The organism is Nocardioides sp. Z21_20 (assembly GCF_059766585.1).
Map to the genome: position 1 here is coordinate 446,252 of NZ_JCBAJX010000002.1, position 54,429 is coordinate 500,680.

Genomic DNA, 54,429 nt, shown 5'->3' on the forward strand with positions numbered 1-54,429 from the left:
GAGGCCCAGCAGCAGGGCGCCGCCCACCAGCACGGGCAGCGCCACCAGCATCCAGACGATGTCCTGACTGCTGATGCCGATGACGGCGACGATCAGCGGCACCGCCATCTGGCGCAGCGTCCGCACCGGACCGATCAGCATCAGCTGGGGAGCCAGCCGCAGCCACCCGTCGTCGGGGTCGCGGCTCACGTGGCGTCGCCCTCGGTGGCGCCGGTGATCTCGGTCAGCTCGGCCACGGTCACCCGGGCGACCTCGTCGTCCAGGCCGAAGATGGTGATCGGGCCGGCGGCCGACGCGGTGGTCACTGTGATCGAGGTCAGGTGGAACAGTCGCATCAGCACGCCCTGGGTGGAGTCCACGGTCTGCACCCGCGACAGCGGTGCGATGCGCTGCTCGCGGTTGATCCAGCCGCTGCGGGTGAACACCGCGACCGGCGTGACCTCCCAGCGGTGGATCCGGAAGCGGACGGTGGGCATCACCAGCACGTAGCCGATCGTCGCGAGCACCACGGCCGCCGCCGCGGCGTACGCCCACCAGGGCCGCTCGGGCAGCAGCCAGCAGCCGACCCCCAGCGCGATCCAGAGCAGCAGGGTGTTGATCGTGGCGACCAGTCGCCAGTAGGAGACCGCGCGCGGCGAGACGCTGCGGTCGGGGTCGCGCAGGATGGGGCCCCGGTCGCGGGCATCGGGGGGAGTGGTCACCGCAGCACCCTAGGGGGTGGCTTTCTGTCTCTCGACGCCGAACCGCGCCCGGAGGGACGATGTCGACCGTGGAGGGAATCGAGCCGGTGGACGAGGGTGCTCGCGCGGCCACGCCCGACCCGGCCGAGGCCCGGTTCGGACTGGCCGACTTCTTCGGCGAGGCGATGCTGCTGCTCGGCGCCGGGTCGACGGTGATGTACCAGCTCGCCAGGAAGGGCGTGGGGCTCGGAGTCGCCGAGCACAGCACGACGTTGGCGCGGCCGGTCGACCGGCTGCGGACCACGCTCAGCTACGTCTACGTGATGACGCGGGGCACCGAGCCGGAGCGCCGGGAGATCGCCCGGTTGGTCAACCGGATGCACGCGACCGTGCGCTCGCCCGGCCGGTACCGCGCCCACGACCCCGACCTGCAGCTGTGGGTGGCCGCCACGCTGGCCCGCAACGGCGAGGTGATCTACGAGCGGGTCTTCGGGGCGATGGACGAGGCCACCCGGGAGCGGGTCTATCGGGAGGCGTGGGTGTTCGGCACCGCGCTCCAAGTGCCGGAGCGGATGTGGCCGCAGACCCGCGCGGAGTTCGAGGCCTACTGGCAGGAGTCGCTGCTCACGCTGGAGGGCGACCCGACGGTGCAGGCCTATGCCCGGCGCCTGCTCTCGACGCGCGAGTCCCCGTGGCTGCTGCGCCCGCTGATCGTGCTGCAGAGCCTGATGACCCGCGGCAACCTCGACCCGCGCACCCGCGATCTCCTCGCGCTGCCGTGGTCGAGGCGCGACCAACGGCGCTACGACAGGTTCTGGCGGCTCTTCGTGCCGGTCTACCGGCGGATCCCGCGGCCCGTGCGTCAGTTGCACGCCACCTGGCTGATGCGCGACCTGCGCCGGCGGCTGCGCCAGGGGCGGCGGGTGATCTGAGGCTTCCGCGGTTGACGGCGCAGCGTTAACAGCGCCGGGCGTAGCGCACGGACCCGTCGGGCATCCAGTGATGGTCGTAGCCGCTGTCGTGGGCGCGATGGTGATGGTGGGAGCACAGCAGCGACAGGTCGGCCCGATCGGTGGTGCCGCCGCGGGCCCAGGGGTCTCGTCGGTGATGGGCCTCGCACCAGGTGGCGGGGATGGTGCAGCCCTCGGCCTGGCAGCGGGGGTGGCGCAGGGCGTGCGCGTGGCGCTGCGCGGTGCTGAAGAAGCGGCTGCTGCGGCCGAGGTCCAGGACCTGGCCGCGCCCGCCGAGGACCGCCGGGATGATCCGGGACTGACACGCCAGGCGGCGCAGCTGGTGCAAGGACAGCGGCGCGCCGTCGCCGCCGGTGGCGTCGGTGCCCCCGGTGAGGGTGGCCGTGCCGGTGTCGCGCTGGAGCTGGTCGAGGCCGACGGTGACGATGACCGTGACCGGTGAGCGGCCGTGGCTGGGCAGCTGGTCTACGGGCAGGCGCTCGAGCAGGGCGCAGAAGGCGTGGCCGAGGAGCTGGTCGTGGGGCAGTCGCTCCCCGGTGGCCGAGTCGCGGGTCTCCACGCCGTCGCGGCGGGGAGAGGTGAGGGCGTGCAGGGCCGTGCTGAGGATCGCGGCGCTGGCGGTGGGCAGGTCGATGGTGATCCGCTTCAGCCCGGGGCCGAGGGTGCGGGTGCTCAACCGGGTCTTGGCGTAGGCCTGCTGCTCCTCGCGCTCGAGGGCCTGGCGCTCGATCTCCTCGGCGACGTCGGGGGCGACGACGTCGAGGATGCGCCGGGCCAGGCGGGTCAGGTCGTCGGGGCCGAAGTCGGCGGCGTAGCCGATGAGCGTCTTCTCGGCGCGCGACATCACCTCGGCGCCCAGGCGCGTCGTGGGCAGGGCGTCCAACGCGGTGGCGATCACCCGCGCCTGCGCGATGTTCACCTCGCCGGCGCGCAGCGCGCTCCCGGTGGCGGGGTAGGTGCGTTCCAGGGTGGTGGCGAGTCGGGCCTCCTGGGCGGCGCCGGCCCGGTGGGTGCGGGTGGTGTGCGCCAGCCAGGACGCGATGGTGCGGGCGCCGGCATCGGCGGCGACATCGTCGGCGTGGGCCAGCACGCTCAGCTTCAGGCCGACCAGACGCGCCTCGAGGCGGGCCAGGTCGACGAGGAGGCCGGACTTGACCTCGGCGGACAGGTAGAGCGGGTCGCTGGCGCTCGCGTCGTCCAAGGCCTCGGCGATGGTCTCGACGCACGCCTGCAGCGGGTGCGGGGACGGGGCCGAGGACTGCTTCATGACCCCACGCTAGGGGTCGCCACCGACAGTGCGGGTGGCTCCGATCGGGCCTGTTGACAACCACCCTCGGCATCGAGGCTGTGGACGAAAGGTGGCCCGCAGCACCCTCGCCCGGCGTACCTCCGGCCACTGATTGCGGCCAACTTCCTCGGCGCCCGTAGACTCGCGCCCCGTGGCTCTCACCATCGGTATCGTCGGACTCCCCAACGCGGGCAAGTCGACCCTCTTCAACGCCCTGACCAAGAACGACGTGCTCGCGGCGAACTACCCGTTCGCGACGATCGAGCCGAACGTCGGCGTGGTCGGTGTCCCCGACGACCGTCTCCCGCGCCTGGCGGAGATCTTCGGCAGCGCCAAGATCCTGCCCGCGACGGTCGAGTTCGTCGACATCGCCGGGATCGTGGCCGGGGCGTCGCAGGGGGAGGGGCTGGGCAACAAGTTCCTCGCCCACATCCGTGAGTCCTCCGCGATCTGCCAGGTGACCCGCGTCTTCCGCGACGAGGACGTCACCCACGTCGACGGCGAGGTCAACCCCGGCAACGACATCTCCACCATCCAGACCGAGCTGATCCTGGCCGACCTGCAGACGGTGGAGAAGGCGATCCCGCGCCTGGAGAAGGAGGCGCGCGGCAACAAGTCGCTCACCGCGAACCTCGAGGCCGCCAAGGAGGCGCTGGGCCACCTCGAGGCGGGTACGCCGATCATCGCCACCAAGGTCGACCGCGAGCTGATCCGCGAGCTGTCCCTGCTGACCGCGAAGCCCTTCATCTACGTCTTCAACTGCGACGCCGACGAGCTCGGCGACGAGGAGCTCAAGGACCGGATGCGCGCGCTGGTCGCCCCGGCCGAGGCGATCTTCCTCGACGCCAAGTTCGAGGCGGAGCTGGTCGAGCTCGGCGACGACGACGAGGCCCGCGAGATGCTCGCCGAGATGGGCGTGACCGAGCCCGGCCTCGACGTGCTGGCCCGCGTCGGGTTCGACACGCTCGGGCTGCAGACCTACCTGACCGCCGGCCCCAAGGAGACCCGCGCCTGGACGATCCCCAAGGGCGCCACGGCTCCCGAGGCGGCCGGGGTCATCCACACCGACTTCCAGCGCGGCTTCATCAAGGCAGAGATCGTCTCCTTCGACGACCTGGTGGCCGCCGGCTCCATGCAGAAGGCCAAGGAGGCCGGCAAGGTCCGCATGGAGGGCAAGGACTACGTGATGGCCGACGGCGACGTGGTGGAGTTCCGCTTCAACGTCTGAATCGGCGTAAAAGCGCAGGTCAGAGGGGGTGTGGACCCCTGCGGTCCGCACTGAGTCCGCAAAAGTTTCAGCGTGACGTGCTTGCGGGACCCGTTCTGAGGGCGCGCGTGGGCTCTTGATCTGTCGGTGGCCTGCTCTCTTCACCTCGGGCTTTGGCGGTGGTGTGACGCGCGCTTGCCCTGGCCTCAGCCTGCAGAATCGGACAAGGCTTCCCGCTCGCCCCGGTCGTCAAGAATCCACTCGGAGCCGTCGGATTCGACTTCCCCCAAACGCGTATATGGGCCGTGCGCGCCGAGGAAGTCGACCGCCACCTGGACATGGTTTGCGGTGTCCCACGAGTTTGGGGCTCGCCCATGATGCACAGCGTCGACACGAGCCTTGTTCAGAGCTCGCAACGCTGCGAATGGGACTGCGAACTCCAAGCCTGAGGCCTCCGCGATGTCGATGAACGTACCGAACATGGGCTTTCGGCTGAGGCGAGCAGCCTGGGCCTCGGGCAATTGCTTTACTCGTGAGGTCACCTCCCGAGCCAGAGCGACTTCGACCGCTGTTGCAGCATCGACGGTCGCACGACGATTGGATCCCCGGGCATGCGCGGCGCGTGCGTCGCGGCTCAATAGCTCCTCCAGAGGAGGCTCTCGACCGTCACGTACTGCCGCTAGGATCATTCGCCACTCCTCCAGCTGCACCGGCCGGATGCGCGGGGTCGTGATTGTCAGCGCAAGGCTGGCGTCGTGGGGCGGCGAGACGAACGACAACCCGGGCGCGACGTCTTCGGCATCGAAGACGCGATGCTTGGGGTCGAGGTCCTGACCGGTCAGGACCTCGACCCAACTGCGAACCTCGTCGAACCAGTTAGCAATGACCTCGACGAGGCGATCGTCGAGGCCCGCCCAGGACCTCGTTGCATGTGCTGGAGCCTGGACTTCAGTGACCGCAACGCGAACCAACGCGGTCGCAGGGCGCAAGGATTCGGGAATAAATGCGCCGAACTCCTGGGTCCAGACGGTGAGTTCGCCAGCCTCGTGTAGGTCATGGAGAGCATGAGCCCGCTCCCCGGTCTTCAACGAGCGAACGAGGCCATCGACCGGCGGCGCTGCTCCGATGAGCGGGTGATCTTCGGGCATGACGAGGTTGAATCCGACCGGGCCGTAGCCGCTGGGATAGGTGGCACCGAGGGTCGCGCAGGTGACCCAGATCGGTACTGGCAACTCGTAGATGGCAACAACGTCCATGTTCAACCTCCGGATCGTAGCCCCTGTCTATCGGCAGAGCCAGTCTCTTCGCTTTGCGGGACGGCTACGCGGACGATTCTTCCCGACACCCAGAGGGATGGTGGAGAGGGGGCGGACGACACACTGCAACGCGCGCGCGTTAACTTACTTTCGACTCGATTTGTCGGCACTTCCTGCTAATATAGGTGTGTATTCAGCATCTGCCATCGCGGTGAGGTGCGGAGGGGCTTGCATGACGCATCTCACCGGGAACCCGTCGCGGATCCGGCGGGCGGTTAACAGAGGGGCGACGAAGGTTCTTGCCTGGTCCGAGCGGAACCCGTCCGAAGCAAGAAGAGCGCTGCAGCCACTAACCGCCGAGTTCAACCCCGATCAGCACCGGGACTACGTCAACCATCTCAACGCTGCGTTGCTCGACGACTCGATTCGAAACATTGCACTGACGGGACGTTACGGCTCAGGGAAGTCGAGTGTCCTTGAAGAGTTTGCTCGGGAGAACCGAAAGCGGGTGCTGTTTTTATCTTTGTCCACGCTGGGGCCAGAGCAGGAAGAAGCCGAGACAGACGAAGACGGCTCGGACGCTCAGCATCTTTCACCAACGCATTCGGACCAGTCCAGTCCGTCGAGGGTCGACCAGATCCAGAAGGAGCTGGTCAAGCAACTGCTCCACCGCGAGCGCCCCGCGAGGTTGCCTCAGTCGCGATATCAACGCATCGACCGCCTTTCGTTTCAGCGTGCTTTCGCAGAGTCGGCTTTACTCCTGACTCTAATCGGTGTCGCGTTCTGGCTATTCGACGCGCTACCAGACGTACCCCGCTTCACGAGCGACGACTCAACCTGGCTGCGTTGGCCCGCAGCCGTTGTCGTGATATTGGCCGCCGTCTCCGTAGTTGCGTGGTTGCGACGGGCAGTTCACAACCGGTTGGATGTCTCTCAGGTCTCTGCTGCAGGTGCTTCGGTCACGCTCTCTAAGAGAACTGAGAGCTACTTCGACCGCTACCTCGACGAGATTGTCTACTTCTTTGAGTCGCGGCCATCGATTGACGTCGTGGTTTTCGAGGACCTGGACCGGTTCAATCAGGCGGGGATCTTCGAGGCGCTCCGCGAGTTGAATGCCTTGCTGAATAACAGCAGGCAGATCTCGTCCCGCCACCGTTGGCGCAGAGGACGCCGAACGATTCGATTCGTTTATGCCTTGCGCGACAGCATCTTCGAGCAACTGGGCCATGACACCAAGGAACTTGAAGACGATGCTGCTCAGGCGGAGGCTGTCCGTGCCAACCGCACCAAGTTTTTCGACCTGGTGGTGCCACTTGTTCCATTCATCACCCACCGAACTGCGCGCGAACTCCTTGCCCGTGTGCTCACGAGTAACGACTTGACGCCGGTACCGACAGTCAGCGACGAACTTGTCGACCTCGCCGCCCGCCACATCCCGGACATGCGGTTGCTTACGAACATCCGAAACGAGTTCTCCGTTTTTGCCAACCGTCTGATCACGGACGGCCACGGTATGGACACGCTCGCGCCCGATCAGTTGCTAGCGATGGTGGTCTACAAGAACCTCCACCTCGAAGACTTCGAGCTCTTGCTCCTTGGACGCAGTAACCTTGACGCGGTCTATCGCCGGAGTCGAAGGCTAGTGAACGAGAACATCGACGCGCGTCGCGCAAGGCTCCGGGAGGTCAATGACAACCTCGACGCCAAGCGGGCGGTGGCAGGCCGGGCCCGTTCTTGGGGAGCGAAGCTCGACTGGTTCGGTGCCAAGCTCTCGGAAGCGTCGGTTCACAACTCAGTCCTCCACTACTCCGTCGGCGGGACTGAGCATGATCCGTCCGAGTCCGGGAGCGTTGATTTCTGGGAAGAGGTCCTGGATGCCGACACAGGGCTGACAGTTGTTGTTTGGAACCGCCGTTTCAACGAGACCAATCAGGTGTCGCTGGAAATGGCGGAGTTGCGCGACGTGGTTGGTGGAAGTCTGCGTGCAGGGACCTGGGTGGCTGCCGCCGAAGCGGATCTGCTGCGAGAGCAAGCCTCCCTAGAAGCCGACTTGGAGGTTCTGCGGACAGCGGACTTCGCCGATCTCGCGAGGCGTAGCGACTTCACGTCCACCACAAGGGATGGTCTACGACCCTTCAGTGCGTTCGTGCGGGAGGAAGTTGATTCGGAACTCGGGCAGGCACTCATCCTCAATGGCTACATCGACCGGTACTACAACATGTACATCGCCCAGTACTACGGCGAGCGGGTGCCTGCAAACGCGATGAGCTACATCGTCCAGAACATCGACGCCAACCGCATGGATGTCAACTACGCGTTCGATAACCCCCGAGAGATAGAGGCCCTCCTTAAGGAGACAAAGCGTTCGTTCTTGACTGAGGCGAGCGGGTACAACATCGCGATCCTCGACTATCTTCTTGGCGCCCAGGACGACGGAGCAGGGCTTGTTTTGGGGACGGTCATCCGTCATATCGGTGAGGCTGAGCGCGCTTTTCTGGACGCCTACCTCGTCGCGGGTCAACATGCTCAGGAGGCGGTGGCCTACCTTGCTGCCCGTTGGCCGGCTATCTTCACCGAACTGGTGGAGTTGGCGAACCTCTCCGACAGCATCCGCGCCGAACTTGTCGACGTCGCCCTTGCCTCTTCGAGCGCGGACGTCGATTACGAACTCAATGATGCGGTATGCGCATACTTTCAATCGAACTACCGCAGATTTTCGACCATTGTCGATCCGGCTCTCCTCGAGGAGGTCGTCGAGGTTCACATCGAGGACCAGATTCCCGCGGCGGAAGACGTCCAGAACGCAGTCGCCACCCTAAGCAGGGCGGGGTTTGAGTGCGAGGACCTGGCTGTTCTTCGGGAGTCAGCTAGAGGGCTCGTCGTCGACAGTGACAGTTACCTTTTATCTCGACATAACCTCGCCACTGCGCTTGCAACCACCGATTCGCTGAGCATGGACAGCATCCGCTCCATTGACGAAGGCATATATCAGGATCTGCTCGAACGTCCAGACGAGTACTTGCGCGCTCTGGATGAGCCAAAGTCAAAAGCAGAGCTGGACGCCGACAGAGGGTCGACGGCAGCCGACACCATGACACGATGGACGGTGCGTTATCCAGAGAATTTTGCCTCGGTCCTCCTCGACGCCGCCGCACTCAGCAACGAGCAAGTCGAAGCCATCATCAGTCGCTCTCACCCTGACTGCTGCGTTGAGAATCTGAGTGACATTCCCGACAGACTCTGGGGGTGCCTCGCCGAGCACCAGCGCTTCCCGTTGAGCTTGGCAAACGCCGACGCGTACCTCACATATGTCGGCGAAGTCGATCAACATCTGGCAGGGTTTCTCATCGCGAGCCCCGCCATCATGGTCCCTGAGTTGGCACAGACAACCCAAGATTCTCAGTCTGAAGGAGAGACAGGAGCAGATGAGGCCCCCACGGAGGGGGACGAGATTGAGGCCGCCAAGGCACGGGTTGCTGAAATGGTGCTCAACGCGTCGAAGCACCTGACCGACCCTACGTTGCGGGCGGGAATCGTTGCGGATTTAGAGCTTCGACAGTGGTTCCCGGTCGCCAAGGTCCCACCGGAGAAGGGGCCTTTGCTTGGCCGTCTGCTCGCCGGACGTATATGCAAGGACTCCGCGGAGACCTTCGCGCACTTTCCTACCGAAGACTGGAAAACCCTCAGCTTCGGCATCAACAACTCGGCCAAGTTCGGCAACTTCGTCACTCCGGAGTTACTGACGCCGCCAACAACAGCAGAGTTTTTTTCGAGCTCCAACATCTCCCCGGCGCTCAAGACGAAAGTGCTGGAGCGCTTCGACGAGTTCGTCCCTACTGACAACAGTACGGTGCTATCGGCCGCAGCTCGTGCGTCGATGACGATAGGTGTGTTCCTCGGAGCAAGCCGGATCACAGCGATCGCGCACGGCACCGCAGACGGCGATCTCGTGACCCGCTTGGTTCATCGCTTCAGCGACGAGTTGACTGTTGAGGAGGCGATGGACGCCATATTGCAGGCAGGGGGGTCCTACGGCCGGCTTTCCGCAACTGGGGAAAAACTGACGTTTCCGCGAGATCCCCACCACGAAGCAGTCCTTCAGCGCTTCAAAGCCGACGGCCGCATCAGCTCTCGCGCCCATAGCAAGTCAATGCTCAAAGAGGCGCGGATCGAGGTTGAGGTCCTCTAGGTCTATCCAGCCGTGTCTGAGACCGCGTCATGCTGAGTGATGTGCAGCGCCCCCGACGCTCTCAACCCGGGCCATCGGGGGCCTCCTGAAGTCATGGGCAGATGCGCTGTTCGGATGCAGTTGCGGAACCTCGCGTTCGTTCGAAAGCGCGAACTCTCACGATGGGTGGCGGCGGGACCCGTCGTCTGCAAGCACGTCCGTTGGCTGGTGTCCGAGGGCCGTCGACATGATCGATTCCGCGGCTTTGCGAGTGCGGTCCTCCGCGGTGGGCCAGAGGTGTGCGTAGGTGTTGAGGGTCGTGGTCGCCTTCGCGTGTCCGAGCGAGCGTTGGACGGTCACCACGTCGCACCCGGCAGCGATCAGCCCGGAGGCGTAGAAGTGCCGCAGGTCGTGGAGCTTGACGCCTGACAGCCCCGCGTCTCGGAGGGTCTTGCGCCACCAGTAGCCGACGGTGTTCTGGTGCGGTGGGTCGTCGCTGTCTCCGGTGAATAGCCACCGATCCATCCCCGTGGTGCCATAGGTGGCGACGTGGTCGGCCAGCAGGTTGACGAGGCTGTCGGCGAGGTAGACGACTCGCTCGGAGCCGTACTTCGGCGCGCGTATGTCGATCGCGCCACCGTTGACGCGCTGAACCTGTCGGGAGACCTTGAGCGTCTTGCGAAGGAAGTCGATGTCGCCGAGGCGTACGCCAGCGGCCTCGCCCAGGCGGAGACCAGCGAACGCGCACAGGCCGATGAACGGCCGGAATCGTCCGTCGGCCACGGCCATGAGCTGCCCGATCTCCTCCGGGGTGGGGATCGACATCGCGGCGTCGGCGCGACGACCGCGGGGGAGGCGTACGCCGTCGGTCGGGTCCGTGCCGATCACTCGGTCCTTGACGGCTGCTCGAAACACCGATCGGACGTTGACGTATCGGGTCTTGATCGTGCCCGGGGCGAGGCCGGCAGCGTCCATGGTCTTGATCCAGGACTCGACGTCCGAGTGTCGGACCTGCTGGAGTGGCGTCCCAGCGAACGGCACCGACCTTGCAGCCAGGGACATCGCGAGCACTGTGCCGGGTGCCCAGACCTGACGAGCTGACCACTCGCCGAAGAACGCCGCGAAGGTGATCCGGCCGGCCTTGGGGTCGGCGTAGGTGCCGGCCACCACGGCTGCCGTGACTCGGTCCAGCCAGTGCTGGGCATCGACCTTGCGGTCGAAGTGGCGAGAGTGCTCGTTGCCGGTCTCGTCTCGGTAGCGTGCCCGCCACTGCCCGTTGGTTCGCTTGGCCACGTTTCCAGCCATCAGGGCTCCTCTGCTCGGTCCCCGTCTATCGAGTATCCGTCGCGCATCCGACAGAGCAGCAGTTCACATCTCGTCCTGGGGATGGCGGGACTGTTCCTCGAGCCAGAGGGCGACTTCGGTGCGCCAGTAGCGGACCGAGCGTCCGACGCGAAAGCCGCGTGGCCCCTTGCTGAGATGACGCCAGTAGCGCAGCGTCGCTTCGGGGACGCGGAGCAGAGCAGCGGCCTCCTTGATGCTCAACAACTCGTCATTGGCGTGGGGCAGGTTGGGCTCGGTAGCCCGATAGGCGTTGCTCATTGTCGTTCTCCTCGTGGCGGCGGCTGCGGTGTCTGATGCGATTCGCCTTCGTTCCCATGGGCCAGTTCGTGGCTCTGGGTGATCATCTACTTCCATCGTCCTCATGGAGCGCACCAAATTTCGCCCGTCCCGGGTGGAGCGGTCGCTCCGATTCGAGGACGGGCGGCGCCCCCGAGCGGGCTTCCCGAGGTCAGCGAGCGCCCCCGAGAGCTCAGCAAATTTTCGGTGGATGACTGGTCGAGGGTTCAGAACCCGATTTCAGGCGCTCGGCCGGTATCGGAGGTTGGCATTGGCCTCGGGACGGGCGCACTGGTCCAAACGGATTTCGAGGTAGGACGGGCGGTGCCGCTCCGAGGTCGGGTCCGCACATAGCGGCGCGGATCCATGCTGCTTGCGTGAGCTGTGGCGTAGTTGGCTGCCTCCCGGGGGGCGAGGCGGGCGGCATGAGCGGGCCCGAGGTCGGCGCGGTCCCGGCTGAACACCTCGACCCAGAGGCGGCGGGCGTCGTCAAGGTTCCCCGCGACGAGGTGGGCGCTGTTGTGCTCGCGACCACGGGTCATGCCGACGTACGCCGATGCAGCTCCGGTGTGCTCGCCGACGACCAGGCGCGCCTCGGACACGGTGTCGCCCTGGGCGCCGTAGACCGTGGTGGCGTAGGCGAGCTCGACGTGCTGCGTGGCGTAGGCGGCGTCGACCACACGTTCACCACGCCCATTGGTGAGGTGGAGGTCGCCTTCGGGTTCGGCGAAGACCACGGTCCAGCGGTCACGGTTGGCGACTCCGAGCTGGTAGTCGTTGCGTCGTGTGGCGACCTGGTCCCCGACGCCGATTCGTTCTCCAGCGTCGGTGATCACGACCTGTCGGTCCTGGACCCGGCCCGCGACGACGAGCCGGTCGCGGATCGCAGCGTTGAGGTCGGCGACCTGCTCCCGGGTATCGACTATCACCAGCGCGCCGGACTCGGCGACCTCGGCGGCGAGTGTCTGGGTGCGCTCCATTTCGTTGGCGTACAGGGTGATCTGGCCCCGCTCGACGAGCTGGTCGAACACTGCCGTGGGGTCGTCACTCGCGCGCATGGCAAGGGATAGCTCGGCGTACGCAGGATCACGGAAGCGGTGCACCCGGTCCAGGGCGACGACGGTCGTGGGGTCGGCCCATCGGGCCGCTAGGTCCAGAACGCCTCCTCGGCCGACGGCGGGCAGCTGGTGTCGGTCGCCCATGAAGGCGACGCGTGCGCCGGTCTCATCAGCGATTCCGAGGAGAGCTCGAGCGGTGTCCTGGTCGAGCATTCCGGCCTCATCGACCACCAGCAGGTCGTCGGGGCGAAGTGTCGCTCCGGGATGGGGCTCGGTGGTTTCTCTGCTCCAGTGGCCGTCCTCGTCCCATCGAAAGCCGTACTGATGGGCCAGCCAGGCCGCGGATGATGCTGCTGTTCCGGCCTCGATGGCGGCGACCTGGGCGGCTTTCAACGTTGGCGTCACGACCATCATCAGATGGCCTTGTTGCTCGATCGCCTCTCGGGTGCCTGCAAGCGTCGCTGTCTTACCGGCCCCGGCTGCGCCTTCGACAACGATGAGCCGGTGGGTGCCCGCGAGCGCGGCTACGGCATCCTGCTGGGCCTCGTCGAGGTCGCCCTCGGTGAACGGCACAGGTTGGCCCGCGTGGGCCGCGCGAGCGGCCAGGCGCCCGGTGATCTCTGCCTCGACCCGCAGCACGTCCACCGAGGTAAGGGCCCGGATGTGTTCGGGGAGCTCCTCCGGCAGCAACGGGACGCAGGCGTCGAGCACTCGGGCGGTCAGGTCCTCGGCCAGCTCGCGTCGCACCACGCCTGTGGTGACGACGTTCGACCGGGCGACCAACTGCTCGACCTCACCTCGTACGTCGGCAGCGTTCCAACCAGACCGTCTCGCACCCAACCGCGACACCATCGTGTCGACTGCCGCCGACCGATCCACCACGCCTGGCTTCACCGCACTCGACGCCGCGCGCTTTGGTGGCGTGCGATAGCCGAGCCGGTCCAGCTCGTCGACCCAGCGAAGGGTCAGCTCGCCGCCGTCGGTCGGCACAATCTTGTCGGGGCGGGCCTCGGACCACGCGCGACGGTCCCAGCCTCGTTGCAGCTCGGGACCCGGTTCCTGGCCCGGATGCTCCGCACGCCACTCCGCGTCGTAACGGTCGATGTTGCGTCCGATCTGGCGCGCTCGTGCGGAGAACGGGCCCACATAGCTCGTCAGTTCGTCGATCTCGCCCGTCTCGGAATCGAGAGTGAAGCCGTGCTCGGCAAGCGCGGAGCGGAACTCCGGGTCGGTCATGACGGCGGCGTGGCCGATGCCGTTGATGGCCTCGATGCTGTCGCGCATGCCGACCGTGTGCAGTCCTCGCCACTTGCCGCCAGCCCAGACCCGGGCATTGAGCTGCAAGTGCAGATGCCGATGCGGGTCACCTGCACGGGACGTGTAGTGCCGGACGGTGACGGCCTCGAGTCGCTCGACAGGTACCTGCACCTGGCGACCCCGAGGACCGACCCGCGTCGTGGAGTGCTCGGCCAGCCACTCCGCGATCTCCACGGCGGCTCGATCCATTGCTGCGTCGTACGCCGCGGCCACCTCAGGATGCAGCGCCGCAGCGAGCGACCAGGACTTGGGGCCGTTCACGACCACCTCGGCCAACCGGACGGCCTTGGGGTCGGTCCGCAGTCGCCCACGTGGTTCGCGGCTCAGCGGATCCAGACCCGCGACCCATGCTTCGTAGCCGTCACCGTCGAGAGCGCCGGCCCGCTCGACTCCGACGGGGGAGGCGACGAAGCGCTCGGCCAGGCCACTGCCCTCGGCGAGGTAGTAGTCGTCAACGCGTGCGTGGTCGGCCTCCACGTATGAGCGGGCGGCAGCAGCGTTCCCGCGGTAGATCTTCACGCCACCGTGCACGTCCCATCACCACCCACGATTTCCAACAGCAGGCCCAAAAATGCGTCGTGGGCCGCCCGTCCACGGGCGACCCACCTACGTCATTCGTAGCATGCGTGCCGACGACTTTGACAGTGATTCGAGAGCGATTTTCGCCGTCCTGGAGGGAGATTCTTCGTTCCGTCGACAGCCAACGTCAGCCATTCATCGGGACATCGAGGAGTTCAATGCGGGCGTCGTGGTGTCGTCATCTGCAGAGCTCGTGTTCGCGGTGGTCTCTGTCGGCCAAGGCCAGAGACGGCTCTCAGCGGGCCTTGCCGACAGTGCGCACCACCACGTCTCGTTCCTCTCGCCGCACGTTGCGAACGCATTAACGTGCCGATGAGCGGAGTTCGGGATGCGACTCGCCATTCTGTGTTGACCACGTGCCCAGGGCCCCCGCATGGACCGTTGGCCTGCGGCAAGCTCTGGCTCGCAGGACGTCTCTGATCGAGTTTGGTTAGCCGAACATGCGTGTCGGGTATGGCCATCCTTGCGGTCTGATGACATCGATCTCTACGGTCCGAGTGTCTAACCCTTGAGCTTCATACATGTCTTTCACGCCTTGAAGCTGCTCCGCGAGGCCGGACTCATCGCCAGCGACCACTTTGTACCCGGTCTCCAAACCATTGACCGTGACCATCATCCACCGGTGTTGGGGAGTGCCGCCCAGCACATTTACACCGTGGCTCAGGACGTCCGGGGTGACTCCGACTGACTCCAATGCTCTGCCCATTGGGCCGAACTGGTCAGGAGGTTCTGCAAGCGCTTCGGGGTAGTGCCGAAATGCCTCTAGCGCGACTTCGTCATCCGCGAGTCTTCCGTCAGATGCCATGCGCACCCGAAATCCTGCGCGTCTCAAAGCTGCGGACGCTGCCTCAAGGTCGATCCTTCTGACGCGATAAGAAACGGCGCGCGTCCCCGGCGGACTCCACTGACTTAGCTCATTCAGCGACATGACATCGATGCGCATGCCCCGCGCGTTCTCCAGGATGGCCGCCGCAGCAGGAGAGTGTCCTTTGGATGTCACTAGGAGACCGAAGTCTGCACGAACATCACCAACGAGACCCACAAACGATGAGGCGTGCGGGGCGTTGACTTTCTTGTCCCATCGCTTGCAGTCGACCACCAACACAGCGTTGGTCATCCCGAAGATGGTGCCTCGAACAACGACGTCCAACTGACGTTCGACTCCGCTGTCCCGTCCAGGAAGACGCACATCGCGCTCCACTTCGGCGGTACTACCCGCCAGGTACGCCAGTACATCTGCGACGCCGTTCTCGTATTCCGTGGACAGTCCATCCCGAGGCATACTTGGCCCTTCCTCCAACCGACGCCGAGAGTGCTCACGTGGACGCTGCTAAACGCGAGAATTATGCAGGCCGGCGGCGCTTAGACAATTCGGGAATCTACGAGTTCCGTCATCCGGACAAGCCGCGATCCGCGCGGGGCGATCCCGGCAGGAGGTACTCACGTCTCACTTCGCGTGATCTTTACGAAATAGGTCACGCGCTCGTTCCGGCGAACCGAGTTGAGCCGGGCCGCTTCGGCGTCAGCCGCGTCAACGTCTGCAAATGCCGTCATCAAAGCCACGCATTGCTCCGGCGCGGAGCCGTCGTAGTCCGTGTAGCGGACAACCACGGCCAGCGAATCAGCTTCGAGCATCTTGCGAGAGTAGCCAACTCTGACCTTCGCGAGCACGGATGCTCACGTCCGCATCTGCCGCGGTGAGTGCGAACCTTACCGATCAGGCGAGGTGCCCGTAGAACCCAGACAGGGACTGGCCTCAGCCGTAGAGCATGGCTGTCAGGTCAGCGCGACTGCCGATCAGGACAAGAGTGGAGTCATCGGCGTGCCCCTGGCCCGGACCTCGCATCGATACCGCAGCCATGTCCTCGCCCGCGTCCATGCGGCGGGCCACAGCGGGCGCTCGCCCCCGCTGCACGTACCCGAACGGGATGCGCGAGCCGGGCGCGCACATCGCGACGGCGTTCTTATCGTGCGGGTTCTTGGGCTCGCGCAGGAGGTCGATCCACTTGCCCTTACTCAGGTCGGCGGCTCGGTAGGCGGAGCGGTAGTGGTCCGTACCTCGTGCAGACGACGCGTACAGACCGAGGCGGCGAAGTCCTGGCCCCTTCGGGTTGATGAGTCCCCCTCCATCGACCGGGGACCAGACCGCCAGCCGATCCCCAGCGTCCGCGAGGTACAGGTTCGCCAGCCCGTCGGCCATCCGGGTCAGGTAGCGGCCCTCGTCCTCTTTCGGCGCATAATCCTCACGCCATATGCCCCGAAGAAGTGGCTCCTCCACCGGCTCCGGGTCGACCTCCTCAAGCCCGACGAAAGAAGCCTCGTCCATCACCTCCGAGTCGATTTCGCGCCGCATAAGGGCCGCCTCGGCCTCGATCTGAGGCATCATCCGGGCGGCTTCTGCCTCGACCTCGCGACGGACGCGTGCCTCTTCCACTGCGAGACTGGGGCGGGACGACGGCTGTGCCGGGCGCGGCGGTTGCGTCGGAGCTAATGGTGGTGGCTCGGCTTTCCGAGGCGAGAAGCGCACGTACACCACAATGCCGATGATGAGCACGAGAACGACGAGCCAACCCATGTTCGGGACACTAGCCACGATCAACCTCGAACGGGACCGTGTCCGGCTAACGACTCGGACCGCGATGGATGCAGACGCACTCTCATGCCGCATGGTGTGCGTTGGCTGCTAGGCGTGCAGGCGTGCAGGCGTCCGAGGGGACGACTGCCACCAGTTAACGCCGCCGGCCGGAGGCGGGGTCGGCGTACCCTCTGATCATGGTGACCCCATCACTTCAGTCCGCGATCCAGGCAATGAGCCTTGACGAGCGCTTGGAGCTGGTCGAGTACATCGAGAGCACTGTCGAGTCCGAGCCGATCGAGGTCACCGACGATCAGAAGGCGATGATCCGGTCCCGGGCAGCAGAGCTTGAAGCTGACCCCTCGGTGGGGTTGGCGTGGGACGAGCTCAAAGCTCGGCTTGCTGCGCGTAGGGCGTGAGTCGACTACCTCTGGTCTTCCACCCCGGCGTGGAAGATGACCTGACTGCGATCTATGACCACTACGAGCAGTTCGACCTAGCGCTGCCGAGTCCGTTCGAGACGCGGCTGGATGAGCAGGTCGAGCGCATCGAGATGTTCCCCGAGTCCGGGGTCATCCTGTTCGAGTCCTACCGCCGAGTGCTGCTCAAGGGGTTCCCGTACATGGCCGGGTATCTCGTTGGCGTGAGCGGCGATCCGACCTTCCGGGGTTAGCAAGCGACGCGTTGACTATCGATATAGTGGAGGATAACCTCAAGTATATGAGAACTGAGCCGCCGCTCCTCGCGCCGATCTTTCGGTCGGACGGCCAGGCGCGCCTACTCTCCACATTGTTGCTCTCCGGCGACGAGCTGAGCGTCACAGACCTGGCCGAGCGGGCTGGCCTGGCCTACCCGACCGCGCACCGCGAGGTGGCGCGCCTGGTGGACGCCGGCATTCTGAGCGCGCGGCAGGTGGGGCGCACGAGGCTGATCCGCGCCAACGACGAGAGCCCGCTGGTGTACCCCTTACGCGAGATCCTCACGGTCGCGACGGGCCCGGTGGTGGTCCTGGCCGGGGAGCTGGCCCGCATCGAGGGGATCGAGTCGGCGTTCCTCTACGGCTCCTTCGCCGCACGGATGCTCGGGGATGCCGGTCCGGCACCCCACGACATCGACGTCATGGTGCTCGGGGAGCCCGACGTGGACGCGGTCTACGAGGCGTGCACCCGAGTCGAGGCCGCCGTGCACCGTCCCGTGAACCCGACGATCCTCACCCCTGAGGAGTTTGCGGCGACCTCCGGGTTCCTGGACCACGTGCGCAACGGCCCGGCGGTCGCCGTGATCGGGGAGCTGCCGTGGCGCTGACCCCGCTCACGCGCGTCCAGCAGGCGACGGTCCTCGCGCTGGTCGAGGCGCGACGGCTCGATGTCGTGCCCGCAGACCTCGTGCGTGCGACCTCGTTCCTACGCCAGGCCGAGGAGCGCCTGGACCAACTGCAGCTGCTCACCAGCGTTGTCGTGAAGTACGGCATTGCCTACGACGCCTGCCACGACACGGGCGAGGCGCTGCTGGCGGCGTACGGCTTCCGGACGACCAACGGGCCGGGCCAGCACGAGGCGCTCGGCCGCTACCTGCGCGCGGTCTTCGACAAGCCACCAGCGGAGAGGGCGGCGCGGGAGTTCGACCGCCTGCGACGCGCTCGCAATCAGGACCGCTACGAGGCGAAGCCGGTGGGAGCCGCGGCGACCGAGAAGGCCGAGCAGGTCGCCCGAACGCTGTTCGACGCTGTCCTCGCCAGAGGGATCTCGCGGTGACCCCAGCGGTCCGCAAACAGTCCGCAAGAAGTCACGCTGAGACCGATCCCGACCATCGGCGCCCAACGGCCTCAACACCATGTTTGCGCAGGTCAGAGGCCCTTTTCAACGGAAACCGGCGAGACTCAAGAGCAGCCGAAAACCGGCGATTTCGTTCCGCTTCAACGTCTAGCCCTGCTCCAAGAAGTGCTTCCCGGATTTCGATCCGGCTAGCACTTCTTGTTTGCCTGCAGCCTTACGAAGCGTGGCTCCACAGCAGGTATGCCTGTGCCAGCTGGGCCTGCACCTTGGGCGCTGCTTCACGGATCGGGGGGATCTGCGGCCGCGTGATCGTCGCTACCGCGACGATGACCTCCAGTGCGGTGAGGTCCTGCCGTACCACCCCCTGCATCTTGAGCGCGGCCAGCACCTGATCCAGCGCCTCGACGGCAGGCCGTTGAACCTGCGCCAGAGGCGTGGCTTCCAAATCCTGGGCCCCAGCCTGCAGCGCGAGCCCGTCCGTCAGCGCACCGAGCTCCATTGCCGTCAGGCTGGACAACAGGTCCTTCCATGCCGCAGCCGGATCAGTGTTCAGCGTGCTCCGGGTCTGATCCACGGCCTGGATGATCTGTTCCACAAGGTCCTGGACCACCGCGTGCACAAGGTCCCCGCGGGAGGGGAAGTTGCGGTACAGGGTGGCGATCCCGACGCCGCTTGCGGCGGCTACAGCCTCGAGCGCAACATCGCCGCCCCGCTCGGCAAACAGGTGCCTCGCATGGGTGATGATCGCTTCTCTTCGCTGCACAGCGTCAGCTCTCATCCGCACCCCTCAAGTTGACCTTCAGTCTAGACCGGAGGAATATCCTCCGTAGAAGTGGAGGAAGTTCCTCCGAAGAAGAAGGATCATGACAACGCAGACGCCGTCATCCGGCTCTCATCGAAAGCACGCGGCCGTTTGGGCCGGTCTGACCACCGGGCTCTCCGTCATCCTGCTTGCCCTCCTGATGCTGTTCATCTCGCCGTCGCTCCTCTCCGGACCACGGGATCTGGGTTTGGGAGTGGTGGGGCCGCAGGACCGGGCAGACTCGGTCTCGAAAACCCTGGAGGCCCAGTCGCCGGGTGCTTTCGTGGTGCAGTCCTACGAGAATGCAGAGGACCTCGAGCAAGGAATCCGTGACCGGGAGATCGTTGGCGGATTCGACTTCACCGATCCGGATATGACCGTCTATGTGGCCAGCGCCGGCTCAACGGCCGTTTCCGGGACGGTCAGCAATGTCGGGGCCACCATGGCGGGCAACATGGGACAGACCGCCGAGATCGTGGACGTGGTTCCGCTTCCCTCGGGCGACCCGACCGGCGTCGGCATCGGAGGCCTGGCTTTTCCGCTGGTGTTCGGCGGCATCGTGCCGGCCGTGGCGTTCCGGTCCATGCTGTCCGGCCAGCGCTGGTGGATCTTCGCCGGCCTCACCGGATTCTCGGTGGCCGGCGGGTTCGTGGTCGCGGCCGTATTGAAGTACCTCTTTGGCAGTATCGAGGGCCCCCTGATCCCGGTTGCCGCAAGCGTTGCCCTGGGCATCGCAGCCCTGGCCCTGCCCCTGGCCGGCCTCAATGAGTGCTTCGGCACCAAGGGGTTCACCCTTGCGGCCATGTCCATGATGTTTGTGGGCAATCCCTTCGCGGGCATCGCCACCAGCGCCCAGTGGCTGCCCGCCGGGGTAGCCATGATCGGCCAGCTCCTTCCTCCCGGTGCTGCCGGAACCCTCGTCCGCACCGTGGCCTACTTCGACGGCGCCGGCGGAGGCGCAGCGGCCCTGACCCTAGGCGTCTGGGTCCTGGCGGGGATCGTGCTGTGGTTCAGCGGCCCGCGCATCGCGGCCGCCAAGGCCAGGAAAAGTTCGCTCACGGAACGGGCGGAGTTCCACTTCAACGTGTGAATCGGCGCGTTCGCGCGGCCGGATGAGGCGTGACTCGCGGGTAACTGGAGGATCCCGTGCACCTGGTGGGTGGTGATGCTGGCCCCTCGCTTCGCGGTCGCCCTTCGTCGCTGCTGGTAAAAACGGGGGCATGGCCACTGACCCCTTCGAACCCCATCCGCTGGTCCGCCTTCTCGGGAAGCCGGCCGCCGACTTCACCTGCGGCGACCTCGTTCAGGCCGCGGAGGAACTGGACCTGCGCCAGGTGAACCTGCGCTACGTCGGCGGGGACGGGCGGCTCAAGACGATCGCGTTCGCCATCAACTCCCGTGAGCACCTCGTCGAGGTCCTGACCCGGGGTGAGCGGGTGGACGGGTCCAGCGTCTTCGAAGGCACCGACACCGCGGCCAGTGATGTCTACATCGTGCCGCGTCATCGCACCGCCTTCCTGAACCCCTTCGGGGAGCGCACCTCTCTCGATGTGCTCTGCTCCTTCTACGACGAGGACGGCAAACCGCTGCCGCACGCGCACGAGCAGATCGTCCGGCGCGCTGCCGAGGTGCTCACCGAGGAGACGGGGATGATCCTCGAGGCGTTCGGCGAGCTGGAGTACTACCTCGTCGACGAGGTCGATCCGATCTTCCCGGTGGAGGAGGAGCGCGGTTATCAGGAGTCGTCGCCCTTCTCGAAGGGCGAGCGGGTGCGTGAGCAGGTCCTGGGCCACCTCTCGGCGATGGGCATCAAGCTGAAGTACGCCCATGGCGAGGTCGGGAACATCCTCGAGGACGAGCGGCAGATGGTGCAGCACGAGATCGAGTTCTGGCCCGTGCCGGTGGAGCAGGCCGCCGACGCTCTCGTCCTGGCCAAGTGGGTCGTGCGCGAGGTCGCCTATGAATATGGCCTCGAGGCGACCTTCGCCCCCTCGATCAGCAGCGACGGGGCGGGCAGCGGGCTGCACGTCCACACCAGGCTCGTGCGCGACGGCGCCAGCGCGATCGTGGATGAGGACGGCATCAACGACACCGCACGCCGGCTGATCGCCGGGTACCTGTCGGCGGCCAAGGCACTGACGGCCTTCGGCAACACCGTGCCGACGTCGTACCTGCGCTTCACCGAGGGTGACGAGTCACCGGAAGGCATCTGCTGGGGCGAGACCGACCGTTCTGGACTGGTGCGGGTGCCCCTGGCCTGGGGCGGTCACGTGCTGCCCGGCATGGTCGCCCACGCCAACCCCGGCCACACTGGGTCGATCCCCGAGCCGGCCATCCACCCCCAGACGGTGGAGTTCCGGCTCGGCGACGGCTCGGCCGACGTCCACCTGTTCCTGGCAGGCATCGCCGTCGCGGCCAGGCGAGGCCTGAGCAGCTCCGACAGTCTGAAGCTGGCCGCACGGCTGAACACCGAGGACAACGACGACTTCGAGCAGCTGCCGTCCTCGTGCGCGGAGTCGGCCGATGCGCTCGAGAGCGAGCGGGCGTCGTTCGAGGCCGACGGGGTCTTCCCCAGCGAGCTCATCGATGCCGTGCTCGAGCGGCTTCGGGAGGCCGACGATGCCGCAGAGATGAAGAAGGTGGCCAAGAACGACGATGCGCGCGTCGCGCTGGTCAACCGCTACTGGCACGTCGGCTGACGTCAGAGAGCGCGACGTCAGCGCCTGGACGCGTAGTGCGCCAGCGTCACCCCGTCCGGGAAGGTCCTCGTCCCCACCAGGCGCAGGTTCGCCCAGCTGTCCAGCGCGCTGAAGAACGGCGTGCCGCCGCCGACCAGCACCGGGTGCGTGACCACCTGGTACTCGTCGATCAGGCCGGCGCGCATCGCCGTGCCCGCGAGGGCGGCCCCGCCGATCTCCATCGGGGCGCCATCCTCGGCCTTCAGGCGGCTGATCTCGGCCACGGCGTCGCCGGTGACCAGGCGCGCGTTCCCGCTGACCTCGTCGAGGGTCGTGGAGAACACCACCTTGGGTGTCTTCTGCCAGGCACGGGCGAACTCGACCTCGATGGGCGTCGCGTCGGGCTGCTGGTCGGCGGTCGGCCAGTGCGCGCTCATCAGCTCCCACAGCTTGCGGCCGTACAGGGAGAGGCCGATCTCGCCGGCTCGGTCGTTGAACCACTGGTGCAGCTCGGCACTGGGCACGCTCCAGGCGATGTCGTCGCCGGGCGCGGCGATGTAGCCGTCCAGGGACGTGTTCATCGAGTAGATCAGCTTCCGCATGGCGTCAGCTCCTTTCAGGTGGGTCTATCTCGGGTGTACCGATCGCGTGACGTCGAGAACTCATCGGTGCAGGATCTGAGGACCTCGCCCGCCCGCTGTGCGAGGGTGTGACCTCCGATCTCGAGCGGGAGGCACGGCCAGAGTGACGAGGACTGTGGAGAACCACACCGAGGTGCCCGCTCCCGCGGCGGCGGTATGGGACCGGGTGGTCCAGCCCGAGGGCATCAATTTCGAGATGCTGCCCTGGATGACCATGAGCATGCCGCGCGGGGCGAGGGGGCTGTCCGTGGACACCGTTCCTCTGGGACAGCCCGTCGGTCGAGCTTGGCTGCGGCTGTTCGGGGTCATCCCGTTCGACTTCGACCATCTGACGGTGGCCGAGGTCGATGCCGGCACTCGCTTTCTCGAGCGTTCCACCATGGTGAGCATGCGGCGTTGGGAGCACGAGCGGCGCCTGACTCCCGTCGCCGGCGGCACCCGGGTCCATGACCGGGTCACCTTCCAACCGCGGCTGCCCGTACCCGGCCTCGCCGCACTCTTGGCGGTGGTCATCGACGCCTTCTTCAAGCATCGGCAGCGACGTCTGCGACGCTACTTCTCGCGCTGAGCGGGCCAGGTAGCCCCACGTCGAGGCGATCGCGCACCGCCGGCGTGCGCACCACCGGGCAGGCTCAGGCCGGTACGGCGAGCCCGTCCAGCCAGGCCTGCCAGGCGGGCTGCTCGCGTCGTACGTAGTCGGCCGCGTCGGCGGAGAACAGGTACGCCCGCACCCCGGCGCTCGCCTTGGCGTCGCCCTCGCCGTAGGTGAAGACGCTGAGCAGGCCCGGGACCGGAGCGGTGAGCCGCACCAGCGCCTGTCGCTCGCCGACGCGCTCGAGGGTGCCGGTGGCGCCGCGCACCTCGACCGGCGCACCCTCCTCTGGCAAGGCCAGCGCGTCGTGCATGGTGGACCAGAGCGCCACCGCGTCGCAGTGGTGGGAGGCGGTGACCTCCAAGTGCGTGGCCTCCTGGCCGGGGAAGTGCGCGAGGTAGAGGCGCAGGTTGTCGAAGAACGGCATCCAGCCGGGGCCCATGGTGTCCCAGAACTCCGGCTCCCAGGCGGCGCCGGTGCCGAAGCCGCTGCTGGTCACTCGCACCACGCAGGTGCCGCCGGACTGGGCCTCGACGATGAACTCCGAGGTCAGCGGACTGAGCGCCGACGCGTCCACGCCCATCAGGCCCGCCCAGTCCTCCTCGTAGACGAGGCGGCGCGGCGGGTCCCAGCCGGTGACCCGGCCGTCCGAGCCCATCTCGGGGCCCATGGTGAAGTGCAGGGAGCCGCCCTCGCGCTCTTCCATCTCGGTCGGCGCGAACCAGGCGCTCATGCCCTTGGCGGTGGCGATGGCCTCCCAGACCTGCTCCGGGGTGCCCGGGACCTCGACGCTGAACTCGAGGCGATAGGGGACGTTCGGTGTCGTGCTCATCTGCTCTCCTCAGGAAGTGGGTGTGCGGCGACGACGAGCCGGTGGGGCCGCCCGTCGTCGTGGTGGTAGCGGGCGGCCAGGTCGAGCACCGCGGCGGTCAGGTCGTCGGCGAACGCCGCCCGGTCGGCCGCCGAGCGGAAGCCGATCTGCGTGTCGATGGTCAGGGTCGGCAGCCGCTTGCCCGACGCTCCGGCGCGGCGCGCCAGCGTGCCGACCTCACGCACCAGCCGGCCGGCCAGTGCGACGAGGTAGCCCGCCGAGAGATGGTCGGCGTTGGAGTCGGGGTCGGCGGCGTCGGCACTGACCGCCGCCGGCGACACGACGTACGTCGCCGCCGACGCCTGCAGGACCCGCTCGGTGAGCCCGCCGTGCCGGCGCTCCTCGGCCAGCTCCACCAGCCCGTGCGCCTCGAGCGCCTTGAGGTGGTAGTTGACCTTCTGTCGCGCGATGCCGACCCGCGCCGCCAACCCGGCGGCGGAGGCCGGGACGGCCAGCTCGCCGAGCAGCCGGGCGCGGACCGGGTCCAGTGCCGCGGCGGCGGCCTCCCGGCTCTCGATGACCTCGATGTCCTGCATCACTCCACGGTGCGCCTTGACAGGAATTATTGTCAAGGGTGGTTTCCCGGCTTCTGCTCTAGCCACATCGGCGTGGGTGAACGCAGGATGTGACGCAGCGGTCTGGCGCCGCGCGAACCCTGCGGAGGTCGTGATGTCCTATCAGCAGCAGCTCCAGCGCATCGTCGAGGACGTCGTCGCGCCTGAGGCCGCCGACATCGACGCCGAGGCGAGGTTCCCCAAGCGCGCGATGGAGGAGCTGGCCGCGGCCGGCATCCTGGCCCTGACCGTTCCCCAGGAGGACGGTGGGGGCGGGGGCGGCCTGCGCGAGGCGGCCGATGTCGTGCAGACGCTGGCCGGGTCCTGTGGCTCCACCGCGATGGTGACCACCATGCACTACGCCGCGACCGGCATGCTCGCGGCGGCCGGGCGCTCCGACGTGCTCGCCGAGATCGCCGGGGGAGGGCACCTGACCACGCTCGCCTTCTCCGAGTCCGGCTCCCGAGCACACTTCTGGGCGCCCCTGGGCGCCGCCGTCCTCGACGGTGACGAGGTGGTCCTGGACGCCCGCAAGAGCTGGGTGACCGCCGCGCACGAGGCCGACAGCTATCTCTGGTCCTCGCGGCCGGTCTCCGCGCAGGGCCCGATGACCTTGTGGTGCCTCCCGGCCACGGCGCCCGGGCTGAGCGTGGTCGGCGGCTTCGACGGACTCGGCCTGCGGGGCAACGACTCCTGCCCGGTCACCGCCGAGGGCGTGCGCGTGCCCCGGGACGCTCAGCTGGGCGAGGACGGCGCCGGGCTGGATCTGGCGCTGACGTACGTGCTGCCGACGTTCCTGGTCCTCAACGCCGCGATGAGCGTCGGGCTGGTCCAGGCGGTCGCCGCCGCGACCGCCGAGCACCTGCGGAGTACCAGGTTGGAGCACTTGGGCCAGACGCTCGGCCAGCAGCCGGTCGTCCGCGCGAAGCTGGCTCAGCTGCAGATCCAGGCCGACCAGGCGAAGGCGCTGCTCGAGGCCACGCTGAGCGCCGTCGAGCAGGGCCGCCCCGACGCGCAGCTGCTGGTGCTCGAGGTCAAGGCCGCCTGCGGTGAGATCGCCGCCGCCGCGAGTGACCTCGCCATGGTCGTCTGCGGAGGCGCGGCGTTCCGCAAGGATCTCTCCATCGAGCGCCGCTTCCGCGATGCCCGCGCCGCCCGCGTGATGGCACCCACCACCGACGCACTCCACGACTTCGTCGGCCGCGCCCTGCTGGGCCAGCCTCTGTTCGACTGAGCCGGACGGGCCGTGGGCGCGTCCCCCTGGAAGGAGCCGGAGAGATGACTCTGCTGCTGGGCGCTGTCGCCTACGACCCGAAGGTGGTCACCATCTGGAGCGGGTTCCGTGCCTGGCTGCGCGAGCGCGACATCGATCTGGACTTCATCCTCTACTCCAACTACGAGCGGCAGGCTGAGGACCTGGTGGCCGGCCGGGTGGACCTGGCCTGGCACTCCCCGCTCGCCTGGCTGCGCTCGCTGCGCCTGGCCGAGGCGGCCGGCACGCGGGTCGAGGCGGTGCTGATGCGCGACACCGACCGCGACCTCACCTCGGCACTGGTCGTCTCGGCCCACTCCGAGCTGGCCTCGCTCGCCGACCTGCGGGGACGCAAGGTCGCTGTCGGCGCGATCGACTCGCCACAGGCGACGCTGCTGCCCATGCACCTGCTGCGCTCGCGCGGGCTGGTGCCCGGTGACGACGTCACCCTCGTGCGCTTCGACGTCGGCGTCGGACTGCACGGCGACCACATCGGCGGTGAGCGAGAGGCTGCGGCCGCGATGCGCGACGGTCGGGTGGACGCGGCCTGGATGACCGACGCCAACCTGCTGCTCTTCAGCCAGGAGGGCACGCTGATCCCCGGGACCACCAGGGTGCTGGCCACCACGGAGCCGTTCGACCACTGCATGATGGCCGCGTCCCCGCACGCCGAGCGTGATGCGGTGGGCCGGTTGGCCGACGCGCTGCTCTCGATGTCGTACGAGGACCCCCAGGCCCGGGTGCTGCTGGACCTGGAGGGCCTGACCCGCTGGCTTCCGCCCCGCACCGAGCAGTACGCGCAGCTCGAGCGAGCCATCGACGAAGCCGGCTTCTACGACCACACCGGAGCGATCCGTGCCGCCGACTACCGACCTTGAGGCCCTCGGCCTCGACAACGGAGGCCACCTGCTGCTCGAGCGCGCCCTCGCCGGACTGCGGCCCGGCGAACGGCTCGACGTGACCGGCACCAACCCGATGCTCGGCCTCCAGCTGCGGGCCTGGGCCCGCTCCCGCGGACACGGCTTCGTCCTCGCCGAGGATCCCGGCTCGCCCGGGGTGGCCGCCCTGGTCAAGGGCACCGCCTCCGATGCCCGCTGGGTGGGTGCGGAGCGCGCCGGCCGTCCGGACCGGGCCAGCGATCGTGCCGAGCGCCGGTGGGGACTGGCCGCGCGCGGTGCGCTGGTCGAGGCCGGCGGGCCGAGCCTGGACGTGGCCTGGGTCGAGCGTGATCTGGTGTGGGCCGACATCGCCCCGCAGCTCTACGCCCGCGCCAACGCCTCGCAGTGGGATCCGGCGAGGATCCTGGACTGGTCCGCGCCCCTCGACGTCCCCCCGGACGTGGAGGACGCGGTGGTGCAGGTGATGACGTTCCTGGTCGAGAACGAGCACGCCGCCATGATGATCCCCGCCCGGATGCTGGCCAACCTGCATCCGCACTACCGAGAGGTGATGCAGCTGCTGGCCTCTCAGGTCGCCGACGAGGCGCGGCACGTGGAGATCTTCACCCGCCGCGCGCTGATCAACCGGGCCGAGCTCGGCGTCTCCGGCGTCGAGGGCCGCGCCTCGCTGCACACCCTCCTCGGTGAGCCGGACTTCACGCTGGCCTCCTTCCTGCTCTCGGTGCTGGGGGAGGGCACCTTCGTGGACCTGCTGCAGTTCCTGCACACCCACGCCCCGGACTCGGCCACCGCGACGGTGACCCGTCTGGCGGGGCGTGACGAGGCCAGGCACGTCGCCTTCGGCGTCGCCCACACCGCCCACCTCACGCGCAGCGACCCGGCCCATCTCGGGCGGTTGCGCGCGGCGGTGGAACGGCGTCACGACGCCCTGGTCGACACCGCCGGACTGAACCAGCGCGTCTACGACGCGCTGGTGGTGATGGCCGCCGGCGGCTGGGACGCCGGCTCCATCTCCCGCGGCTGGCAGGCCGTCCAGGACCTGCAACGCAAGATGGACGAGGGGCGCCGGCAGCGGCTGGCCTACATCGGCTTCCCCGACGACGAGGCCGCGGAGCTGTCGGCGCTGCACACCAAGAACTTCATGTGAGCGCCGCCGCCGGGGATCCATCGCTAACCCGTCGCCGGCTCGCGCCGGGCGGTCACGGCCCGCGCCACCACCGGCACCACCGTCAGCAGCGGGATCAGCAGCACCGCGGCGCTCAGCCCGGCGTAGCTCGCCAGATCGACCGGCGGCAGCGCCGGGCCGAGCAGGCCGAGGCTGGCGCCGAGGACCGCCGGGATCACCGTGATCGTCCCGATCAGCCAGGCCACCAGCCCGATGACCAGCGCCTCGACGCCCGCCATCGCGATCAGTTGGCGCCGGGTCGCACCGGTGCGCTGGAGCAGCAGCAGCTCCGCGCGCCTCCCGGCGGTGGCCAGGACCAGCGCGTTGGCGGCGGCCACGCCCACGAAGACCAGCAGCAGGAGCAGTAGCACCGCGGACAGGTCGCGCTCCGCATCGCCGCCGGCGAGCGCCGCGTCGACGTAGGCCTGCTCGTCGCTGACGCCCAGTCCGAGGTCGGCGACCGCGGACCGCACGGACGCGTCGTCGGTGCGCAGCAGCACCGTGTCGGGTCGGACGTCGACACCGTGCGCGGCGGGGGTGCCCTGGCCGACGAGGTAGTCCCCGAAGCCCAGGCCCCGGTCGTAGACCGCGACCACGGTGGCCCAGGTGAGTTCGCCGTCGTCCCAGCGCACCGCTAGTCGCTCGCCGAGGCCCTTGCCGGTGTCCAGGCGGGCGTCGCGGCTGAGCGCGACGGTGTCGTCGCGCTCCAGCGCGGCCAGCTCACCGTCGATCACCTGCGGGTCGAGGGTCCCGTCCGCGCCGCCGGCGGGCAGGGCGCGCATCTGCAGCGCCTCCCAGCCCAGGGTGCCGAGCCATCCACTCTCGTCGTCGGTGCGCACCTGCGCCGGCACCGAGGCGAGCGGTGCGCTCGCCTCCACCCCTGGCACGTCGGCGATCGCGGAGAGCCGCCGCTCGTCGAGGTCGGTGCCGGTGACGATCAGGTCGGCGTGCAGCCCGTCCTCGAGCTGGCGGGCGCCCGCGGCCACCGCGGTGTCGTCGATCGTGGCCTGCACGGTGCCGACCGCCAGGGCCAGCGCGAGCGGGACCACCACGGTGGTCAGGCGCCGCGAGAAGCCGCGGGTGTTGGCCAGCGCCAGCCGGGTGGCCGGACCGCCGCGCGGCCGGCCGGTGCGGTGCAGCACCCAGCCGATCAGCACCGGACCGGCCAGTGCCGCCGCCCCGACGAGGAAGAACGCCGAGACCGCCGCCGTAGCAGCCCCCAGCGCGCCCGGCATGAACAGCGGGCTGAGCGCCGTGAAGAGGCCCACCACCGCCAGCACGACCGCGGAGGTCCGGCGGACGCGGCCGATCCCGACCGGCTCGACGACGCTCTGCGCGACCGCCGCCGTGGGCGAGGTGCGCAGCGTCTGCCGGGTCGCCAGCCGGGCGGCGAGATAGGCCACCGGCAGCAGGAACACGGTGGCCGCCAGCACCGGCAGCGGCGACAACGACATCGCGAAGCCCGGGTCGACCATCTGCGCCTCGCGCAGCATCGGCGTGAGGCCGCGTACGGCGACCAGGCCGACCAGCGCGCCCACCGGCGCCGCGGCCAGCGCCAGCAGGGTGACCTCCCGTCCGACCAGGCCCCGGATCTGCCGGCGGGTAGCGCCGACCGCGCGCAGCAGCGCGAAGTCGCGCTGGCGCTGGCGCAGGGCCAGCGAGACGGTCGCCGCGACCACGAAGACGACCAGCACCAGCGCGGTGCCGCTGAAGGACAGGGTCAGCGCGATCAGCAGCCCGGCGTCGCCGGGGGAGCGCAGACCGGACTCGATCAGCACGCCGGTGCCCGAGAGCAGCACCCCGGCCAGCGCCACCACCAGGAACGGCGCGAGCAGGCTCGGCAGGTGCGCGCGGGCACCGGAGCGGGCCAGACGCCACATCGCGCTCACCTCTCCAGCCCGAGCATGCGGTCCGCGACGCTCTGTGCGGTCGGGTCCGCGAGCCGGTCGACGAGCCGTCCGTCGGAGAGGAACAGCACCTCTTCGGCGGTGGCCGCCACCTGCGCGTCGTGGGTCACCATCACCACGGTCTGGCCGTACCGGTGGGAGGCGTCGCGCAGCAAGGTCAGCACCGCGGCCCCGGTACGGGCGTCGAGCGCGCCGGTCGGCTCGTCGGCGAACACCACCGTGGGCCGGGAGAACAGCGCCCGGGCGATCGCGACCCGCTGGGCCTGTCCGCCGGAGAGCTCGCCGGGGCGACGCTCCTCCATGCCCGCCAGCCCGACCGCCGCCAGCAGCTCGGCCTGCCAGCCCAGGTCGGGCTCGCGCCCGGCGAGGATCTCCGGCAGCGCGATGTTGTCGGCCACGCTGAGATGGGGGATCAGGTTGTAGGCCTGGAAGACGAAGCCGATGTGGTCGCGGCGGAACCGGGTCAGCGCCTCGGCGGAGAGCGCGCTGATGTCGCGCTCGCCGACGGTGATCCGGCCCGAGCTGGGGGCGTCGAGGCCGGCGGCGCAGTGCAGCAGGGTCGACTTGCCCGAGCCGGACGGGCCCATCACCGCGGTGAAGGAGCCGGTCTCCAGCGCGAGGGAGACCCCGCGCAGGGCGTGCACCGGCTCGGGCGCGCCGGCGTACTGCTTGCGTACGTCGAGCAGCTGCAACGCGGCGCCGCCGGCGGCGGGGGCGTGGGGGCTGGGGCGGGCGGTGTGGCGGGATGTGGAGGCGATCATCGCGGTTCCCTTGGTCGCAGGAGGAGGACTCCTCGAACCTAGGAATTCGCGCGCCCCACCACGAGCCGCCTGGGACGCAGATCGCGAGGTTGCATCCTTCGATGCAAGCGCCCCCGCGCGGCTCAATCGGGGACGGCGACGACCTTGTTCTGGTAGGCCCACACCGCGGCCTGGAGCCGGGAGCGGACACCGAGCTTGGGCATCATCCGGGCCAGGTGCGACTTCACCGTCGAGGTCTCCAGGACCAGCCGGGCGGCGATCTCGTCGTTGGACAGGCCCTGGGCGAGCAGCAGCAGGATGTCGAGCTCGCGCGCGGTGAGCAGCTCCGAGCCGCGGCCGGCGGTGACCGGGAGGATCTCGCGGCGGGTGACCACCTCGCGCAGCACCCGCTTGGTCAGGGCGTCGTCGAGGGTCCCGTTGCCGCGCGCGACGCTGCGCACCGCCGCAACCAGCACCTCGGGCTCGGCGTCCTTGAGCAGGAACCCGGACGCGCCCGCCTCGAGGGCCCCGAACAGGTACTCGTCGATGTCGAAGGTGGTCAGCACCAGGACCGGCACCGGGTCGGTGACGCCCGGTCCGCACAGCTCACGGGTGGCGCTGATGCCGTCCTGGCCGGGCATCCGGATGTCCATGCAGACCACGTCGGGGCGCAGGGTGCGGGCGGCCTCGACCGCCTCGCGCCCGTCCGCGGCGACGGCGACCACGTCGAGGTCGGGCTCGGCGTTCAGCAGGGTCCGCAGACCGGCGCGCACCAGCGCCTGGTCGTCGGCGATCAGGACCCGGATCATCCGTCCTCCATGGGTGTCATGCCGGCCAGGGTGTGGTCGCGCGGGGCTCGCAGCGTCACCTGCCAGCCGCCGTCGCCGGTGGCGCCGACGTCGAGACTCGCCCCGGTGAGGTCGGCCCGCTCCCGCATCCCGACCAGCCCGAAGCCGGCACCTCCGGGCTGCGCAGGCGCCGCGTCGGACCGGTCGTTGCGCACCGTGACCAGCACGGTGTCCGGGTCGCGGTCGTCGAGGGTGACCTCGGCCGTCGCCCCGGGCGCGTGCCGGGCGGCGTTGGCGAGGGCCTCCTGCGCCATCCGGTACGCCGCCAGCTGGGCGAGCGGGCCGACGCCGTCGCCGAGCGGCCGGTCTCCGGTCAGCACGGTCAGCCGGACGTCGCGCCCGGCGGTGTTGACGTCGGCGACCAGCGCGGCGATGCCGGCCAGCGACTCGGGCCGCACCCGGTCCGCGTCGGCGTCGTCCTCGCGCAGCAGCCCGACCAGGCTGCGCAGGTCGCGCAGCACCGCGGTGCTCTGCTGGCGCACCTGGGCGACCGCGGCCTTCGCGCCGGCCGGGTCGGAGTCGATCTGGGTGCCGATCGCGGCGGTCATCACCGCGATCCCGGAGAGGTGGTGGGCGGCGATGTCGTGCAGCTCGCGCGCCATCGCGGTGCGCTCGCGGGCCACGGCGGCCTGCACGAGCGCGTCGTGCTCGCGCTGGAGCGCGGCGGCGCGGCTCTCGCGGGCCTCTCGGATCTCGCGCCGGGCCGCCACCACGAGGGCAACCGCCAGCGGAAGGCCCACGGTGACGACACCCTGCAGCAGCCCGAACCCGATCGCGGGGACCACGGGCTCGCCGGCGCGCAGCGCGCTGGTCAGGGTGCCGGCACCGGTGAGGAGCGCGGCCAGCACGAACGTGGGCCAGGACCGGGCGAGGGGCTGCTCGAGGCCGAGGGTGTAGGCGGCGACGAAGATCGCGAGCTGGGCCAGGCCGATCGCGTCACCGAGTCCCCAGGCCCCGCACAGCAGCATCCCGGCGGCGACCGCGAGCAGCACGGCTCGCGGCGCCGTACGACGCCAGAGCAGCGCGACGGCCTGGAGCGCCAGCGTGAGTGCGCCCAGCCCCCACGCGATCGCCGACGGCACCGGCCGCACCAGCCCGGCCTCGGGGGCGACGGCGGTGACGACGACGGCGGCGGCCAGCAGAGCCAGGGCGATCACCCCGGTCGCCAGCGCGACCCGCACGTCGAGGCTGGCGACACTGCCTCGACGTCTCACGACCGGCACGCTACCGCCGCGCGGGCGCCGCCCCAAACGAGTCAGGGGATGACGCGTGCGTCGCGGTACTGCTGGGCGTAGCCGAAGAAGCTGGCCCGGCTGTCGCGGGTCGCGCTGAACCCGGCGGCGCGGCTCTTGTTCATGTCGGTGACCACCTCCATCTCACGGCCCAGGTCGGCGTCGGAGTGCCACCACGACGCCACCCGGGCCAGGTCCGGCTCGACCAGGCCGTGGCGCGCGGCCAGGTCGCGCCAGGCCGACTCCATGCCGGCCATCGCCGTCTCCAGCGGACGCGGCCGCTCGGCGTAGCCCTCCCACTCCAGGCCGAACCAGGCCGCGATCTGAGGCCACAGCCAGCGCCACCGGAAGACGTCGCCGTTGACGGTGTTGAACGCCTGGTCCTGGCCGGCGGGGGTCTGGGCCGCCCAGGTCATCTGCTCGGCGAGCAGGTCCGCGTCGGTGACGTCGGTGAGTGAGTTCCACTGCGTCTCGGAGCCGGGGAAGACGAACGGCAGGCCCTGCTCGCGGCACAGCGAGGCGTAGGCGCACAGCGTGGCGACCATGTTCATCGCGTTGCCGGTGGCGTAGCCGAACACGGTGTGCGAGCGGTGCACGCTCCAGGTGAAGCCGTCCCGCTCGGCCGCGGCGAAGAGCTCGTCCTCCTGGGCGTAGTAGAAGTTCGGGTAGGGCAGCCGCTCCTCGTCCTCGTGGAACGGGGTGTCCGGCATCGTGCCCTGGCCGTAGGCCTCGAACGGGCCCAGGTAGTGCTTGAGCCCGGTCATCAGCGCGACGTGGCGCACGGCGCCCGACGGCGACAGGGCAGCCAGCAGGTCGCGCACGGCGCCGCCGTTGACGCGGATGTTCTCGGCCTCGGTGTCCATCCGCGTCCACGCCGTGATCGCCACGAACTGCGGGGCGACGTCGGCCAGGGCCGCGGCCAGCCCTTCGGGGTCGCCGAGGTCGGCGCGGACGGGGTGCACCTCGGGGTGCGGGGTCGCGCCGCTGCGGGAGAGCCCGTAGGTCTCCCAGCCGTCGGCGACCAGGCGCCGGGCGACGGCCTGACCGACGATGCCGGTGACGCCGACGACCAGGGCGCGGCGGGGGGTGGCGGACGGTGACTCGGTCACGCGAAGTCCTCTCGGCGTCCGGGGGAACGCACGTCAGGTGGGGATGCAGGGGATCCTCTCCGGTACCCGCGACGAGCCGCCCCTACCTGTGACCTCCCCGACCCGAAGGGGCGCGGTGCGGCAGCATGGCCCCTGTGTCAGCCGACAGCTATCACCTGCGAACGATCGCCGACGACTGCAGCGACCTCATCGCCCTGCGGCGGCGGTGGCAGCCGGGCGAGGACCCGTGCTTCGAGGACGACTTCCGCGCCTGGTGGGCCCGCGAGCGCCACCAGCGCCACGCGGTGGTGGCCGCCACCGCCGACGGCACCCCGGTCGGGATGGCCAACGGGCAGATCTTCTCGCGGATGCCGGCGCCCGGCCGTCCCCGCGCGCGGTGGCTGTACGGCGCGAACGTGTACGTCGTCGACGAGCACCGTCGCCAGGGCGTCGGTCGTGCCCTCACCAGGGCCCTCATCGAGTTCGCCGAGGCCAACGAGATGCTGCGGGTGGTGCTGGCGCCGTCGCCGATGTCCGTCCCTCTCTACGAGTCGCTGGGGTTCCGGGCCGCGCACGACCTGATGCGGCTCGACCTCAGCCGATAGCCCGGCCAGCCGTGGTGTCATGGACCCATGCGCTCCGCCCCGGCCCCGGCCGCCACCGGGATGCTCGACGTCGGTGACGCCCAGCAGGTCTACTGGGAGGAGTGGGGCGCTCGCGACGGCGTCGCCGCGCTCTACCTGCACGGTGGGCCCGGCAGCGGGCTGCGTGACAGCGGCTACCGCCACCACTTCGACCTGGAGCGCACCCGGGTCGTCGGCCTCGAGCAGCGCGGCTGTGGGCGCTCGGTGCCGCACGCCGCGCAGCCGTCCACCTCGCTGGCCGCCAACAGCACCGCCCACCTCGTCGCCGACCTCGAGCTGCTGCGCACGCACCTCCGCATCGAGCAGTGGATCGTCAACGGCGCCTCGTGGGGGTCCACGCTCGCCCTCGCCTACGCCCAGGCCCACCCCGAGCGCGTCCTGGCCCTGGTGCTGTTCGCCGTCACCACCACCAGCCGCAGCGAGGTCGACTGGATCACCGAGGGAGTCGGCGCGATCTTCCCGGAGGCCTGGGACCGTTTCGCCGGCCACGCGGAGCGCGCCGAGATCGGCTACCGGCGTGGCGAGGGCCGCCTCGTCGAGGCGTACGCCCGGCTGCTGGAGTCGCCGGACCCGCGGGTGCGCGACGCCGCGTCACGGGAGTGGGCGCTGTGGGAGGACACCCACGTCTCGATCGGGGCCGGGGGCTTGCGCCGCGACCCGCGCTGGGAGGACGACCGCTTCCGGCTCGCGTTCACGCGTCTCGCCGCGCACTACTGGTCCCACGACGGCTTCTGCGACCCGCCCGTCGTGGAGCGGATGGACCGGCTCCAGGACATCCCGGGCTGGCTGATCCACGGTCGCCGCGACATCTCCTCGCCGACGCGGATGGCCTGGCAGCTGCACCGCCGCTGGCCGGGCTCGACGCTGCTGGTGCACGAGGGCGACGGCCACGGTGGCGCCTCGATGCTCGAGCACTGGCGCATCGCCAACGCCAAGGCCGCCTCAGCCGGCTGAGGGCCTCCGGGCCCGCAACTGCTCGGCCAGGATGTCGCCGTGGCCGGCGTGCCGGGCCAGCTCGGCGATCATGTGCAGGTAGACGAACCGCAGGCTCACCGTCCGGTCGTACCAGCCGAACTCCTCGTCCAGCTCGTGCTCCGCTGCGACGGCGCGGGAGTGCGCGCACGCGTCCAGGTAGGCCTGCCGCGTCGCCGCAGGCGTGTCGTCGGGCTCCAGGAGGAAGCTCTCGTCCACGGTGTCGGGGATGCCGAGCTCGCCGCGGGGAACCCCGGCCACGCGCGAGTGGAACCACACCCGCTCCACGAACGTGGCGTGCTTGACCAGCCCCAGCGGCGTGGTCAGCGACGGCACCAGCCGTGCCCGGGCCTCGTCGTCGTCGAGGCCGTCGAGGAGTCCGGCGATCGCGTTCCTCTGGTTCTCGACCATGGTCTCCAGCTGAGCTCGCTCGCCGGTCGTGGGGGCAGTCATGGCGCCGATGCTAGGCGCTGGCGACCGCGCCGTGCTCCGGCGCCGGCTCCGGGCGCCACCCCGGCGGCCCGAACACGTAGCCCAGCTTGTCGCGCAGGCTCGGCGCGCGGCGTACGTCGCGCGCGATCGCGGCGTACTCGTGGGTCTGCAGGCGCAGCAGGTTGTGGGTGCCGACCGGCGTGGTGAGCCCGTACGTCGGGCGGTGCAGCTCGGGCTGGAAGGAGCCGAACAGCCGGTCCCAGACGATCAGGATCCCGCCGTAGTTGCGGTCCAGGTACTCCGGGTCGCTGCCGTGGTGGACGCGGTGGTGCGAGGGCGTGTTGAAGACCAGCTCGATCGGGCGCCACAGGGTCCGGATGTGCTCGGTGTGCACGAAGAACTGGTAGACGAGGCTGACCGAGAAGCCCCAGAAGATCAGTGCCGGCGGTACGCCGAGCAGGGGGAGCGGGAGCCAGAACACGATCTCGTGGGCGTTGTTCCACTTCTGGCGCAGCGCGGTGGCGAAGTTGAAGTACTCGCTGGAGTGGTGCGCCTGGTGGGTCGCCCAGATCAGCCGCACCCGGTGCGCGACGCGGTGCGCCCAGTAGAAGAGGAAGTCCACCCCGAGCACCGCGATCACCCAGGTCCACCAGGCGTCGACCGGCAGTTGCCAGGGCGCGAGGTAGGCGAAGAGCACGGTGTAGAGGACCAGTGCCCCGGTCTTCCAGGCCGTCATCGTCAGCACCGACATCGCGCCGGTGGCCAGGCTCGCCACCGCGTCGGGGCGCGAGTAGGCACCGGGCGGGGGAGCGGCGCCCGGCTCGTCCTCGAGGAAGCGGGCAGCGAGCGCCTCGATCGCGACGAAGAGCACGAAGAACGGCACCGCCAGTGCGACGGGGTCGCGCAGCGGCTCGGGAAGCGCGCTCCAGAGGTCGGCAAGTGGCTGCATCTCGGTCCTTCGGGGGTGACGGGGGTCACGCGAGGATAGTCGGAAAGGACTCGAGAGGAGGCGGAGTCGTCCTAGCCGCGCAACTGCGCCTCGACCCGCTCGACGATGTCCTCGACCGGCGAGGCGGCGTCCAGGCTGGTGCCGATCTCGTCGGGCTCCAGCGGCTCGAGCGTCTCCATCTGGGAGCGCAGCAGCGAGGCCGGCATGAAGTGGTCGCGGTCGGCCATCCGGTCGGTGAGCAGCGACTCCGCGCCGTACAGGTGCACGAAGAAGGTGCCCGGGTCGGCGCTACGCAGCACGTCGCGGTAGACCCGGCGCAGCGCCGAGCAGGTGACCACGGTGCTCACCCCCCGCTCGCGGTGCTGCGCGGTCCACCCGGCCAGCGACTCCAGCCACGGCCAGCGGTCCTCGTCGGTGAGCGGGCGCCCGGACGTCATCTTGGCGATGTTGGCCGGAGGGTGGAAGTCGTCGCCCTCGGCGAGCTCGAGGCCGAGGTCGGCGGCGAGGCGGACCGCGATGGTGGACTTGCCGACGCCGGAGACGCCCATCACCACCAGGTGCCGCGAGGCCATCAGAGCACCGCCCACAGCGCGGCGCTGATCACGAACGCGGTGAGGCCGAGCGTGGTCTCCATGACGGTCCAGGTCTTCAGCGTGGTCTTCTCGTCCATCCCGAAGAGCCGGCTGACCAGCCAGAAGCCGGAGTCGTTGACGTGGGAGAGCACGGTCGCGCCGGCGGCGATGGCGAGCACCAGCAGCACCAGCTGGACGTCGCCGAGCGCGGCCGCGCTGGCCGCCGGCGCGAGCAGTCCGGCGGCCGTGGTCAGCGCGACGGTGGCCGAGCCCTGCGCCACCCGCAGCAGGGTCGCGATCAGGAACGCCTGGAGGATCAGCGACATCCCGAGGTCCGACAACGACGTGCTCAGCGCCTCGCCGATGCCGCTGAGCTCGAGCACGCCGCCGAACATGCCACCGGCGCCGGTGATCAGGATGATCGAGCAGATCGGCCCCAGCGCCTGGTCGAGGATCGTGCTGACATCGGCCATCGACCGCCCGGGGCGCCCCAGCACGAAGATCGCCGCCAGCACGGTGATCAGCAGCGCGACCGTGGTGTTGCCCAGCAGCATCAGCGACTCCGCCCAGGTGGCGTCCTCCTCGATGGTGCCGGCGGTGATCAGCGTGGACAGCACGGTGTCGAAGGAGATCAGCACCAGCGGCAGCAGCAGCAGCCCCAGGACGGTGCCGAACGCGGGAGCCGGCCGGTCGGCGTCGGAGGTGTCCTCCACCTCCCCGAACAGCGCCGTCGGGATGTCGACGTGGAAGCGGCGCCCGAGCAGCCGGGAGACCAGCAGCGACCCGACGTACCAGGACACCACCGCGACCGGCGCGCCGATCACCAGGGTCAGGCCGATGTCGGCGCCGAGCCGCTCGGCGGCCGCGACCGGGCCGGGGTGCGGCGGGACCAGGGCGTGCATGGCGGCGAACGCGCCCGCGGCCGGCAGCGCGTAGAGCAGCAGCGAGCCGCCGAAGCGTCGCGCGACGGTCATGATGATCGGCAGGAAGACGACCAGGCCGGCGTCGAAGAAGATCGGGAAGCCGAAGAACAGCGCGGCGACGCCGAGCGCCAGCGGTGCGCGCCGTTCGCCGAAGCGGCCGATCAGGGTGTCGGCCAGCACCTGGGCGCCGCCGGTGACCTCGAGCAGGCGACCGATCATCACGCCGAAGCCGACCAGCAGCGCGACCGAACCGATCGTGTCGGCGAACCCGAAGATCAGCGCGTCCGGGACGTCGCCGACCGGGATGCCCGCCGCGATCGCGGTCAGCACGCTGACCAGCACCAACGACACGAACGCGTGCAGCTTGACCCGCATGATCAGGAAGAGCAGCAGCGCCACCGCGCCGGCCGCGATCAACAGCAGCACCGTGGTGCCGTAGGCAGGTTCGATTGCTTCCACGAGAGCTCCCCCGTACGTCGCTGCCTGCCCCGAGCGGGCCGGTCCGCCACACGGTGCCGTATGGGCCTGCCTCAGGTAAAGCGGGTCAGGATCGCCTGGGCCAGCTCCTCGGGGGCCTCTTCGGGGATCCAGTGGCTGACGCCGGGCAGCTCCACGAAACGGTAGTCACCGGTCACGAAGTCGCCGCAGGCCTCGGCCGGCGCGCGCCCGATCGCCCAGTCCTGGTCGCTCCAGACCATGGTCGTGGGCACCGACACGGCGGGCAGCTCGGAGAGGTCGGAGCGCATCGCGCGGTACCAGTCCAGCGCCGCGGTCAGGGCGCCCGGCTCCTGGAGGTGGCGCACGTAGGAGTCCTGGAGCTCCTGAGGCACGGCCGCGCCGTACATCGCCCGGATCCGGCGGCCGTCGTCCTCGCTGAGCAGCTCCTCGGCACGGCCGCGCTTGCGGAAGACCTGGATGTACGACGCCCGCTCGCGCTGGTCGGGGTCGTCGCGCAGCGCCGTGCCGTACGCCGCGAGGTGGGGCACCGAGACCGCGGTCAGCGTCTCGAGGCGCTCGCCGTGCCAGGCGGCCACGCACCAGGCGACCGCGGAGCCCCAGTCGTGCCCGACGAGGTGGAAGCGGTCCAGGCCGAGCGCGTCGGCCAGACCGACCACGTCGGCGGAGAGCAGGTCGGTGGTGTAGGAGTCCGCGCCCTCGGGGCGGGCGCCGGGGGAGTAGCCGCGCTGGTCGGGGGCGATCACCCGCAGACCGGCCTCGACCAGCCGTGCGGCGACCTGGGTCCAGGAGCGCGAGGTCACCGGGAAGCCGTGCAGCAGCATCACCGCCGGGGCGTCCTCGGGTCCGGCGAGGCGGACGTCGAAGGTCAGCTCACCGACGCGCACCGGCACGGTCGAGCCGAAAGCCCGACCGGCCGGTGCCACGGGAATGCTCAGTGTCGGCGGTCTGCGCCGGGGGTGCCGCCACCCTTGCGGGAGCGGACCTTGTCGACGGCGGTCTTGATCCGGGCCTGGTTCGCGGGCTTGCGGGCCTCGTCGTAGACCTTCTTGGCGATGCCCAGGGCGGCGACGTTTCTCATCATCTTCATGGACCCACGGTACCCACGCGGCCTAGCGGCACGCGGTCGCAGTGAAGGCGCGTGTGGCCGCCTCGACGATGTCGCCCGGGGAGGCCTCCAGGCGCCCCTCCAGCCAGGTCGTGACCAGCTCGGCGACACCGCCGATGAACATCAGTCCGGCCATCTCACCCGCCTCGTCGGCCCAGGCGGTGGGGCCGTAGAGGGCGCGCGCCTCCCGGGCGGCGAGCTGGGCGAACTGGCGCAGCAGCTCGTTGCGGCGCGGGCGCAGCGCCGGCAGCGCGGCGGAGGCCACCATCGCGACGTGCCCCTTGCGCGGGTCGGCGGTGAGGATCTCGACGAAGGTGCTGATGGCGACCCGGATCCGCTGGGTCGGCTCACCGTCGGCGGACTCCAGCGCGGCGAGGCTGCGCTCGGCGATCTCGTCGGCGATCTGCTCCATCACCGCGGTCAGCGCGGCGTCGAGGTTGGTGAAGTGCTCGTAGAAGTAGCGCTCGGTGAGGCCGGCCTCGGCGCAGACCCGGGTCATCGTCACCGCGGGCCCGTCGCGGCGTCCCCAGACCTCGAGCGTCGCCTCGAGTAGACGCCGGCGGCGATCGGCGGATCGCTCGGCGGCGCTGACTCCGCGGTACTGCCCCTCCTTGACGGCCATGACACAGATATTGACAGACAGCCCTGTCTGAATCAAAGTGGAGGTCGGATGTCGTCTGCGTCACACGCCTGCAACACACCTATGCCGCGCCCTCGGGAGGCCGCCCCATGACCGTCACCACCCCACCCACCAGCCGGGAGCTGGGGCGTCCGCGCTTCGGCTGGCCGCTGATCGGCGAGAGCCCGTCGTACGCCCGGGACCCGATCGCGATGTTCCGACGGCACTGGGAGGCCGACGGCCCGGTCTCGGCGATGGGCTTCGTGGGGGAGCCGTGGGTGATGCTGCTCGGCCCCGACGCCTGCGAGAGCGCGCTGCGCAACGCCGACAAGGCGTTCGCCAACGGGCCGGCGTGGACGTTCCTGGTCGGGCCGTTCTTCCAGCGCGGGCTGATGCTGCTCGACTTCGAGGAGCACCACCTGCACCGGCGGATCATGCAGCAGGCATTCACCCGCGACCGGCTGAGCGGCTACACCGCCGGCATGCACCCGGTGATCGCCGAGGGCGTGGGGCGCTGGCAGGCCGGCGAGGGCTTCCGGGCCTACCCGGCGCTCAAGCAGCTGACCCTCGACATCGCCGCCGAGACGTTCATGGGCGGGGCCGAGCACACCACGCCCGAGGAGATGGACCGGATCAACCGGGCGTTCATCGACTGTGTGCAGACCGCGGCGGCGCTGATCCGCAAGGACGTCCCGTTCACCCGCTGGCGCCGGGGGATGAAGGGGCGCCGGGTGCTCGAGGAGTTCCTGCGCGGCTACCTGCCGGCGCGCCGGGCGACCCGCACCGACGACCTGCTCTCGGTGCTGTGCCACCTCGAGACCGAGGAGGGCGAGCGGTTCAGCGACGACGACGTCGTCAACCACATGATCTTCCTGATGATGGCGGCGCACGACACCTCCACCATCACCCTCTCCACGATGCTGCAGCACCTCGGCCAGCATCCGCAGTGGCAGGAGCGCTGCCGCGCCGAGTCCGAGGCGCTGGGCCCGGCCCCCACCCTGGCCGAGCTGGAGCAGCTGACCTCGCTGGACCTGGTGATGAAGGAGTGCCTGCGCCTGGTCGCGCCGGTGCCCGTGGTCGTGCGGCGCACGGTGAAGGAGACCGAGGTGCTCGGCGTGCGGATCCCGCAGGGGCGCTACGTGGCGCTGGCCCCGCAGTTCAGCCACCTGATGGAGGAGTACTGGACGTCGCCGGAGACCTTCGACCCCGAGCGCTTCGCCGAGCCGCGCCGTGAGGACAAGTCGCACCGTTACGCCTGGCAGCCGTTCGGCGGCGGGGTGCACAAGTGCCTGGGCCTGCACTTCGCCGGCGCCGAGGTCAAGGCCGTGCTGCACCACCTGCTGCGCGAGTTCACCTGGTCGGTGGACCCCGGCTACCGCGCCCCGATGAACCACCACTCGCTGCCGTTCCCCAAGGACGGGCAGCCGATCGACCTCGTCCGCCGCTGAGCCCCACCCCCCAGAGAGCAGGAACCCTGATGAAGATCCCCGTGTCGAAGACCCCGCCCCGCAGCCTGAACGGCACCCGTGTCGTGATCACCGGAGCCGGGCGCGGCATCGGCCTGGCCACCGCCCACCGGTTCACCGCCGCGGGGGCCCGGGTGGTGATCGGCGACCTCGACGACGACGTCGCGGCCAAGGCGGCGGCCGAGGTCGGGGGAGGGGCACTCGGGCACGTGGTCGACGTCGCCGACCGCGCGTCGTACGCCGCCTTCATCGGCTACGCCGCCGCGCAGGGGCCCATCGACATCCTGGTGAACAACGCCGGCATCATGCCGCTCTCGCCGCTGGTGGAGGAGAGCGACGAGTCCACCGACCGGATCATCGACATCAACCTGCGTGGCGTGATCACCGGCACCAAGCTGGTGGCGCCGGGGATGATCGAGCGGCGCCGCGGCCACGTCATCAACGTGGCCTCCGCTGTGGGCCGGATCGGGGTGGCCAACGGCGCCACCTACAGCGCCAGCAAGTACGCCGTGGTCGGCTTCACCGAGGCGATGGCGGCCGAGCTCGCCCCCAGCGGCGTCGACGTCTCCTGCATCCTGCCCACCGTCGTGGCGACCGAGCTGGCCGCCGGCGTCTCCGCGGCGCGCGGGATGAAGCCGGTCAAGCCCGAGGAGGTGGCCGCGGCCATCGTCGGGGTCGCCCAGCGGCCCCGCTTCGAGACCTGGGTGCCGGCGTACGCCAAGGGCGTCTACTACTCCTCCAACACCCTGCCGCGCCGGCTGCGCGACACCCTCAGTCACGCGATGGGAGCCGACAAGGCGCTCTCCGACGTCGACCGCGCGGCCCGGGCGGAGTACGAGCGGCGGGCGGCGCACTCGCACTGAGTCGCCGGGTCATGGAGTCGCCGGCGGTGGTCACTCGAAGTCGACGACCAGGCGCGGGGGAGCGGTGAGCGCGAAGACCCGGAACGGGGTGCGGCCGCCTCGGCGCCCGATGAAGACCTGGGTGATGCCTTCGTAGGCACCGGTGGCGTGGAGGTCGACGACGTCGCCGCCGAGCCGTCTTCGAACGGGGCCGCGGCTCTCCGGCGTCAGAGTCGGCGTCCCGGAGACGTGCAGTTGCAGGATCGTGTCGCCGGCCAGGTCGACCACGTCGCCACTTCCCTCGAGCACTGCCTGGTCGACGTACCGCACGTCCCAGCCAGGGCTGCCGGTCCCGGTGAACCTCAGCACGACCCGGTCGTGACCGGAGTGGGTCACTACCGCGGCGCTCGTGAGGATCAGGTCGTAGGGGTCGCGCTGTTCGTGCAGCCGTTGATCGGCACCGGGGATCTCCGAGGACCGCGGGGACGACCCGGGCGAGGCTCCCTCCGTCGCGGCCAAGTCTTCGGCGTCGCCGCCGCACGACGTCACAAGCGCGAGCGAGACGACCACGCTGGACAGCGCCACCAGAACTCTCATGCCCGGTGAGACGCCCGAGGTCGACGAGCGGTTGTCCGCCGCAAGTGCGCGGCGGCTGCACAAAGTTGTCGCTCCTCCGACGGCCTCAGGTTGCGGGGAGGGTGCGGGGCTCCAGGCCGTACCGATAGGGCACGCGGAGGTGTTCGCGCAGCGTCGTCCCGTTGTAGTCGTGGGGGTATAGGCCGCGGTCTCGGAGGATGGGGATGACCTCCTCGACGAAGGTGTCGATGTCGGTCTCGTTGACGTCGGGTGAGACCCAGAACCCGTCGACGGCGTCGGCCTCGAACCACTCCTGGAGGTGGTCGGCGATGACCGTGGGCGGCCCGATCGGTGTCGGGTGGTAGTCGATCACGCCGTGGGCGAGGACCTCGCGGAGCGTCCACCCCTCGCGAGCGACCTGGAGGGCCTTGGCTGACCTGGGGTCGAACGGGCTGGGGCGCGCGGCGCTCAGCTGGACGGGGGTGAGCGGCTCGTCCAGCGAAATCTCGCCGAGGGGCAGGTTGAGCATGGCGCCGAGGTGAGGGAGACGGCTCGCGAAGAGGTCCTGGTTCAGGGCGACGCGGCGTTCCACGGCGTCCTGGACTGTGCTGCCTGGGGCTGGCATGACTCCGGCGAAGTACTTGATGTCGTCGGGGTTGCGGCCTGCTTGGCGTGCTGCCTGCCGGGCGGCTTCGCGCTGGGCGCGGGCGTCGTCGATGGTGAAGGCGGCCCCGATGACGCCGTTGGCATAGCGTCCAGCAATGGTCAGGCCGTACTCGCCGCCACCGGCGGAGAAGATGACCGGCTGCCCCTGCTCGGACGGCGGGATGGGCAGCGGTCCGCGGGAGGCGACGTAGGTGCCACGCAAGTTCACGGGCTGGACCTTGTCGGTGTCGACGAAGACTCCCGTCTGTGGGTCCTTGACCCAGGCGTCCTCCTGCCAGCTGCCCCAGAGCGCTTGGACAACCTGGATGGTCTCGTGGGCGCGTGCGTAGCGCTCGGGGCGGTCGGCGATCGTCTGTCCGAAGTTGGCGGCGGCGGTGGGGTCGCTGGTGGTGACGGCGTTCCACCCGGCGCGGCCGTGGCTGATGACGTCGAGCGCCTTGAACTGGCGGGCGATGTTGTAGGGCTCGTTGAACGTCGTTGAGCCGGTGGCGACAAGGCCGATGCGTTCGGTCGAGCGGGCGATCGCGGCCAGCGTGAGCATCGGGTCGAGGGTGGCCTGAGGTACCTCGCGTTCGATCCCACGGGTGATGGCCAGGGAGTCCGGGAGGAACAGGAAGGCGAAGTTCCCGCGCTCAGCTGCCTGGGCATAGCGCACCTGGGCGTCGATGCTGGTGTAGTTGGCGGGGTCGACGCCGGCGGCGCGCCAGGCCAGGCCCTGGGAGCCGTAGCCGGTTCCCAGGTGCATGCCGAGAATCATCGTGCGGTCGGTCATGGGTGTCCTTGTCGAGGGGCAGGATCAGGCCCCCATGTCGGGTCGGGAGCGCACGCCTCGGTGGGGAATGCCGCCAGGGCATCTCGCATCTGTCGCGTGGTGGGGGTGCTCAGAAGGCGCGACCCGCCACGTCGGGGCGATGCGAGGACGCCAGATGCTCGCGAAGCCGCTGCGCGGGAAGAGGTGCGCCTTCGTCCGCCAGCCAGTCCTGGGCGAAGACGTCGAGATCAGCGACGTAGATGGTCGTGTACGCGCCCGACTCGGGCTCGAAGCGCCACGACTCGGCCAGGGAGCCGGCATCGACCGGGTCGAAGCCGAGGCTGGCGACGAGGGCAGACACCGCCCGCTTGGCCTCGGCGTCGTTGCCGGCGACGGCGAGGCCGGAGCGGTCGGGTGCGTCCGCGGGGCGTGCCAACGAGGGGATGTGGTGGGCGACGATGTTGTTGAACGCCTTGTTGACCACGGCTCCCGGCAGAAGGCTCGATTCGTACTCGGCCGTGGTCAGCGTCCCGGAGTCGAGGACCTGGATCCGACCGTCACGCGAGGGGTAGTAGTTCCCCGTCGACAGCACGATCTTCCCGACGAGCGCCTCGACTGGAAGAGCGTCGTAGGCCACCAAAGGCACAGCGAGGACGACGATCTCGCCGAACGCCGCCGCCTCGGCGGCCTCGCCCGCCCGCGCGTTCGCGCCGAGCTCGCCGACGAGGTCGGCCAGCGACTCGGGACCGCGGGAGTTCGCCAGCACCACTTCATGTCCTGCGGCGACCGCAAGGCGCGCGATCCCGGCGCCGATCGCCCCGCTGCCGATGATTCCAAGCTTCATGTCATCTCTCCTTCATGGGGTGCCCGGACGGAGTGCCCGGCGGGCGAGCGCCTCGACCGTCGCGGTCTGGCCCCTGCCCGTCGGCTCCGAGCCGGGCGCTCATCGCAGGAACATCGTCCAACCTTCACATCAATGCGAAGGTCAAGTCGTGGAGGCCTCGACGCCCTGTGGGGTGCGTCTCCAGTCGGGCGCCTAGGGCGCGGCCCGCCGTTGCGATCGGGGGCCCCGGTCCATCGCCTCGAGGTAGCGGTTCAGCGCATCGCGGTTCTGCTCGAGAAACGCGATGCGTTCCGACATGCGCTCCCGCTCACGTACCAAGAGCTCGCGCAGCTCGGGATCTGGGTCGGTGACGACTATGCCGTTCGGCTGGTCGAGGCACGGAAGCATGTCGCCGATGATGCGCGTCGGGATGCCGGAGTCGAGCAGTCCGCGCACCTTCATCACGCGGTCGACAAGGTACTCGTCGTACTCGCGGTAGCCGTTGTGGAGGCGCCGCGGCGCGATCAGGCCCTGCTCCTCGTAGTACCGAAGCAGCCGCGGAGCAACGCCGGTTCGCTTCGCCAACTCGCCGATACGCATCTCGGACCCCTTCGTCAGCATGACATGCATGTGAAGGTTAGCCCGGCTGGCGATCGCGCTCGACCGTCCATGCTATACATTCGTATTGTACGTTCGTATAGAGAAAAGGGCGCTGGTATGAGCAAGCGTGGATGGGAATTCGTTGTCGGCGCCGTCATGGTCGTCGGGGGTCTGGTTTTGTTCTTCGCGTTCCTCGACGTGGAGACTCCCGTTGTCGGTCTGCGCCAGGCCGGTCTGGTGATCGCGGTGCTCGGCGTGATCGAGCTCGCGGCGACGGGGTGGTCGCTGGTCAGGTCGAGGCAAGTGGAGTCCTGATGCCCGTCACCCGCCTACTCGACGGTGTACTGACGGTGCTCGCTGAGCAAGGGGTCGGAGCCCTGAGCGTCCGTAGTGTCGCCGTGGCGGCGGGCGTGTCGCCGGCCCAGGTGCAGTACTACTTCCGGACGAAGAGCGAGCTGGTGCGCGCAGGCTTCGACCACGCGGGGGAGCAGTTCCTCGCAGACGTGGAGGCCGCAGAGGCCACCTCGCTGATGGACGTCGTGCAGCAGTGGCTCCCGCTGGACGATCGGCGCGAGCGCCGCGCTCGCGTCTGGCTCGCCTACGCCGCCCTCTCGGCCGTCGACGCGGAGCTGGCTGCCACCTCCGCGCAGCTGGACCAGGAACTGCGTCGATGGTTCGTCGACCAGGGCCTCTCGGACCAGGCGGCCGCGCAGCTCTTCGCGATGATCGACGGCGTCACCCTCCAGTGCCTGATGCTGCCTCAGCCGGAGCGTCGCGCGCTCGTCGAGCGCACGATCGTGCCGTTCGTCGCGGGACTGCGCGCCGCCACGCCCACGCACAGCAGGACCTGGGCCGCGACGTAGGTGAGCATCACCCAGAACCCGACCGCGGGCGGGGCCAGGTCGGTGAACGCGTTGAGCGCGACAGGGCGTCGGAGACCAGGAAGACGACGCCGCCCACCGCTGCCCAGGTGTGTACGCCGGTGGCTAGGACCGCCATCGCGGACAGGCACCCGGCGTACAGCACGATCGCGGGCAGCAGCACGCCGGCCTCGCCGGCGCACAGCGCGACGAGCGCGAGCGCGACCGCGACGATCGGTACCAGCGCGAGCGGGTGCCGGCGCAGCACGCTGGCCTCCCGGTAGGGCCAGAACGCGGTGACGTAGCAGAGCTGGGCCAGGAGGAAGAAGCCCACCATCGCCAGGAAGCCGGCCTCCTCGCCGAGCAGGCGCGGCACCGCGTCGCCCAGCCAGGAGAAGCCGAGGGCGACCAGCGTCCAGGTGACCAGACGCCCCCGCGGCGCCGGCACCTGGACCGCCAGAGCCCCGGTCAGCAGCGGCATCAGCAACACCTGGGTGACGTCCGCGAGCACGTCGGCGTCGAGCAGCAGGGCGACGAGATGCACCAGGGTGACGGCCCCGAGTCCGGCGACGAGAACCCGGGCGACCGGGCGCAGGGGAGGCATGGGCGGCAGCCTAGGCGCCGAGGACCCAGTCGATCTCGAGGCTGGTGGGGCGGTGGTGGATGCGGACGTCGAGTCCGTGGGCGGCGCTGGTGGGGGGCACCGGTGGTGGTGGGGCCTTGGAGTGGTGGGTGTGGCCGGTGGGGGTGGTGACCTCGACGGTGTGGCGGGTGTGGGGCGGGCTCGTGGTGCGGTGGCGCCAGCCGGGGGCCTCTTTGGCGTAGTTGCAGGCTGCGCACAGGCCCTGGCCCTGGTCCAGGGTGGTGGTGCCGCCGTGGGAGCGGGGGGTGACGTGGTCTCCGTGCCGCACGGGCGCGTCGCAGTACGGGGTGCGGCAGGTCTCGCCGTCGCGGGCGAACAGCATCCGGCGCAGGCCGCCGGTGAACAGCTGGGCGCGGGAGTCCATCGCGACCAGCGCCCCGTCGGCGGGGTTGGCGTACAGCCGCCGGATCGCGACCTCCGCGTCGGGGTCGCCCAGCAGCGTGGCGACCACCTTGGCGGGCACGGGGCCGTAGCCGACCAGGTGCGCGGGGGTGGACTGGTCGGGGTCGAGCAGCATGTCGGCGTTCATCACCAGCTGGATCTCGATGCGCCGCGCGGTCGGGGTGGCGGGCTGGTCGAGTCGGGTGAGGAGTTCGTCGGCCATGATCTGGTCGCGGGTGCGGGTGTCGCCGCACGCCTTGAGGTGGTCGGCGTGCTCGGTGAGGGCCTGCATCGCCACGATCGCGTCCCAGGCCGGCACGTCGGCGCTGATGCGGACCATGCCGTCGCCCAGTCCGCGGTGGGTGACGCGGCGCCGGGCCCGGGCGCGGGTGGCGCGTTGGGCGGCGCCCTCGGCGTCGAGGGCGTAGGCCAGCCGCCGCGCGGCCAGCATCACCTCACGGTTCCCCATGGCGCCCAGTTGCGGGGCGAGGGTGGAGTCGAGGTGGGCGCGATCGGCGCGCGACAGGTCGGCGCTCTCGCGGGCCAGGATCTGCGCGCGGTGCTCGTTGAGGTCGCCGCGGGCCAGCGCGGCCAGCGTCTCGGGGAGGTCCTCGACCAGCGCGACCGCGAGCGTGACGTGCTCGCGGCCCGCGTGCGGGGACTCCCGGCGTGCCAGCGCGACCTCGTGGGCGACCCCGCGTCCGCACCGCTGGGCCGGGAGGCCGCGGGCGGTGTCCTCGGCGCGGCGCCGTGCCGCGAGATCCGCGGTCAGTCGGGCCTTGGCCGCGGCCGCCGCGGAGGTGAGCCGCTCCAGGCCGGCCAGCTCGTCGACCAGCGCGGCATCGCTGAGCCCCGCGGGCTCGACCGCCGCGAGGACCTCGACCCAGAACTCACCCGGGCGCTCGGCTGCCTCGGAATCCCCAGGAACAGGCGCGTCGGCAGCGTCATCGCCGCCGTTCAGCCCGTAGCCGGAGAGTTCAAACATAGAAACGATTGTAGTCAAGAGAGGTCGCGCAGGTAACCCCCGCAAGCCAATCTGTGGAGAACTTCTCGAGCAGCGTCTGCCCAGGTCAGAGGCGGTTGCGCCGAGGGCGGGTGGCCAGCCCGACCAGCACCCCGACGAGCACCCCGATCACGGTCTCCACGCCGCGGTCCCAGAGCAGCTCCCCGGTCGGCGCGGGGGAGACGAGGTGGATCATCAGCAGCGCGAGTGGGGTGATCCCGATCAGGGCGATGGCGTAGTTGCGCCCCACCCAGAGCTCGGCCCACGCCTGCATCGCCACCACCATCGCGATCAGCCAGAGGCCGTCCGCGTCGAGGGAGAGCAGCAGCGCCGCGGCCCCGAGCCCGAGGAACGTGCCGAGCACCCGGTGCGCCCCGCGCAGCACCCCAGCCGAGAGCTGCGGGGAGGCGAGCGGGACGACCGCGCTCACCATGGCCCAGTAGGGGTGCCCGATGCCCGAGGCGGTGGCGATCGTGCCGGCGATCAGCACGCCGAGGGCGTTGCGGGCGACGTGGCGCCGGGCGACCTCGGCGTACGCGCCCCGGCGCAGCGAGGTGCGCCGGGCCTGCGCGGGGCGTCGCCAGCCGTGCCAGAACGCGTGGACGTTGCCGACGAGCACCGAGAACAGCGCGGACGCGGCGGCCACGGCGGCGGCGATGCCCAGGTCGCCGGGGGAGGACGGGAGGGAGGCGCAGGCGGTGAACGCGAAGATCGGGAAGAGGGGGCCCGGCGGGTGCCAGTCCTGGGCGTCGGAGAGCAGGGAGGTGGCGCTGGCGACCAGGGCCGCAACCGGTACCGCGAGCCAGGCGCGATGCTCGGAGAGCCCGACCAGCACACCCAGCGTGCAGGCGGCGGTCAGCACGCCGGCCAGGGTCAGCTGCATCTGCGCGCGGGAGAGGTGGACGTGGTTGCGCCCATAGAGAGAGGTGAAGGCGCCGAACGCGGCGTAGATGGACCAGTCCAGGTGACCGACGGACCACAGCAGCAGCAGCGGGACCGACACCGAGACGCAGGCCCGCAACGCGACGCGGTGGGCTCCGGCGTGCGGACCGACGTGGACGAGCTGGCGGGCGTGGGTGCTGAGGGTCGATCCGGAGGTCACGGCCGCTATTCTCCGCGCATGTCTTATGAGTTCGACCGCGACACCGCAGTCACCGCCACCGGCCCCGGCGAGCACGAGGCCACCCTGTCCGCCGGCTGGTCGGTGGGCGAGGGCATCAACGGCGGCTACCTGCTGGCGATGATCGGCAACGCGCTGCGCGCCACGGTGCCCGGCAAGCCGGACCCGCTCGCGGTCAGCGCCTACTACCTGTCCGCGTCCACCGCCGGCCCGGCCGCGGTGACCACGCGGGTGCTGCGCGACGGGGGGAGCGTCGCCACGATGGCCGCGGAGCTGCACCAGGGCGACGCCGCGCGGATCAGCGCGCTGGCGACGTACGGCGACCTGTCGGCGCTGCCCGACGACGTGCGCACCACCGCGCAGCGGCCGGCGATCCCGCCGCCGGACGAGTGCGTGCCGACCACGATGTCGCCGGAGAGCATCCGCAAGTCCGCGCCGCTGATGGAGCGCTTCGACATGCGCATCGACCCGGCCCACATCGGCTGGGCGATGGGGGAGCCGTCGCGCCAGGGGGCGCTGCAGGCGTGGTTCCGCTTCCCCGACGGCCGCGAGCCCGACCCGATCTCGCTGCTGCTGGTCCTCGACGCGCTGCCGCCGGTGACCTTCGACCTCGGGATGCCCGGCTGGGCGCCGACCCTGGAGCTGACCGCGCACATCCGCGCCGTACCGGCACCCGGGTGGCTGCAGGTGCGCCACGCGACCCGCAACATGGCGGGCGGCATGTTCGAGGAGGACTGCGAGATCTGGGACTCCACCGGGCGCCTGGTGGCGCAGAGCCGTCAGCTGGCCCGTCAGCCCCGGCGGTAGCCCGCGGGCCTGGCCAGACCGCAGATCCAGCGCCGGCGGGGGTGCTCGGTGACCGTCCAGAGCAGGTCCGTGCCCGGCCACCAGGTCAGGTCCTCGGGACCCATCGGGGTCGCCCACCGACGCCGGCGCAACGCACCGGGCTTGCCGACGTAGAGCGAGCCCAGGGTCCACGGGCCGTGCGACGCGGTCGCGTAGAGACCTCCGGGAGCCCGCACGGCGCCCTGCATCCCGGCCACGCCCGACGACTCGATGCTGAGCAGCCGGGTCACCTCCTGCTCGTCCGGCGCGGGCAGAAACCCCTCGCCGAGCGGGAAGCGGGCCAGCCGCCGGGTCTGCTTGCGCCGGCCGTACTCGCCGACCACCAGCTCCGGGGGCGAGGCGCCGCGGTCCAGCGAGAGGAACGAGTAGCGCAGCCGGTCCAGGCCCTCGGCGGTCTCGGCGCGGTGGGTGAACCGCAGCGGCAGCACGTAGCGGTAGCCCAGCGACTCGCCCGCGTGCTCGTCGGGCACCCGCAGGATGTCGTCCAGGTGGAAGGTGTGGAACCCGGTCGCGGTCGCCGCCACGTGCAGCCACGGACCCGCCCAGACGATCCCGCCCGCGTGCATCTGCAGCGGGGCGCAGCGCGCCTGCGGTCCCTCCAGGGACGGCGTCACCAGCAGCACGTGGCGGTAGCGCCGGGTCCGCGGGTCGAAGAAGCTCACCCGGGAGCCGTGCTTCTCGCCGTCGACCTCCTTGGCGTACCAGGTGGTCACGAACAGCCGGCGCGGCTCGCCGTCCGTGCCGGTGTAGTGGCCCGACTCGTGCGCGTCGCCCGAGGAGGAGATGCCCTGGGGCCACCAGCGCGGGTCGCGCCGGTCGTGGGCGTCCCAGGTGAAGGCGCGGCGTACGGCGCGCCCCGGCGCCCAGGTGCGGCGCCCGCGCCGGTTCAGGTCGCTCAGCACCGCGTCCAGGCCCACCCGCCCGCCGTAGCGCCGGGCCAGCGCGTCGATCTCGGCGGTGTGGTCGCGGCCGCGGCGCAGCGTGAGCCCGTCGGCGTCGGTGGGGGTCTCGGGCATGGCCGACACGGTAGCCACCGGGTCGTGAGCCCGCACCACCGGCGATGATGAGGCGGTGAGCTCACGCATGCGCGTCGTCGGTGCGGCCATCGTCCGCGATGGCCGGGTGCTCGCCGCCCGCCGTACCGCCCCCGCCGCGGCGGCCGGGCGCTGGGAGTTCCCCGGCGGCAAGGTCGAGCCCGGCGAGAGCCCCGACGACGCGATCCGGCGCGAGATCGCCGAGGAGCTCGCCTGCCCGGTCCGCGTCGTCGGCTGGCTCGCCGGGCTGGTCCCGATCGGCGAGACCCACGAGCTCGCCGTCGCGCTCGTCGAGCTCGTCGCGGGGGAGCCCGTGCCGTCCGAGCACGACGCGGTGCGCTGGTTGAGGGCCGAGGAGCTGGGCGACGTGGACTGGCTGGAGCCGGATCGGCCCTTCCTGTCCGAGCTCGCCCGGGTACTGCGCGACGCCGCTGGGGATCGGGGAGAATCGGTGTCCGTGAGAGGCATCTTCTTCGACGAGGACGACGCCCGGGCCGCGGCCCGGGCCCTGGCGCGCGCCGGCTATGGCGCCGAGGTGACGCGGGAGCGGCTGGCCGGCGAGGACGACGACGAGGATCACCCCTGGGCCGTGCTCAGCGACGCCCCCGAGCCGCAGCTCGAGCTGGTCGTCGACGAGTACGAGGGGTGGCTGGACCGGGGCCCCGAGGCCCCCGTGGTGCGGCTCGCGCCGGTCGAGCTGCCCGACGCCCCGAAGCGGGTCAAGCGGCCGGACTAGGGTGGGGCGCATGACGCAGACTCCCGACCAGCGCCTGCTGCTGGTGCACGCCCACCCCGACGACGAGTCCATCGGCCAGGGGGCCACGATGGCCAAGTACGTCGCCGAGGGGCGCGGCGTCACGCTGGTCACCTGCACCGGCGGCGAGATGGGCGAGATCCTGGTCCCCGAGCTCGAGCACCTCGGCGCCGACCGCGACGACACCCTCGGCGAGCACCGCAAGGGCGAGCTCGCCGCCGCGATGGCCGCGCTGGGGGTCACCGACCACCGCTACCTGGGCGGGTTCGGGCGCTACCGCGACTCCGGGATGAAGTGGCACGAGGACGGCCATGCCATCCCCGCCGACGACATCCACGCCAACGCCTTCTGGGCCGCCGACCTCACCGAGGCCGCCGACGAGCTGGTCAAGGTGATCCGCGAGGTGCGCCCGCAGGTGCTGGTCACCTACGACCAGTTCGGCGGCTACGGCCACCCCGACCACATCCAGGCCCACCGGGTCGCGATGTACGCCGCCCAGCTCGCGGCCGTGCCGTCGTACAAGCTGGAGCTGGGGGAGCCGTGGGAGATCGCCAAGATCTACTGGGGCGCGATGTCGGAGAGCCGGATGCGCGCCGGGCTGCGCGCCCTGCGCGACGCCGGGGACACCGCCAGCTTCGAGGGGATGGACCCCGACGGGCCGCTCCCGCACTTCGTCACCCCCGACTCCCAGCTCGCCGCCGTCGTCGACGGCACCGAGTACTTCGACAAGAAGATGGCCGCGCTCAAGGCGCACGCCACCCAGATCACGGTGGACGGCCCGTTCTTCGCGCTCTCCAACAACGTCGGCAACGAGGCCTGGGGCCTGGAGTTCTACCGGATCGCGAAGGGCACCCGCGGTGAGCTGAACGAGGACGGGCTGGAGACCGACCTCTTCGCCGGACTCTGAGGGTGGAGGCCCTCGCCCGGTCCGGGCTGGCGCTGCTCGCCCTGCTCGCCGGGACCCTGACCAGCCTGTCGCTGGTCGCCCTGCACGGGCGCTGGTGGGGGATGGCCCTCGGCCTCGCCGCCACCACCGCCGCCCTGGTCGCCACCCCACGGGTGTGGTGGGGCCGGCCGGCGTTCTGCCTGGGCTGGATCGCGGTGATCGCACTCGTGCTGCCCGGGCGGCCCGAGGGCGACTACGCGCTGGCGGCGAGCCCGTCGGGCTACCTGGTGCTGTTCAGCGCCCTGGTGGTCCTGGTGTGGGGGCTCGCGACGATGCCGCGTCGGGCTACGCCACCCGCCTAGTATGGCGCCGTGACTTCTGATGCTTCCCCGACCGCGCGCGAGAGCAAGGGGGGACGGGTCGTCGTCCTCCTGCTGCTCGGGCTGGTCCTGCTTTTCGGTGCACTCTACGCCGCGGCCTACGCCTTCGCCGGTGCCGACGTCCCCCGCGGCACCACGGTGTCGGGAGTCGAGATCGGCGGCATGAGCCGCGCGGAGGCCCGCGCCGAGCTCGAGGAGCACCTTGGCGAGCGCGCCCGCCGCTCGATGACCCTCGAGGTCGACGGGCGCACCCAGCAGGTCAGCCCGGACAAGGCCGGCCTGTCCCTCGACGTGGACGCCTCGGTCGAGGCCGCCGGCGCCGAGCGCAGCTGGTCGCCGCGCCGACTGTGGGAGTACTAC

The 54,429-nt window shown here is 70.0% G+C and carries 58 protein-coding genes (2 of these 58 only partly in view); 24 read left to right on the forward strand and 34 right to left on the reverse strand.

Annotated features, from left to right (window positions below; all coding sequences use genetic code 11):
* Together AC6EH9_RS05800 and AC6EH9_RS05805 are read right to left on the reverse strand one after the other, a co-directional pair.
* Positions 1–189, reverse strand: partial view of a PH domain-containing protein gene (locus AC6EH9_RS05800; protein ID WP_498421443.1) — the beginning only. It extends 1,353 nt beyond the left edge of the window; only the first 189 of its 1,542 coding nucleotides appear in the window; the start codon lies at positions 187–189; the stop codon falls past the left edge of the window.
* Positions 186–701 carry a PH domain-containing protein gene (locus AC6EH9_RS05805; protein ID WP_498421445.1) on the reverse strand — a complete coding sequence of 172 codons (516 nt, stop codon included), beginning with the start codon at positions 699–701 and terminating at the stop codon, positions 186–188. Before AC6EH9_RS05805 ends, AC6EH9_RS05800 begins: the two co-directional genes overlap by 4 nt.
* Positions 702–769: 68 nt before the next feature.
* Between AC6EH9_RS05805 and AC6EH9_RS05810 the strand changes: the two genes are divergently transcribed.
* Positions 770–1,612 carry an oxygenase MpaB family protein gene (locus AC6EH9_RS05810; RefSeq protein ID WP_498421448.1) on the forward strand — a complete coding sequence of 281 codons (843 nt, stop codon included), beginning with the start codon at positions 770–772 and terminating at the stop codon, positions 1,610–1,612.
* Positions 1,613–1,637: 25 nt separating this feature from the next.
* Here AC6EH9_RS05810 and AC6EH9_RS05815 read toward each other — a convergent pair whose 3' ends face one another.
* The gene (locus tag AC6EH9_RS05815) at positions 1,638–2,918 is read right to left on the reverse strand and encodes an HNH endonuclease signature motif containing protein (RefSeq protein WP_498421451.1); all 1,281 of its coding nucleotides are present in this window, start codon (positions 2,916–2,918) and stop codon (positions 1,638–1,640) included.
* A 172-nt stretch (positions 2,919–3,090) separates the two neighbouring features.
* Between AC6EH9_RS05815 and ychF the strand changes: the two genes are divergently transcribed.
* Positions 3,091–4,167 (forward strand): redox-regulated ATPase YchF, encoded by a 1,077-nt coding sequence (gene ychF, locus AC6EH9_RS05820; RefSeq protein WP_498421453.1) that lies wholly within the window; start codon positions 3,091–3,093, stop codon positions 4,165–4,167.
* A gap of 185 nt (positions 4,168–4,352) precedes the next feature.
* Here the strand turns inward: ychF and AC6EH9_RS05825 are convergent, their stop codons facing one another.
* Positions 4,353–5,408 carry a hypothetical protein gene (locus tag AC6EH9_RS05825; RefSeq protein ID WP_498421455.1) on the reverse strand — a complete coding sequence of 352 codons (1,056 nt, stop codon included), beginning with the start codon at positions 5,406–5,408 and terminating at the stop codon, positions 4,353–4,355.
* A 226-nt stretch (positions 5,409–5,634) separates the two neighbouring features.
* Here AC6EH9_RS05825 and AC6EH9_RS05830 point away from each other — a divergent pair, with 226 nt between their 5' ends.
* Entirely contained in the window at positions 5,635–9,591 is a 3,957-nt protein-coding gene (locus AC6EH9_RS05830; protein ID WP_498421457.1) for a YobI family P-loop NTPase, read from the forward strand.
* Positions 9,592–9,747: 156 nt separating this feature from the next.
* Here AC6EH9_RS05830 and AC6EH9_RS05835 read toward each other — a convergent pair whose 3' ends face one another.
* From AC6EH9_RS05835 to AC6EH9_RS05860, 6 genes are all read right to left on the reverse strand, one after another.
* Positions 9,748–10,875, reverse strand: a complete 1,128-nt coding sequence (locus AC6EH9_RS05835) for a tyrosine-type recombinase/integrase (protein ID WP_498421459.1) — start codon at positions 10,873–10,875, stop codon at positions 9,748–9,750.
* A gap of 63 nt (positions 10,876–10,938) precedes the next feature.
* Positions 10,939–11,172: a helix-turn-helix transcriptional regulator gene (locus AC6EH9_RS05840; RefSeq protein ID WP_498421461.1), complete on the reverse strand. Its 234-nt coding sequence runs from the start codon at positions 11,170–11,172 to the stop codon at positions 10,939–10,941.
* A gap of 245 nt (positions 11,173–11,417) precedes the next feature.
* Complete coding sequence (gene mobF, locus AC6EH9_RS05845) at positions 11,418–14,084, reverse strand: MobF family relaxase (protein ID WP_498421463.1); 2,667 nt, start codon at positions 14,082–14,084, stop codon at positions 11,418–11,420.
* 490 nt (positions 14,085–14,574) lie between these two features.
* Positions 14,575–15,426, reverse strand: coding sequence for a restriction endonuclease (locus tag AC6EH9_RS05850; RefSeq protein WP_498421466.1), 852 nt, complete (start codon positions 15,424–15,426; stop codon positions 14,575–14,577).
* 158 nt (positions 15,427–15,584) lie between these two features.
* Complete coding sequence (locus tag AC6EH9_RS05855) at positions 15,585–15,779, reverse strand: hypothetical protein (RefSeq protein ID WP_498421468.1); 195 nt, start codon at positions 15,777–15,779, stop codon at positions 15,585–15,587.
* A 121-nt stretch (positions 15,780–15,900) separates the two neighbouring features.
* Entirely contained in the window at positions 15,901–16,719 is an 819-nt protein-coding gene (locus AC6EH9_RS05860; RefSeq protein ID WP_498421470.1) for an HIRAN domain-containing protein, read from the reverse strand.
* Between the two features lie 197 nt (positions 16,720–16,916).
* On the opposite strand from AC6EH9_RS05860, the gene AC6EH9_RS05865 reads away from it, so the two are divergent.
* Genes AC6EH9_RS05865 through AC6EH9_RS05880 form a run of 4 tightly spaced genes read left to right on the forward strand, consistent with a single transcriptional unit; the run spans position 16,917 to position 18,473 of the window.
* Positions 16,917–17,138 (forward strand): addiction module protein, encoded by a 222-nt coding sequence (locus AC6EH9_RS05865; RefSeq protein WP_498421472.1) that lies wholly within the window; start codon positions 16,917–16,919, stop codon positions 17,136–17,138.
* Entirely contained in the window at positions 17,135–17,392 is a 258-nt protein-coding gene (locus AC6EH9_RS05870) for a type II toxin-antitoxin system RelE/ParE family toxin (RefSeq protein ID WP_498421474.1), read from the forward strand. The genes AC6EH9_RS05865 and AC6EH9_RS05870 overlap by 4 nt, the downstream gene beginning before the upstream one ends.
* 47 nt (positions 17,393–17,439) lie before the next feature.
* Positions 17,440–18,024 (forward strand): MarR family transcriptional regulator, encoded by a 585-nt coding sequence (locus AC6EH9_RS05875; protein WP_498421478.1) that lies wholly within the window; start codon positions 17,440–17,442, stop codon positions 18,022–18,024.
* Entirely contained in the window at positions 18,015–18,473 is a 459-nt protein-coding gene (locus tag AC6EH9_RS05880) for a HEPN domain-containing protein (protein ID WP_498421480.1), read from the forward strand. Before AC6EH9_RS05875 ends, AC6EH9_RS05880 begins: the two co-directional genes overlap by 10 nt.
* A 235-nt stretch (positions 18,474–18,708) precedes the next feature.
* Here the strand turns inward: AC6EH9_RS05880 and AC6EH9_RS05885 are convergent, their stop codons facing one another.
* The gene (locus AC6EH9_RS05885; RefSeq protein WP_498421482.1) at positions 18,709–19,272 is read right to left on the reverse strand and encodes a TetR/AcrR family transcriptional regulator; all 564 of its coding nucleotides are present in this window, start codon (positions 19,270–19,272) and stop codon (positions 18,709–18,711) included.
* A gap of 85 nt (positions 19,273–19,357) precedes the next feature.
* Here AC6EH9_RS05885 and AC6EH9_RS05890 point away from each other — a divergent pair, with 85 nt between their 5' ends.
* Together AC6EH9_RS05890 and AC6EH9_RS05895 are read left to right on the forward strand one after the other, a co-directional pair.
* Positions 19,358–20,386, forward strand: a complete 1,029-nt coding sequence (locus AC6EH9_RS05890; RefSeq protein ID WP_498421484.1) for a hypothetical protein — start codon at positions 19,358–19,360, stop codon at positions 20,384–20,386.
* 130 nt (positions 20,387–20,516) lie between these two features.
* Positions 20,517–21,995, forward strand: a complete 1,479-nt coding sequence (locus AC6EH9_RS05895) for a glutamine synthetase beta-grasp domain-containing protein (protein WP_498421486.1) — start codon at positions 20,517–20,519, stop codon at positions 21,993–21,995.
* A gap of 17 nt (positions 21,996–22,012) precedes the next feature.
* Here AC6EH9_RS05895 and AC6EH9_RS05900 read toward each other — a convergent pair whose 3' ends face one another.
* Complete coding sequence (locus tag AC6EH9_RS05900; protein WP_498421488.1) at positions 22,013–22,576, reverse strand: dihydrofolate reductase family protein; 564 nt, start codon at positions 22,574–22,576, stop codon at positions 22,013–22,015.
* Between the two features lie 154 nt (positions 22,577–22,730).
* On the opposite strand from AC6EH9_RS05900, the gene AC6EH9_RS05905 reads away from it, so the two are divergent.
* Positions 22,731–23,183, forward strand: coding sequence for an Rv1443c family protein (locus AC6EH9_RS05905; protein WP_498421491.1), 453 nt, complete (start codon positions 22,731–22,733; stop codon positions 23,181–23,183).
* Positions 23,184–23,247: 64 nt separating this feature from the next.
* Here AC6EH9_RS05905 and AC6EH9_RS05910 read toward each other — a convergent pair whose 3' ends face one another.
* Both AC6EH9_RS05910 and AC6EH9_RS05915 read right to left on the reverse strand, forming a co-directional pair.
* Entirely contained in the window at positions 23,248–24,039 is a 792-nt protein-coding gene (locus AC6EH9_RS05910; protein WP_498421493.1) for an SRPBCC family protein, read from the reverse strand.
* Complete coding sequence (locus tag AC6EH9_RS05915) at positions 24,036–24,614, reverse strand: ArsR/SmtB family transcription factor (RefSeq protein ID WP_498421495.1); 579 nt, start codon at positions 24,612–24,614, stop codon at positions 24,036–24,038. The genes AC6EH9_RS05910 and AC6EH9_RS05915 overlap by 4 nt, the downstream gene beginning before the upstream one ends.
* Before the next feature lie 133 nt (positions 24,615–24,747).
* Here AC6EH9_RS05915 and AC6EH9_RS05920 point away from each other — a divergent pair, with 133 nt between their 5' ends.
* From AC6EH9_RS05920 to AC6EH9_RS05930, 3 genes are read left to right on the forward strand one after another with little or no spacing between them, the layout of a single operon-like run.
* Positions 24,748–25,866, forward strand: coding sequence for an acyl-CoA dehydrogenase family protein (locus AC6EH9_RS05920; RefSeq protein WP_498421498.1), 1,119 nt, complete (start codon positions 24,748–24,750; stop codon positions 25,864–25,866).
* Between the two features lie 44 nt (positions 25,867–25,910).
* Positions 25,911–26,762, forward strand: coding sequence for a phosphate/phosphite/phosphonate ABC transporter substrate-binding protein (locus tag AC6EH9_RS05925; RefSeq protein WP_498421500.1), 852 nt, complete (start codon positions 25,911–25,913; stop codon positions 26,760–26,762).
* Positions 26,740–27,930 (forward strand): hypothetical protein, encoded by a 1,191-nt coding sequence (locus tag AC6EH9_RS05930; RefSeq protein ID WP_498421502.1) that lies wholly within the window; start codon positions 26,740–26,742, stop codon positions 27,928–27,930. The genes AC6EH9_RS05925 and AC6EH9_RS05930 overlap by 23 nt, the downstream gene beginning before the upstream one ends.
* A gap of 23 nt (positions 27,931–27,953) precedes the next feature.
* Here the strand turns inward: AC6EH9_RS05930 and AC6EH9_RS05935 are convergent, their stop codons facing one another.
* The 5 genes from AC6EH9_RS05935 to AC6EH9_RS05955 form a co-directional block, all read right to left on the reverse strand.
* Complete coding sequence (locus AC6EH9_RS05935) at positions 27,954–29,828, reverse strand: FtsX-like permease family protein (protein WP_498421504.1); 1,875 nt, start codon at positions 29,826–29,828, stop codon at positions 27,954–27,956.
* A gap of 5 nt (positions 29,829–29,833) precedes the next feature.
* Positions 29,834–30,616 carry an ABC transporter ATP-binding protein gene (locus tag AC6EH9_RS05940; protein WP_498421506.1) on the reverse strand — a complete coding sequence of 261 codons (783 nt, stop codon included), beginning with the start codon at positions 30,614–30,616 and terminating at the stop codon, positions 29,834–29,836.
* A gap of 122 nt (positions 30,617–30,738) precedes the next feature.
* A complete protein-coding gene (locus AC6EH9_RS05945) occupies positions 30,739–31,404 on the reverse strand; it encodes a response regulator (protein ID WP_498421509.1) in 666 nt (221 codons plus the stop codon).
* Positions 31,401–32,657, reverse strand: a complete 1,257-nt coding sequence (locus AC6EH9_RS05950) for a sensor histidine kinase (RefSeq protein ID WP_498421511.1) — start codon at positions 32,655–32,657, stop codon at positions 31,401–31,403. Before AC6EH9_RS05950 ends, AC6EH9_RS05945 begins: the two co-directional genes overlap by 4 nt.
* Before the next feature lie 41 nt (positions 32,658–32,698).
* Positions 32,699–33,784, reverse strand: a complete 1,086-nt coding sequence (locus AC6EH9_RS05955; protein ID WP_498421513.1) for an SDR family oxidoreductase — start codon at positions 33,782–33,784, stop codon at positions 32,699–32,701.
* A 134-nt stretch (positions 33,785–33,918) separates the two neighbouring features.
* Between AC6EH9_RS05955 and AC6EH9_RS05960 the strand changes: the two genes are divergently transcribed.
* Positions 33,919–34,368, forward strand: coding sequence for a GNAT family N-acetyltransferase (locus AC6EH9_RS05960; RefSeq protein WP_498421515.1), 450 nt, complete (start codon positions 33,919–33,921; stop codon positions 34,366–34,368).
* Positions 34,369–34,395: 27 nt separating this feature from the next.
* Positions 34,396–35,361 carry an alpha/beta fold hydrolase gene (locus AC6EH9_RS05965; RefSeq protein ID WP_498421517.1) on the forward strand — a complete coding sequence of 322 codons (966 nt, stop codon included), beginning with the start codon at positions 34,396–34,398 and terminating at the stop codon, positions 35,359–35,361.
* Here the strand turns inward: AC6EH9_RS05965 and AC6EH9_RS05970 are convergent.
* The 7 genes from AC6EH9_RS05970 to AC6EH9_RS06000 form a co-directional block, all read right to left on the reverse strand.
* On the reverse strand, positions 35,350–35,832 hold the full coding sequence (locus AC6EH9_RS05970; protein ID WP_498421519.1) for a DinB family protein: 483 nt from the start codon (positions 35,830–35,832) through the stop codon (positions 35,350–35,352). The two genes, AC6EH9_RS05965 and AC6EH9_RS05970, sit on opposite strands and share 12 nt — an antisense overlap.
* 10 nt (positions 35,833–35,842) lie before the next feature.
* Entirely contained in the window at positions 35,843–36,760 is a 918-nt protein-coding gene (locus tag AC6EH9_RS05975; protein ID WP_498421521.1) for a sterol desaturase family protein, read from the reverse strand.
* 71 nt (positions 36,761–36,831) lie between these two features.
* Entirely contained in the window at positions 36,832–37,332 is a 501-nt protein-coding gene (locus AC6EH9_RS05980; RefSeq protein ID WP_498421523.1) for a gluconokinase, read from the reverse strand.
* Positions 37,332–38,714 (reverse strand): GntP family permease, encoded by a 1,383-nt coding sequence (locus AC6EH9_RS05985; protein WP_498421526.1) that lies wholly within the window; start codon positions 38,712–38,714, stop codon positions 37,332–37,334. The genes AC6EH9_RS05980 and AC6EH9_RS05985 overlap by 1 nt, the downstream gene beginning before the upstream one ends.
* A gap of 71 nt (positions 38,715–38,785) precedes the next feature.
* Positions 38,786–39,637, reverse strand: coding sequence for an alpha/beta fold hydrolase (locus AC6EH9_RS05990; protein WP_498421528.1), 852 nt, complete (start codon positions 39,635–39,637; stop codon positions 38,786–38,788).
* 8 nt (positions 39,638–39,645) lie between these two features.
* Complete coding sequence (locus tag AC6EH9_RS05995) at positions 39,646–39,801, reverse strand: hypothetical protein (protein ID WP_498421530.1); 156 nt, start codon at positions 39,799–39,801, stop codon at positions 39,646–39,648.
* Between the two features lie 22 nt (positions 39,802–39,823).
* Positions 39,824–40,441: a TetR/AcrR family transcriptional regulator gene (locus tag AC6EH9_RS06000; RefSeq protein WP_498421532.1), complete on the reverse strand. Its 618-nt coding sequence runs from the start codon at positions 40,439–40,441 to the stop codon at positions 39,824–39,826.
* Between the two features lie 107 nt (positions 40,442–40,548).
* Here AC6EH9_RS06000 and AC6EH9_RS06005 point away from each other — a divergent pair, with 107 nt between their 5' ends.
* Together AC6EH9_RS06005 and AC6EH9_RS06010 are read left to right on the forward strand one after the other, a co-directional pair.
* Positions 40,549–41,886 carry a cytochrome P450 gene (locus AC6EH9_RS06005; RefSeq protein WP_498421534.1) on the forward strand — a complete coding sequence of 446 codons (1,338 nt, stop codon included), beginning with the start codon at positions 40,549–40,551 and terminating at the stop codon, positions 41,884–41,886.
* Positions 41,887–41,915: 29 nt separating this feature from the next.
* Positions 41,916–42,767 carry an SDR family oxidoreductase gene (locus AC6EH9_RS06010; RefSeq protein ID WP_498421536.1) on the forward strand — a complete coding sequence of 284 codons (852 nt, stop codon included), beginning with the start codon at positions 41,916–41,918 and terminating at the stop codon, positions 42,765–42,767.
* Between the two features lie 30 nt (positions 42,768–42,797).
* Here AC6EH9_RS06010 and AC6EH9_RS06015 read toward each other — a convergent pair whose 3' ends face one another.
* The 4 genes from AC6EH9_RS06015 to AC6EH9_RS06030 form a co-directional block, all read right to left on the reverse strand.
* Positions 42,798–43,343, reverse strand: coding sequence for an AMIN-like domain-containing (lipo)protein (locus AC6EH9_RS06015; RefSeq protein WP_498421538.1), 546 nt, complete (start codon positions 43,341–43,343; stop codon positions 42,798–42,800).
* A gap of 85 nt (positions 43,344–43,428) precedes the next feature.
* Positions 43,429–44,760 carry an NtaA/DmoA family FMN-dependent monooxygenase gene (locus AC6EH9_RS06020; protein ID WP_498421540.1) on the reverse strand — a complete coding sequence of 444 codons (1,332 nt, stop codon included), beginning with the start codon at positions 44,758–44,760 and terminating at the stop codon, positions 43,429–43,431.
* 109 nt (positions 44,761–44,869) lie between these two features.
* A complete protein-coding gene (locus AC6EH9_RS06025; RefSeq protein ID WP_498421542.1) occupies positions 44,870–45,583 on the reverse strand; it encodes an NADPH-dependent F420 reductase in 714 nt (237 codons plus the stop codon).
* Between the two features lie 192 nt (positions 45,584–45,775).
* Positions 45,776–46,192: a MerR family transcriptional regulator gene (locus tag AC6EH9_RS06030; RefSeq protein ID WP_498421544.1), complete on the reverse strand. Its 417-nt coding sequence runs from the start codon at positions 46,190–46,192 to the stop codon at positions 45,776–45,778.
* Between the two features lie 87 nt (positions 46,193–46,279).
* Here AC6EH9_RS06030 and AC6EH9_RS06035 point away from each other — a divergent pair, with 87 nt between their 5' ends.
* Together AC6EH9_RS06035 and AC6EH9_RS06040 are read left to right on the forward strand one after the other, a co-directional pair.
* Complete coding sequence (locus tag AC6EH9_RS06035) at positions 46,280–46,477, forward strand: DUF5708 family protein (protein WP_498421546.1); 198 nt, start codon at positions 46,280–46,282, stop codon at positions 46,475–46,477.
* Positions 46,477–47,025 carry a TetR/AcrR family transcriptional regulator gene (locus tag AC6EH9_RS06040; protein ID WP_498421548.1) on the forward strand — a complete coding sequence of 183 codons (549 nt, stop codon included), beginning with the start codon at positions 46,477–46,479 and terminating at the stop codon, positions 47,023–47,025. Before AC6EH9_RS06035 ends, AC6EH9_RS06040 begins: the two co-directional genes overlap by 1 nt.
* A 7-nt stretch (positions 47,026–47,032) precedes the next feature.
* Here AC6EH9_RS06040 and AC6EH9_RS06045 read toward each other — a convergent pair whose 3' ends face one another.
* The 3 genes from AC6EH9_RS06045 to AC6EH9_RS06055 form a co-directional block, all read right to left on the reverse strand.
* Positions 47,033–47,626, reverse strand: coding sequence for a lysoplasmalogenase family protein (locus tag AC6EH9_RS06045; RefSeq protein ID WP_498421550.1), 594 nt, complete (start codon positions 47,624–47,626; stop codon positions 47,033–47,035).
* Positions 47,627–47,636: 10 nt separating this feature from the next.
* On the reverse strand, positions 47,637–49,031 hold the full coding sequence (locus tag AC6EH9_RS06050; protein ID WP_498421552.1) for an HNH endonuclease: 1,395 nt from the start codon (positions 49,029–49,031) through the stop codon (positions 47,637–47,639).
* 85 nt (positions 49,032–49,116) lie between these two features.
* Positions 49,117–50,151, reverse strand: coding sequence for an FUSC family protein (locus AC6EH9_RS06055; protein ID WP_498421554.1), 1,035 nt, complete (start codon positions 50,149–50,151; stop codon positions 49,117–49,119).
* Positions 50,152–50,169: 18 nt separating this feature from the next.
* On the opposite strand from AC6EH9_RS06055, the gene AC6EH9_RS06060 reads away from it, so the two are divergent.
* Complete coding sequence (locus tag AC6EH9_RS06060) at positions 50,170–50,976, forward strand: thioesterase family protein (RefSeq protein WP_498421556.1); 807 nt, start codon at positions 50,170–50,172, stop codon at positions 50,974–50,976.
* On the opposite strand, the gene AC6EH9_RS06065 is transcribed toward AC6EH9_RS06060, so the two are convergent.
* Positions 50,961–52,031 (reverse strand): hypothetical protein, encoded by a 1,071-nt coding sequence (locus AC6EH9_RS06065; RefSeq protein ID WP_498421558.1) that lies wholly within the window; start codon positions 52,029–52,031, stop codon positions 50,961–50,963. The genes AC6EH9_RS06060 and AC6EH9_RS06065 overlap by 16 nt on opposite strands.
* Before the next feature lie 55 nt (positions 52,032–52,086).
* Between AC6EH9_RS06065 and AC6EH9_RS06070 the strand changes: the two genes are divergently transcribed.
* The 4 genes in view from AC6EH9_RS06070 to AC6EH9_RS06085 are tightly spaced (at most 10 nt apart) and all read left to right on the forward strand, a layout consistent with a single transcriptional unit that may run on beyond the window.
* Complete coding sequence (locus AC6EH9_RS06070; protein ID WP_498421560.1) at positions 52,087–52,785, forward strand: (deoxy)nucleoside triphosphate pyrophosphohydrolase; 699 nt, start codon at positions 52,087–52,089, stop codon at positions 52,783–52,785.
* Positions 52,786–52,795: 10 nt separating this feature from the next.
* Positions 52,796–53,710, forward strand: a complete 915-nt coding sequence (gene mshB / locus AC6EH9_RS06075; protein WP_498421562.1) for an N-acetyl-1-D-myo-inositol-2-amino-2-deoxy-alpha-D-glucopyranoside deacetylase — start codon at positions 52,796–52,798, stop codon at positions 53,708–53,710.
* Between the two features lie 2 nt (positions 53,711–53,712).
* Positions 53,713–54,051 (forward strand): hypothetical protein, encoded by a 339-nt coding sequence (locus AC6EH9_RS06080; protein ID WP_498421564.1) that lies wholly within the window; start codon positions 53,713–53,715, stop codon positions 54,049–54,051.
* 9 nt (positions 54,052–54,060) lie between these two features.
* Positions 54,061–54,429: the 5' end (the start) of a VanW family protein gene (locus AC6EH9_RS06085; protein WP_498421566.1), read on the forward strand. 1,467 nt of this gene lie beyond the right edge of the window; 369 of the gene's 1,836 nt are visible here — the first part of the coding sequence; it begins with the start codon at positions 54,061–54,063; its stop codon lies off the right edge, out of view.

Bases quoted from the DNA above. Each gene is read 5' to 3' on its own strand.
- AC6EH9_RS05815 (WP_498421451.1), bottom strand. From the start codon at position 2,918: ATGAAGCAGTCCTCGGCCCCGTCCCCGCACCCGCTGCAGGCGTGCGTC.
- AC6EH9_RS05830 (WP_498421457.1), top strand. From the start codon at position 5,635: ATGACGCATCTCACCGGGAACCCGTCGCGGATCCGGCGGGCGGTTAAC.
- AC6EH9_RS05835 (WP_498421459.1), bottom strand. From the start codon at position 10,875: ATGGCTGGAAACGTGGCCAAGCGAACCAACGGGCAGTGGCGGGCACGC.
- AC6EH9_RS05840 (WP_498421461.1), bottom strand. From the start codon at position 11,172: ATGAGCAACGCCTATCGGGCTACCGAGCCCAACCTGCCCCACGCCAAT.
- AC6EH9_RS05850 (WP_498421466.1), bottom strand. From the start codon at position 15,426: ATGCCTCGGGATGGACTGTCCACGGAATACGAGAACGGCGTCGCAGAT.
- AC6EH9_RS05855 (WP_498421468.1), bottom strand. From the start codon at position 15,779: ATGCTCGAAGCTGATTCGCTGGCCGTGGTTGTCCGCTACACGGACTAC.
- AC6EH9_RS05860 (WP_498421470.1), bottom strand. From the start codon at position 16,719: ATGGGTTGGCTCGTCGTTCTCGTGCTCATCATCGGCATTGTGGTGTAC.
- AC6EH9_RS05865 (WP_498421472.1), top strand. From the start codon at position 16,917: ATGGTGACCCCATCACTTCAGTCCGCGATCCAGGCAATGAGCCTTGAC.
- AC6EH9_RS05875 (WP_498421478.1), top strand. From the start codon at position 17,440: ATGAGAACTGAGCCGCCGCTCCTCGCGCCGATCTTTCGGTCGGACGGC.
- AC6EH9_RS05885 (WP_498421482.1), bottom strand. From the start codon at position 19,272: ATGAGAGCTGACGCTGTGCAGCGAAGAGAAGCGATCATCACCCATGCG.
- AC6EH9_RS05890 (WP_498421484.1), top strand. From the start codon at position 19,358: ATGACAACGCAGACGCCGTCATCCGGCTCTCATCGAAAGCACGCGGCC.
- AC6EH9_RS05895 (WP_498421486.1), top strand. From the start codon at position 20,517: ATGGCCACTGACCCCTTCGAACCCCATCCGCTGGTCCGCCTTCTCGGG.
- AC6EH9_RS05900 (WP_498421488.1), bottom strand. From the start codon at position 22,576: ATGCGGAAGCTGATCTACTCGATGAACACGTCCCTGGACGGCTACATC.
- AC6EH9_RS05910 (WP_498421493.1), bottom strand. From the start codon at position 24,039: ATGAGCACGACACCGAACGTCCCCTATCGCCTCGAGTTCAGCGTCGAG.
- AC6EH9_RS05915 (WP_498421495.1), bottom strand. From the start codon at position 24,614: ATGCAGGACATCGAGGTCATCGAGAGCCGGGAGGCCGCCGCCGCGGCA.
- AC6EH9_RS05920 (WP_498421498.1), top strand. From the start codon at position 24,748: ATGTCCTATCAGCAGCAGCTCCAGCGCATCGTCGAGGACGTCGTCGCG.
- AC6EH9_RS05925 (WP_498421500.1), top strand. From the start codon at position 25,911: ATGACTCTGCTGCTGGGCGCTGTCGCCTACGACCCGAAGGTGGTCACC.
- AC6EH9_RS05935 (WP_498421504.1), bottom strand. From the start codon at position 29,828: ATGTGGCGTCTGGCCCGCTCCGGTGCCCGCGCGCACCTGCCGAGCCTG.
- AC6EH9_RS05940 (WP_498421506.1), bottom strand. From the start codon at position 30,616: ATGATCGCCTCCACATCCCGCCACACCGCCCGCCCCAGCCCCCACGCC.
- AC6EH9_RS05945 (WP_498421509.1), bottom strand. From the start codon at position 31,404: ATGATCCGGGTCCTGATCGCCGACGACCAGGCGCTGGTGCGCGCCGGT.
- AC6EH9_RS05965 (WP_498421517.1), top strand. From the start codon at position 34,396: ATGCGCTCCGCCCCGGCCCCGGCCGCCACCGGGATGCTCGACGTCGGT.
- AC6EH9_RS05970 (WP_498421519.1), bottom strand. From the start codon at position 35,832: ATGACTGCCCCCACGACCGGCGAGCGAGCTCAGCTGGAGACCATGGTC.
- AC6EH9_RS05975 (WP_498421521.1), bottom strand. From the start codon at position 36,760: ATGCAGCCACTTGCCGACCTCTGGAGCGCGCTTCCCGAGCCGCTGCGC.
- AC6EH9_RS05980 (WP_498421523.1), bottom strand. From the start codon at position 37,332: ATGGCCTCGCGGCACCTGGTGGTGATGGGCGTCTCCGGCGTCGGCAAG.
- AC6EH9_RS05995 (WP_498421530.1), bottom strand. From the start codon at position 39,801: ATGAAGATGATGAGAAACGTCGCCGCCCTGGGCATCGCCAAGAAGGTC.
- AC6EH9_RS06000 (WP_498421532.1), bottom strand. From the start codon at position 40,441: ATGGCCGTCAAGGAGGGGCAGTACCGCGGAGTCAGCGCCGCCGAGCGA.
- AC6EH9_RS06005 (WP_498421534.1), top strand. From the start codon at position 40,549: ATGACCGTCACCACCCCACCCACCAGCCGGGAGCTGGGGCGTCCGCGC.
- AC6EH9_RS06010 (WP_498421536.1), top strand. From the start codon at position 41,916: ATGAAGATCCCCGTGTCGAAGACCCCGCCCCGCAGCCTGAACGGCACC.
- AC6EH9_RS06015 (WP_498421538.1), bottom strand. From the start codon at position 43,343: ATGAGAGTTCTGGTGGCGCTGTCCAGCGTGGTCGTCTCGCTCGCGCTT.
- AC6EH9_RS06020 (WP_498421540.1), bottom strand. From the start codon at position 44,760: ATGACCGACCGCACGATGATTCTCGGCATGCACCTGGGAACCGGCTAC.
- AC6EH9_RS06025 (WP_498421542.1), bottom strand. From the start codon at position 45,583: ATGAAGCTTGGAATCATCGGCAGCGGGGCGATCGGCGCCGGGATCGCG.
- AC6EH9_RS06030 (WP_498421544.1), bottom strand. From the start codon at position 46,192: ATGCATGTCATGCTGACGAAGGGGTCCGAGATGCGTATCGGCGAGTTG.
- AC6EH9_RS06035 (WP_498421546.1), top strand. From the start codon at position 46,280: ATGAGCAAGCGTGGATGGGAATTCGTTGTCGGCGCCGTCATGGTCGTC.
- AC6EH9_RS06040 (WP_498421548.1), top strand. From the start codon at position 46,477: ATGCCCGTCACCCGCCTACTCGACGGTGTACTGACGGTGCTCGCTGAG.
- AC6EH9_RS06045 (WP_498421550.1), bottom strand. From the start codon at position 47,626: ATGCCTCCCCTGCGCCCGGTCGCCCGGGTTCTCGTCGCCGGACTCGGG.
- AC6EH9_RS06050 (WP_498421552.1), bottom strand. From the start codon at position 49,031: ATGTTTGAACTCTCCGGCTACGGGCTGAACGGCGGCGATGACGCTGCC.
- AC6EH9_RS06060 (WP_498421556.1), top strand. From the start codon at position 50,170: ATGTCTTATGAGTTCGACCGCGACACCGCAGTCACCGCCACCGGCCCC.
- AC6EH9_RS06065 (WP_498421558.1), bottom strand. From the start codon at position 52,031: ATGCCCGAGACCCCCACCGACGCCGACGGGCTCACGCTGCGCCGCGGC.
- mshB (WP_498421562.1), top strand. From the start codon at position 52,796: ATGACGCAGACTCCCGACCAGCGCCTGCTGCTGGTGCACGCCCACCCC.